This window comes from Meiothermus granaticius NBRC 107808, from assembly GCF_003574355.1.
Lineage (GTDB): Bacteria > Deinococcota > Deinococci > Deinococcales > Thermaceae > Meiothermus > Meiothermus granaticius.
Genome location: NZ_QWLB01000015.1, coordinates 1 through 56201, shown reverse-complemented (window position 1 = coordinate 56201; position 56201 = coordinate 1). Strand labels below are relative to the sequence as shown.

General features: G+C 64.1%; 52 protein-coding genes and 1 pseudogene (1 of these 53 running past the window's edge). 19 read left to right on the top strand and 34 right to left on the bottom strand.

Annotation, left to right across the window (positions count from 1 at the left end):
* The 12 genes from Mgrana_RS07005 to Mgrana_RS06950 form a co-directional block, all read right to left on the bottom strand.
* Positions 1-584: the start of an ABC transporter permease gene (locus Mgrana_RS07005; RefSeq protein ID WP_119356895.1), read on the bottom strand. 991 nt of this gene lie to the left of the window's left edge; the window shows 584 of its 1575 coding nt (coding positions 1-584); it begins with the start codon at positions 582-584; its stop codon lies off the left edge, out of view.
* 4 nt (positions 585-588) lie between these two features.
* A complete protein-coding gene (locus tag Mgrana_RS07000) occupies positions 589-1650 on the bottom strand; it encodes an iron ABC transporter substrate-binding protein (protein WP_119356894.1) in 1062 nt (353 codons plus the stop codon).
* Positions 1651-1798: 148 nt separating this feature from the next.
* A complete protein-coding gene (locus Mgrana_RS06995; RefSeq protein WP_119356893.1) occupies positions 1799-2854 on the bottom strand; it encodes an alpha/beta hydrolase in 1056 nt (351 codons plus the stop codon).
* A 21-nt stretch (positions 2855-2875) separates the two neighbouring features.
* Complete coding sequence (locus Mgrana_RS06990) at positions 2876-3580, bottom strand: ABC transporter ATP-binding protein (RefSeq protein WP_119356892.1); 705 nt, start codon at positions 3578-3580, stop codon at positions 2876-2878.
* The gene (locus tag Mgrana_RS06985; protein WP_119356891.1) at positions 3577-4293 is read right to left on the bottom strand and encodes an ABC transporter ATP-binding protein; all 717 of its coding nucleotides are present in this window, start codon (positions 4291-4293) and stop codon (positions 3577-3579) included. The genes Mgrana_RS06990 and Mgrana_RS06985 overlap by 4 nt, the downstream gene beginning before the upstream one ends.
* A complete protein-coding gene (locus Mgrana_RS06980; protein ID WP_119356890.1) occupies positions 4286-5209 on the bottom strand; it encodes a branched-chain amino acid ABC transporter permease in 924 nt (307 codons plus the stop codon). Before Mgrana_RS06980 ends, Mgrana_RS06985 begins: the two co-directional genes overlap by 8 nt.
* On the bottom strand, positions 5206-6063 hold the full coding sequence (locus Mgrana_RS06975) for a branched-chain amino acid ABC transporter permease (RefSeq protein WP_119356889.1): 858 nt from the start codon (positions 6061-6063) through the stop codon (positions 5206-5208). The genes Mgrana_RS06980 and Mgrana_RS06975 overlap by 4 nt, the downstream gene beginning before the upstream one ends.
* A gap of 32 nt (positions 6064-6095) precedes the next feature.
* Positions 6096-7259 carry an ABC transporter substrate-binding protein gene (locus Mgrana_RS06970; RefSeq protein ID WP_119356888.1) on the bottom strand — a complete coding sequence of 388 codons (1164 nt, stop codon included), beginning with the start codon at positions 7257-7259 and terminating at the stop codon, positions 6096-6098.
* Positions 7256-7669 (bottom strand): MaoC family dehydratase, encoded by a 414-nt coding sequence (locus tag Mgrana_RS06965; protein WP_119356887.1) that lies wholly within the window; start codon positions 7667-7669, stop codon positions 7256-7258. The genes Mgrana_RS06970 and Mgrana_RS06965 overlap by 4 nt, the downstream gene beginning before the upstream one ends.
* Positions 7666-8469 carry an alpha/beta fold hydrolase gene (locus Mgrana_RS06960; RefSeq protein WP_119356886.1) on the bottom strand — a complete coding sequence of 268 codons (804 nt, stop codon included), beginning with the start codon at positions 8467-8469 and terminating at the stop codon, positions 7666-7668. The genes Mgrana_RS06965 and Mgrana_RS06960 overlap by 4 nt, the downstream gene beginning before the upstream one ends.
* Complete coding sequence (locus Mgrana_RS06955; RefSeq protein ID WP_119356885.1) at positions 8462-9748, bottom strand: class I adenylate-forming enzyme family protein; 1287 nt, start codon at positions 9746-9748, stop codon at positions 8462-8464. The genes Mgrana_RS06960 and Mgrana_RS06955 overlap by 8 nt, the downstream gene beginning before the upstream one ends.
* Positions 9748-10746, bottom strand: coding sequence for a 3-oxoacyl-ACP synthase (locus Mgrana_RS06950; protein ID WP_119356884.1), 999 nt, complete (start codon positions 10744-10746; stop codon positions 9748-9750). Before Mgrana_RS06950 ends, Mgrana_RS06955 begins: the two co-directional genes overlap by 1 nt.
* A 234-nt stretch (positions 10747-10980) precedes the next feature.
* On the opposite strand from Mgrana_RS06950, the gene Mgrana_RS06940 reads away from it, so the two are divergent.
* From Mgrana_RS06940 to Mgrana_RS06930, 3 genes are all read left to right on the top strand, one after another.
* Positions 10981-12363, top strand: a complete 1383-nt coding sequence (locus tag Mgrana_RS06940; RefSeq protein ID WP_147021189.1) for a CehA/McbA family metallohydrolase — start codon at positions 10981-10983, stop codon at positions 12361-12363.
* Positions 12364-12740: 377 nt separating this feature from the next.
* Positions 12741-12983 carry a hypothetical protein gene (locus Mgrana_RS06935; protein WP_119356881.1) on the top strand — a complete coding sequence of 81 codons (243 nt, stop codon included), beginning with the start codon at positions 12741-12743 and terminating at the stop codon, positions 12981-12983.
* The gene (locus tag Mgrana_RS06930; RefSeq protein ID WP_119356880.1) at positions 12983-13396 is read left to right on the top strand and encodes a putative toxin-antitoxin system toxin component, PIN family; all 414 of its coding nucleotides are present in this window, start codon (positions 12983-12985) and stop codon (positions 13394-13396) included. Before Mgrana_RS06935 ends, Mgrana_RS06930 begins: the two co-directional genes overlap by 1 nt.
* A 389-nt stretch (positions 13397-13785) precedes the next feature.
* Here Mgrana_RS06930 and Mgrana_RS06925 read toward each other — a convergent pair whose 3' ends face one another.
* The 10 genes from Mgrana_RS06925 to Mgrana_RS06880 form a co-directional block, all read right to left on the bottom strand.
* The gene (locus Mgrana_RS06925) at positions 13786-15216 is read right to left on the bottom strand and encodes an NAD-dependent succinate-semialdehyde dehydrogenase (RefSeq protein ID WP_119356879.1); all 1431 of its coding nucleotides are present in this window, start codon (positions 15214-15216) and stop codon (positions 13786-13788) included.
* 122 nt (positions 15217-15338) lie between these two features.
* A complete protein-coding gene (locus Mgrana_RS06920) occupies positions 15339-16331 on the bottom strand; it encodes an aldo/keto reductase (RefSeq protein WP_119356878.1) in 993 nt (330 codons plus the stop codon).
* A gap of 38 nt (positions 16332-16369) precedes the next feature.
* Positions 16370-16873 (bottom strand): formaldehyde-activating enzyme, encoded by a 504-nt coding sequence (fae, locus tag Mgrana_RS06915; RefSeq protein WP_119356877.1) that lies wholly within the window; start codon positions 16871-16873, stop codon positions 16370-16372.
* An 11-nt stretch (positions 16874-16884) separates the two neighbouring features.
* Positions 16885-18009 carry a mandelate racemase/muconate lactonizing enzyme family protein gene (locus Mgrana_RS06910; RefSeq protein ID WP_119356876.1) on the bottom strand — a complete coding sequence of 375 codons (1125 nt, stop codon included), beginning with the start codon at positions 18007-18009 and terminating at the stop codon, positions 16885-16887.
* Between the two features lie 2 nt (positions 18010-18011).
* Complete coding sequence (locus tag Mgrana_RS06905) at positions 18012-19160, bottom strand: iron-containing alcohol dehydrogenase (protein WP_119356875.1); 1149 nt, start codon at positions 19158-19160, stop codon at positions 18012-18014.
* Positions 19161-19187: 27 nt separating this feature from the next.
* Positions 19188-20681 (bottom strand): aldehyde dehydrogenase, encoded by a 1494-nt coding sequence (locus tag Mgrana_RS06900; protein ID WP_119356874.1) that lies wholly within the window; start codon positions 20679-20681, stop codon positions 19188-19190.
* Between the two features lie 114 nt (positions 20682-20795).
* Complete coding sequence (locus Mgrana_RS06895) at positions 20796-21644, bottom strand: quaternary amine ABC transporter ATP-binding protein (protein ID WP_119356873.1); 849 nt, start codon at positions 21642-21644, stop codon at positions 20796-20798.
* A complete protein-coding gene (locus Mgrana_RS06890) occupies positions 21641-22540 on the bottom strand; it encodes an ABC transporter permease (protein ID WP_119356872.1) in 900 nt (299 codons plus the stop codon). Before Mgrana_RS06890 ends, Mgrana_RS06895 begins: the two co-directional genes overlap by 4 nt.
* A 77-nt stretch (positions 22541-22617) precedes the next feature.
* Complete coding sequence (locus tag Mgrana_RS06885) at positions 22618-23646, bottom strand: ABC transporter substrate-binding protein (protein WP_119356871.1); 1029 nt, start codon at positions 23644-23646, stop codon at positions 22618-22620.
* A gap of 17 nt (positions 23647-23663) precedes the next feature.
* Positions 23664-24452, bottom strand: a complete 789-nt coding sequence (locus Mgrana_RS06880) for an IclR family transcriptional regulator (RefSeq protein WP_119356870.1) — start codon at positions 24450-24452, stop codon at positions 23664-23666.
* A gap of 293 nt (positions 24453-24745) precedes the next feature.
* Between Mgrana_RS06880 and Mgrana_RS06875 the strand changes: the two genes are divergently transcribed.
* The 4 genes from Mgrana_RS06875 (at position 24746) to Mgrana_RS06860 (ending at position 29024) form a co-directional block, all read left to right on the top strand.
* Positions 24746-25438, top strand: a complete 693-nt coding sequence (locus Mgrana_RS06875) for a carbohydrate ABC transporter permease (protein WP_170146420.1) — start codon at positions 24746-24748, stop codon at positions 25436-25438.
* Positions 25428-26279 carry a carbohydrate ABC transporter permease gene (locus tag Mgrana_RS06870; protein ID WP_119356868.1) on the top strand — a complete coding sequence of 284 codons (852 nt, stop codon included), beginning with the start codon at positions 25428-25430 and terminating at the stop codon, positions 26277-26279. The genes Mgrana_RS06875 and Mgrana_RS06870 overlap by 11 nt, the downstream gene beginning before the upstream one ends.
* A 15-nt stretch (positions 26280-26294) precedes the next feature.
* A complete protein-coding gene (locus Mgrana_RS06865) occupies positions 26295-27578 on the top strand; it encodes an ABC transporter substrate-binding protein (RefSeq protein ID WP_119356867.1) in 1284 nt (427 codons plus the stop codon).
* Between the two features lie 114 nt (positions 27579-27692).
* The gene (locus Mgrana_RS06860; RefSeq protein ID WP_119356866.1) at positions 27693-29024 is read left to right on the top strand and encodes a DUF3422 family protein; all 1332 of its coding nucleotides are present in this window, start codon (positions 27693-27695) and stop codon (positions 29022-29024) included.
* 16 nt (positions 29025-29040) lie between these two features.
* Here Mgrana_RS06860 and Mgrana_RS06855 read toward each other — a convergent pair whose 3' ends face one another.
* From Mgrana_RS06855 to Mgrana_RS06825, 7 genes are all read right to left on the bottom strand, one after another.
* Complete coding sequence (locus Mgrana_RS06855) at positions 29041-29550, bottom strand: DDE transposase family protein (RefSeq protein ID WP_119356865.1); 510 nt, start codon at positions 29548-29550, stop codon at positions 29041-29043.
* A 35-nt stretch (positions 29551-29585) separates the two neighbouring features.
* Positions 29586-30155 (bottom strand): transposase family protein, encoded by a 570-nt coding sequence (locus tag Mgrana_RS06850; RefSeq protein ID WP_119356864.1) that lies wholly within the window; start codon positions 30153-30155, stop codon positions 29586-29588.
* Positions 30156-30307: 152 nt separating this feature from the next.
* Positions 30308-31201: an Abi family protein gene (locus tag Mgrana_RS06845; RefSeq protein ID WP_119356863.1), complete on the bottom strand. Its 894-nt coding sequence runs from the start codon at positions 31199-31201 to the stop codon at positions 30308-30310.
* A gap of 142 nt (positions 31202-31343) precedes the next feature.
* Positions 31344-33170, bottom strand: a complete 1827-nt coding sequence (locus tag Mgrana_RS16950) for an Eco57I restriction-modification methylase domain-containing protein (RefSeq protein WP_371862082.1) — start codon at positions 33168-33170, stop codon at positions 31344-31346.
* Complete coding sequence (locus Mgrana_RS16945; protein WP_186813126.1) at positions 33167-35299, bottom strand: Eco57I restriction-modification methylase domain-containing protein; 2133 nt, start codon at positions 35297-35299, stop codon at positions 33167-33169. Before Mgrana_RS16945 ends, Mgrana_RS16950 begins: the two co-directional genes overlap by 4 nt.
* A 10-nt stretch (positions 35300-35309) precedes the next feature.
* Positions 35310-38654, bottom strand: a complete 3345-nt coding sequence (locus Mgrana_RS06835) for a helicase-related protein (protein ID WP_119356862.1) — start codon at positions 38652-38654, stop codon at positions 35310-35312.
* Positions 38655-39178: 524 nt separating this feature from the next.
* Positions 39179-39367: a DUF2160 family membrane protein gene (locus Mgrana_RS06825; RefSeq protein WP_338067259.1), complete on the bottom strand. Its 189-nt coding sequence runs from the start codon at positions 39365-39367 to the stop codon at positions 39179-39181.
* On the opposite strand from Mgrana_RS06825, the gene Mgrana_RS06820 reads away from it, so the two are divergent.
* Entirely contained in the window at positions 39351-40196 is an 846-nt protein-coding gene (locus Mgrana_RS06820) for a sugar-binding transcriptional regulator (protein WP_170146419.1), read from the top strand. The two genes, Mgrana_RS06825 and Mgrana_RS06820, sit on opposite strands and share 17 nt — an antisense overlap.
* Before the next feature lie 82 nt (positions 40197-40278).
* Here the strand turns inward: Mgrana_RS06820 and Mgrana_RS06815 are convergent, their stop codons facing one another.
* Positions 40279-40734 carry a methyltransferase family protein gene (locus tag Mgrana_RS06815; RefSeq protein WP_119356859.1) on the bottom strand — a complete coding sequence of 152 codons (456 nt, stop codon included), beginning with the start codon at positions 40732-40734 and terminating at the stop codon, positions 40279-40281.
* Between the two features lie 265 nt (positions 40735-40999).
* On the opposite strand from Mgrana_RS06815, the gene Mgrana_RS06810 reads away from it, so the two are divergent.
* The 3 genes from Mgrana_RS06810 (at position 41000) to Mgrana_RS06800 (ending at position 42533) form a co-directional block, all read left to right on the top strand.
* Positions 41000-41812 (top strand): hypothetical protein, encoded by an 813-nt coding sequence (locus Mgrana_RS06810; protein WP_119356858.1) that lies wholly within the window; start codon positions 41000-41002, stop codon positions 41810-41812.
* A gap of 149 nt (positions 41813-41961) precedes the next feature.
* Complete coding sequence (locus Mgrana_RS06805) at positions 41962-42189, top strand: DUF2281 domain-containing protein (RefSeq protein ID WP_170146418.1); 228 nt, start codon at positions 41962-41964, stop codon at positions 42187-42189.
* Positions 42186-42533: a type II toxin-antitoxin system PemK/MazF family toxin gene (locus Mgrana_RS06800; protein ID WP_119356856.1), complete on the top strand. Its 348-nt coding sequence runs from the start codon at positions 42186-42188 to the stop codon at positions 42531-42533. The genes Mgrana_RS06805 and Mgrana_RS06800 overlap by 4 nt, the downstream gene beginning before the upstream one ends.
* Before the next feature lie 411 nt (positions 42534-42944).
* Here the strand turns inward: Mgrana_RS06800 and Mgrana_RS06795 are convergent, their stop codons facing one another.
* A complete protein-coding gene (locus tag Mgrana_RS06795; protein ID WP_119356855.1) occupies positions 42945-45215 on the bottom strand; it encodes an ATP-binding protein in 2271 nt (756 codons plus the stop codon).
* A gap of 102 nt (positions 45216-45317) precedes the next feature.
* Between Mgrana_RS06795 and Mgrana_RS06790 the strand changes: the two genes are divergently transcribed.
* Positions 45318-45818 (top strand): hypothetical protein, encoded by a 501-nt coding sequence (locus tag Mgrana_RS06790; protein WP_119356854.1) that lies wholly within the window; start codon positions 45318-45320, stop codon positions 45816-45818.
* Between the two features lie 299 nt (positions 45819-46117).
* On the opposite strand, the gene Mgrana_RS06785 is transcribed toward Mgrana_RS06790, so the two are convergent.
* Positions 46118-47566, bottom strand: a complete 1449-nt coding sequence (locus tag Mgrana_RS06785) for an apolipoprotein N-acyltransferase (protein ID WP_119356853.1) — start codon at positions 47564-47566, stop codon at positions 46118-46120.
* A gap of 122 nt (positions 47567-47688) precedes the next feature.
* On the opposite strand from Mgrana_RS06785, the gene Mgrana_RS06780 reads away from it, so the two are divergent.
* The 4 genes from Mgrana_RS06780 to Mgrana_RS06765 all read left to right on the top strand — a co-directional run bounded on the left by Mgrana_RS06780 (position 47689) and on the right by Mgrana_RS06765 (position 52802).
* Positions 47689-50415 carry a type I restriction endonuclease subunit R gene (locus Mgrana_RS06780; protein WP_119356852.1) on the top strand — a complete coding sequence of 909 codons (2727 nt, stop codon included), beginning with the start codon at positions 47689-47691 and terminating at the stop codon, positions 50413-50415.
* 9 nt (positions 50416-50424) lie between these two features.
* On the top strand, positions 50425-50712 hold the full coding sequence (locus Mgrana_RS06775) for a nucleotidyltransferase family protein (protein WP_119356851.1): 288 nt from the start codon (positions 50425-50427) through the stop codon (positions 50710-50712).
* A complete protein-coding gene (locus Mgrana_RS06770) occupies positions 50702-51055 on the top strand; it encodes a HepT-like ribonuclease domain-containing protein (RefSeq protein WP_119356850.1) in 354 nt (117 codons plus the stop codon). The genes Mgrana_RS06775 and Mgrana_RS06770 overlap by 11 nt, the downstream gene beginning before the upstream one ends.
* Positions 51056-51194: 139 nt before the next feature.
* Positions 51195-52802: a restriction endonuclease subunit S gene (locus tag Mgrana_RS06765; protein WP_170146417.1), complete on the top strand. Its 1608-nt coding sequence runs from the start codon at positions 51195-51197 to the stop codon at positions 52800-52802.
* On the opposite strand, the gene Mgrana_RS06760 is transcribed toward Mgrana_RS06765, so the two are convergent.
* On the bottom strand, positions 52799-53230 hold the full coding sequence (locus Mgrana_RS06760) for a type II toxin-antitoxin system death-on-curing family toxin (protein WP_119356848.1): 432 nt from the start codon (positions 53228-53230) through the stop codon (positions 52799-52801). The genes Mgrana_RS06765 and Mgrana_RS06760 overlap by 4 nt on opposite strands.
* 4 nt (positions 53231-53234) lie before the next feature.
* Positions 53235-53447 carry a hypothetical protein gene (locus Mgrana_RS06755; RefSeq protein ID WP_119356847.1) on the bottom strand — a complete coding sequence of 71 codons (213 nt, stop codon included), beginning with the start codon at positions 53445-53447 and terminating at the stop codon, positions 53235-53237.
* A gap of 80 nt (positions 53448-53527) precedes the next feature.
* Between Mgrana_RS06755 and Mgrana_RS06750 the strand changes: the two genes are divergently transcribed.
* The 3 genes and pseudogenes from Mgrana_RS06750 to Mgrana_RS06740 form a co-directional block, all read left to right on the top strand.
* Positions 53528-55003, top strand: a complete 1476-nt coding sequence (locus Mgrana_RS06750) for a class I SAM-dependent DNA methyltransferase (RefSeq protein WP_119356846.1) — start codon at positions 53528-53530, stop codon at positions 55001-55003.
* 27 nt (positions 55004-55030) lie between these two features.
* A complete protein-coding gene (locus Mgrana_RS06745) occupies positions 55031-55858 on the top strand; it encodes a hypothetical protein (RefSeq protein ID WP_119356845.1) in 828 nt (275 codons plus the stop codon).
* Positions 55859-55915: 57 nt separating this feature from the next.
* A pseudogene (locus tag Mgrana_RS06740) lies at positions 55916-56201 on the top strand (hypothetical protein); the annotation flags it as partial.

Genomic DNA, 56201 nt, shown 5'->3' with positions numbered 1-56201 from the left:
GCGTAGAGGGCCGGTCGGAGCTGCGGCAGCACCACCCGGAGGAAGACCTCCGGACGGCGGTACCCCAGGCTCTGCGCGGCCTCCTCCAGGCTGGGGTCCAGCCCCAACAACGCCGCCCGCAGGTTCAAGAACAGGTAGGGATAGGTGAAGAGCACCAGGACCCCCAAAGCCCCCCAGTAGCCGGAGGGGCGGGGCCAGGGGATTCCGCTGAGGGTGTGGATCAGCCCATTGGGCCCGCTGGCCCCCAGGAGGGCGAACGCCCCCACGTAACCGGGGATCGCCAGCGGCAGGGTGAGCAACAGCGCCAGGAAGCGCTTGCCCCGCAGGTCGCTGCGGGTGGTGAGCCAGGCCAGGGGCAGCGCCAGCAGGGTGGTTCCTGCCAGGACGCCCAGGGTGAGCCAGAGGGTATTCCCCAGCAGGTATAGGTTCCGCCCGCGCAGCAGCAGCTCCCCCAGGGTCTGGGGGTCGGCCTCGAGGGCCCGCAGCAGCAGGTACAGCAGCGGCAGCAAAACCCCCGTCCCGGCCAGCAAAGCCGGGACCAGGAAGTAGGGGGGGATGGCCCTTCTGCGGCGCAGGATGGTCATTGGATCAGAGCAGCCCTACCTCGCGCAGCAGCTTGAGGGTGCCTTCCAGGTCGGTGAGCTTGGCGAAATCCAGTTTGGGGCTGAGCCGGAGGGCCTGGGCAAAAGGCAGCATCCCCCTGGCCACGCGCACCCCGGCAATCACCGGGTACTCCCGCACCTCGTCTACGAAGTAGGGCTGCGCCCCCTTCGAGAGCAGGTAGTTGAGAAAGCGAAGGGCGTTGGTCTGGTTCTTGCTGGAGGTCAGTATGCCTGCCCCGGTGACCAGGGCCAGTCCGCCCACATCCCCTGGAGCGAAGTAGTGGGTGGCGACCCCGGCCTTGGCCTCGCGTGCGGCCAGCGCTTTTTGGGCCTCCTCCTCGCTCTCCTCCTTCCCCTCGTACTCCCCCTCTTTCACCCCGGCCAGGATGCGCTGGATGTAGTAGTGGTTGGTCAGGGCCAGATCGATCTCCCCAGCCCGCAGGGCCTCGAGCATGGCCGGGTTGGAGGGGTAGGCCTTGGCCCCGGCCGCGATCATCGCGCGGAGCCAGGCCTTGGTGGCCTCCTCGCCTTTGAGCACCCGCATGGCGGTGATGAAGTCCTGGAAGCTCGAGTACGTGGGGGTCCAGCCGATGCGGCCCTTGAACTTGGCCACCTTGGGCAGATCCATCACCGAGGCGGGGAACTCCGAACCCTTGACCTTGGCCGGGTTGTAGGCCGCGACCCGGAAGCGCACGGAGACCGGCACCCAACGCCCGTTGGAGGGCACAAACTCCTGCGGCTGGCGGGTTAGGCTGGCCGGGAGCGGGGCCAGCAGGTTGCGCTTGACGGCCTCCTCGAGGGCCCCCGAGGTGTTCGCCCAGAACACGTCGGCGGGGCTCCGGCCCCCTTCTTCCTGCAGGGCCGCCAGGATCTCGGCGTCGCGCCCATAGCGCACATTGACCTTGATCCCGGTATCGCGTTGAAACTCCTGCACCAGCTTATCCACCAGGGCTTGGCTGCGCCCGGTGTAGAGGGTCAGGCTTGACTGGGCTTGGGCGGCCCCCAGGGTGAGCATCAGGGCGACCAGCGCGGAAAAGGTTCTCAGCATAATTTCCCTCTTGACCCCGGGATTTTCCGAGGTGTGCAGGGGAAGTGTACGGGCTTGAATGGGTAAAGTCAAGTATCCCAGTCGGAATATGTATATTTAGAAATAGGAATCACTTGCAGCTCACCCGGCTGGGAGGGGCCCCTCGAGGCTAGCCGGCGGCTTCCAGGTGGGCGTGGAACAGCGGGTCCACCAGATCGGGCCGCTCGATCTGGGGGGAGTGGCCGGTCTCCGGAATCACGTGCTCGCGGAAGCTGCCGTAGCGCTCCAGCACGGCTCGAGTCTGCCCCACCATCGGCTGGGGGGGGAATACCTCGGCCCCCGGCCAGCCCGGCACCGCCCCGGCCGCCCCCAGGGTGCCCATATCGAAGAGGCTGTGATCGGAGACAATCTGATCCTCCGCCCCGCGCACCCACAGGATCGGGGGTCTGGGGTCGGCGGCCAGAAAGCGCTCGACCGTGTCCCCGACGTACTTGGGCGAGATGGCGTTGGCCGGGCCAAAGCGGCCCGGCGCCGCCCCAGGCCAGTTGGCGGAGGGCACCGAATCCCCAGGGTACTTCTGGGGGCCGATCTTCTCGGACAGCACCCCTGAAAGCAAGGCCTCCTCCCGGGCGGGGATGAAGGGGGGCTTCCAGTAGAAGGTGTTCATCACCGTGCGGGGGGAGGAGGGGAACTCGCTGCCCCGGTAGCCCTCCCCGATCAGCCGGGCGAACTCTGGGCTGACGATCCCCCCACCCGAACCGGCGAAGTCCGGGTAACAGGGGGTTCCTTCCAGCCCTTTGGTGCCGCCGAAGCCGTAGGGGGAGGCAGGGGCGAAGAGGGTTGCGCTGCGCACTCGAGCCGCGGCGGCGGCGATCAGGCTGTAGACCACCCCACCGCCCAGGGAATGCCCGGCCAGGTGAAACCGCTCAACCCCCAGCGCATCCATCAACCCCAGCAGATCATCCACCCAGTCGAAGTAGCCCCGGGTGGCGTCAATAAGTTGGTCCTCGGTATCGCCATACCCGCGCAGGTCGGGGGCGATGCCCCGGTACTGCGGGGGCAGGGCCAACAGGGTCTCCTCCCAGAAGGTGGCTGAGGAGGCATTGCCGTGGATCAGCAGCACCGGGATTCCCCCGGCGGGGCCCCGGCTGAGGACATGAATCTTCAGCCGGGGGGTCTGAACCATCTGCGAGGCGATGCCGGGTAGGGTCGGGATTGAGCTCATGGATACCCCTTTCGAGTGGGCTTATAGGGCCAGATACGCCTTCTGTACTTGCGGATTGCCGGAAAGCTCCGCAGCCGAGCCGGAGAGGACCACGCTGCCGTGCTCGATCACATAGCCCCGATCCGCGACCTCGAGGGAGAGGGCCACATTTTGCTCGACCAGCAGCACCCCCATGCCCTCCGATCGGACCTGGGCCAGGGTTTGCAAAACCTCCTCGGCCAGCTTGGGGGAGAGGCCCAGGCTGGGCTCGTCCACCATCAGGATGCGCGGGCGCCCCATCAGGGCCCGCCCGATGGCCAGCATCTGCTGCTCCCCCCCGGAGAGGGTCCCGGCCAGCTGACCGCGGCGCTCGCGCAGCCGGGGGAAGAGGGCGTACACATACTCCAGCCCGGCGGCGCGGTGCTCCCAGGCCAGGAACGCGGCCCCCAGCAGCAGGTTTTCCTCCACCGGCATCAGCGGGAAGAGCTGGCGGCCTTCGGGGACGTGGCCAAGGCCCAGCTTGGCCCGTCGGGCCGCCGAGATCCCGGCCAGGCTTTGCCCGTTCAGGTGGACACTCCCCCCCCAGGCCCGGATCAGCCCGGAGACCGTGCGCAGGGCGGTGGTCTTGCCCGCCCCGTTGGCCCCCAGAAGGGCCACCAGCTCCCCCTCGGCGACCTCGAGGCTCAGCCCGAACAGGACCTGGGCCTTGGCGTACCCCGCGCTGAGGTTGTGCACCTCGAGCTTCACGCGCCCCTCCCCAGGTAGGCCTCGCGGACTTTGGGGTTCTCGGCCACCTCGGCGTAGCGGCCCTCGGCGATCACCTGGCCGTAGTCCAGCACCACCACCCGGTCGGCCAGAGCCCGCACCACCGGCATCAGGTGTTCGATGAACAGCACGCTGACCCCGCTGTCTCGGATGCTCCGGACCAGCCGCACCGCATCCTGAGCCTCGGCCGGGCGCAGCCCGGCCATCACCTCGTCCAGCAGGAGCAGCTTGGGCTGGGTGGCCAGGGCTCGGGCCAGCTCGAGGCGCTTGTCCTCCAGCAGCGAAAGCTCCCCGGCGGGGTGCTGGGCCTTGCCGGCCAGCCCGCTCAGCTCGAGCACCCGCTCCACCACCTTCCGGGCGGCCTGGACCGAGGTGCCTGGGGTGCCGTAGAGGGCGCCGACCATCAGGTTTTCCCGCACGCTCATCTCGGGAAAGGGCTGCACGATCTGAAAGGCCCGCCCCAGCCCCCGCCAGGCCCGTACCTCGGGGGCCGCGTGGGTCAGGTCCTGGCCTAAGAACTCGATGCGGCCGCTGTCGGCGCTCAGCAGCCCCGAGATCAGGTTGAGCAGGGTGCTCTTACCGGCCCCGTTGGGCCCGATGACCGCCAGGATCTCTCCCGGCTGCACCTCGAGGCTCACCCCCTGCACGGCCCGCAGCCCACCAAAGGTCTTGGAGACCCCTCGGAGCCTAAGCACGGGGCTCCTCCTGGGCCGGCTTGGCGCGGGGGCGGAAAAGCCCCACCAACCCCCTGGGCATGAACAGGATAGCCAGGATCAGGATCAGGCCGTAAATCACCAGGTAACCGTCCTGGATCTCCAGGCGCAGCCAGGTCTCCAGGGCCACCAGCAGCAACCCCCCCAGGAGCGGCCCCAGCGTGGTGTAGAGCCCACCGAAGATGGGGATGACCAGGGCCTCCACCGCCCGCCCCAACCCAAAGGCGTCGTAGGGGGAGAGGAACAGGGCCTTCATGGCGTAAACCCCCCCGGCCAATCCGGCCAGGGCGCTGGAGAGCAGGAAGGAGACCAGCTTGACCCGCACCACCGGCACCCCCAGCACCCGCGCGGTGGCCTCCCCCTGTCGGGTAGCGGCCTGGGCGTAACTGAGGCGGCTGTGGCCCACCCAAAGGCTGGTCAGCACGCTCAGGATTAGCACGGCTGCGGCCAGGTAGTATCCGCCCAGGGCCCACCCTCCGCCGAAGGCCGGGGCTACCGGTAGCCCGGTGGCCCCCCCGGTGAAGCCGGCCTTGAGCACCAGGGTGCGCACCACCTCGCTGAAGGCCAGGGTGGCGATGGCGAAGTAGATGCCCTGCAGGCGCAGGGTGGCCGCGCCCAAGAGGAGGCTCGAGGCCGCCGCCACCCCCGCCCCCACCAGCAGGGCGGGGATCGTGCCCAGCACCCCGGCACTGAGCCCGGCGGCGTAGGCCCCCAACCCGAAGAAGGCCCCCTGGGCCAGGGAGAGCTGCCCGGTTCGGGCCAGCAGGTCCCAGGAGAGGGCCAGGGCGGTCGCGATGAAGGCAAACTGGGCGGTGTCCAGGGTGAAGGCCTGCCAGCGCCCCAGGGGAAGGGCGGGGAAGATCAAAACCAGCCCCAGGATCACCAGGACCAGCCTCATGCCCGCCTCCAGCTGCGCCAGGTTAGGGTGCCGAAGATCACCAGAAAAAACACCGCCTCCACCCAGCCCCCGCCCCCAGGCACATAGGTGCTCACCAGGGCTTCGGCCAGGGCCAGGATCAGGGCGGCCCACAGCACGCCCCGCAGGTTGCCCAGCCCCGCCATCACCACGATGGCAAAGGCCTTGAGGGTGAAGGCAAACCCCACCGTGGGGGAGGCGTAGAGCATCACCGAGAGCATCACTCCCGCCACCCCGGCCAGCGCGGCCGAGAGCCCAAAGGCCAGGAGGTAGACCCGCTGGGTCTCGATGCCCAGGAGGCCTGGGGCCAGGCGGTTCTGGGCCACCGCCCGCACCGCCAGCCCCAGCCGGGTACGGCCTAAAAACCAGTAGAGCCCCAGCAGGATCAGCACCGACAGCACGAACGCGGCCAGGGGCACCCCTCCAAAGGAGAGCCCCCCCAGGCTGAGGGTGCTGCCCTGGTAGGGCGGGCTGACCACCCGGGTGTCCGCCCCGAAGAGCAGCAGGGCCAGGTTTTGCAGCAGCACCGAGAGGCCGAAGGTTAGGAGCATCTGATTCAGTTCGGGGGCCGAGAGCACGGGGCGAATCAGGCCGTAGTAGGTGATCGCCCCAATCAAAAACACCGCCACCGCCGCAACCCCCAGGCTGACCAGGGGATCAATCCCCCGGCTGGCGAAGAGCAGATAGCTGATGAAGGCCCCGATCATCAAAAACTCGCCGTGGGCGAAGTTGACAATCCCCACCACCCCCACCGCCAGGGCCAGCCCACTGGCCACCAGGGCATAGACCCCGGCCGAGAGCATGCCGTTGAGCAGGGTTTGCAAGAGGAGTTCCATAGGGGATACGGCGGGGTCAGCCCTGGGGGGGTTTAGTACCTACCGGGGTAGCGCAGCGGACGGGTGGCCACGCTGGGGGGGAAGACCGGGCGCCGGGTGCCCTCCAGGTACTGGAACTGGAACCAGATGCTGGCGCCAAAGCCCTGGTATTTGGTCTTGCCGGTTTCCGAGGGCTTGAAGGCCAGTGGACCGAAGGGGGTGTCCATCTTAACCCCGGCCAGGGCCTCGGCGATCTTGTCCTTGTCGGCGCTGCCCGCGGCTTCTATGGCCTTGGCCAGGCTCATCACGATGGTGTAGCCCATGGGGGCCATGTACTCCTCGGTCAGCTCACCGTATTTCTTCTGGTAGGCGCTGGTGAACTTGCGGCTTTCGGGGTTGGAGACCGAGGGCAGCCAGGCGCTCATCCCCACGATATCGTTGGAAAGCGGGTTCTTCTCAAAGCCCACCGGCCAGGAAGGGGGAGCCCCGTAGATCAGCTTGGGGGCCAGCGCGACCTGCCGCACCTGGGTGGCGATGGGCAGCGCGTCCACGTCGTAGCCGATCCAGTACAGGATGTCGGGCTTATAGGCCTTGAAGCGGGTCAGAATGGCGGTGAAGTTGCCGGAGCCGGTTTTGAAGGGCTCGGCCTGAACGGTATAGCCCACCTTCTGGAGCTGCTCCTGGTAGGTCTTGATCCCTGCGGAGCCGAAGGGGCCGTCCTCGTAGAGAATGGCGATTTTGCGTGCGTCCTGGGTGTAGAGGTACTTGAAGAAGTCCATGGCGGCGGTCACGTTGTTGTAGTCCCAGGGGTGGTAGTGGAAGAACAGGGGGTAGTCGCTAAAGGCCCCCTCCACCACCGAGCTGGCCGCACCGATGCAGAGGAACAGCGGCTTGTACTGCTTGACCGGGCCGGAGAGGGCAAAGGTTACCCCGGAGGCCAGCCCACCGATCACGATGTCCACCTTGTCCACGGTCATCAGCTTGGTCAGGGCCGGGACGGCCTTGGCTGGGTCGGTGCCGTCATCGGCGGTGATGAGCTCGAGCTTGACCTTGCCCCCCGCATTGACCTGATCGGCGGCCAGTTGGATGCCGTTCAGCGCGGCCTTACCCGAGACCGAGGAAACCCCCGAGAGGGGCAGCAGCACCCCTACCCGGACCGTGGTCTGGGCCAGGGCCAGACCCAAAAGGGCTAAACAACCGACTAAGACTCGCTTCATACGTCCTCCTCTGGTCCTTCGTACAGCACGCTGGCTTCGCCCTCGAGCACCCGCTCCCCGCGCTGGTTGGTACACACCGTTTCCAGCGTCAGGATGGGCTTATCTGCCCGGATGGCCTTGACCGTTACGGTGGCGGTGATGGTATCGCCGAGGTAGGTGGGCTTGAGGAACTTCAGGCTCTGGCCCAGGTAGATGGCCCCGGTCCCCGGCAGCTTGGTGCCGATGGCGGTGGAGATCAGCCCGGCCACCAGGATCCCCTGGGCGATCCGTGCGCCGAAGCGGGTCTGCTTGGCGTACTCCGCATCCACGTGCAGGGGGTTGGTATCGCCCACCGCGCCGATGAACTGAGCGATCTGGGCCTCGCCGATGGTCTGGCTGTAGTGGGCCGAATCCCCGACCTTGAACTTCATCCCTCCACCTCCAGAAAGCGGTGAATGGCCTGGGCCACCGCGGCGGGATTCTCCAGCGGTGCGGCGTGGCCGGCCCGGGGCAGGACCTCGAACCGCGCCCCGGGGATGGCCTGGGCGATCTCCTGACCGTAGTGCGGCGGCAGCAGCAGGTCCTCCTCCCCCGCAAGGACCAGCGTGGGGGTGCGGAGGTGGGCCAGCTGGGGGCGCAGGTCGCGCAGGGTGTTGAATCCAGCCATGAGGTTGCGCTGGGCTGCCGCGCTGGGGGCGGCCAGGCGCATCTGCTCGAGCGAGGCCGGGCCCGCGACCTCAGGGTGGGCCTCGAGGAAGCTGCGCCCCCAGACCCAAGGCAGCGCGATCCTGAGGCGCCCGTCCGTCCCGCCCCACTCCAGACCCAGGCGCCAGCTCTCGATCTTGGCCTGGATCAGGGGATCCATCCGGGCGGTGGTGCACAGCAGGATGAGCCTTTGTAGGCCCGGGGGCTGCCGCGAGGCCAGCACCTGAGCCACCACCCCCCCGTTGGAGAGGCCCAGGAGGTGATAGGCCCCGAGCTGCAGGGCGGCCAGCAGCGCCTCCAGGTCGTCCGCGTGGAGTTCAGGGGTATAGGCCCCCTCGGGCGCCCCGGAGCGCCCCTGACCCCGCATGTCGTAGCGCAGCACCCGGAAGCGGGCCAGGTGCGGCATGAAGGGCTCCCAGGCCTCGACCCGCTGGAAGATGCCGTTGGCCAGCACCAGTACCGGGCCCTGCTCGGGGCCCTCCATCTGGTAGTACAGCTCGAGACCGTTCACCGTGAGCTTAGGCATGCGAACCTCCCCAATGGGCTACCAGCTCCGACTTGAGGATCTTTCCGGGGCCGCTTTTGGGCAGCTCCGGCAAAAACACGATGCGCTTGGGCACCTTGTACCCGGCCAGCCGCCCCTTCAAGAAGGCGCGCAGCTCCTCCTCGCTGGCTTGGCCCTTGAGCACCACAAAGGCGATCCCCACCTCGCCCCACTTGGCGTCGGGAACACCGGCCACGGCACACTCCGCGACCGCTGGGTGATCGTAGAGGGCCCGCTCGACCTCGATGGGGTAGACGTTCTCCCCACCGGAGATGAACATCTCCTTGGCCCGCCCCACAATGTAGAACCGCCCCTCCGCATCCCGCTGGGCCAGATCGCCGGTCTTCAGCCAGGTGCGCCCCTCGTGCGCTACCAAGGCGGCGGCGCTGGCCTCGGGGCGTTCGAAATACCCCGACATCACGGCCGGGCCGCTGAGCCAGAGCTCGCCCTCGCCCTGGGCCTCGTGGCCCTGGGGGTCTACCAGCCGGGCCCAGAGGTGCGGCATCGGGCGCCCGACCGAGTCCGGGTAGCGCTCGGCCTCCTCGGGCTCGAGGGTGAAGCAGTTCACCCCGCACTCGGTGAGGCCGTACCCCTGCTTGAAGCGGATGCCCTTGGCCCGAAACGCCTCCCGTACCGGGGCCGGACAGGGGGCACCGCCGGAGATGGCCCAGCGGACGCTGGAGAACTCGGTGAGGGTGAACCCGGGATGGTTGGCCAGCATCTGGAACATGGTGGGCACCAGGAAGAGGAGGCTTACGCGGTGCTCGTCCACCCAGTGCAGGTACTCCCCGGGGTCGAAGCGCTCCTGGATCAGGAGGCGGGCCCCCAGGTATAAAAGCGGGGTGGCCAGCGCGTTCAGGGCGGCATGAAACATGGGGGTGGAGAGCCCCTCGAGCGCATACGCCCTGGGGTGCAGGGCCTGGGCCAGCCCCTGGGACTCCGGGCTGTAGAAGAGGGCCTGGGGCCGGGTGTACTCCACCAACCCCGCCAGCTCAGCCCGGCTCAGGCGGTGATTGAACAGGGTGGGCACAAAACCCAGCAGCGGTGCGGCAAAGTACAGCTCGAGATACCCCAGGTGGTTGGGCCCCAGCACCCCGACCCGGTCGCCCCGGCCAATGCCCAGCCCGGCCAGGGACTCGGCCGCGCGCAGGGCCCTGGCGTAAAGCTCCTGGTAGCTGATCCAGTCCCCGCGCCAGAACACCGCGGGGCGCTGGGGATGATACCCAGCCAGTCGGGCCAGCCAGTTGGCGTTGAGCTCCATCAGGCTTCCTCCCAGCGCAGCACGGCCGCGGCCCAGTGGTACCCCACCCCCGCCGCCGCCAAGGCCATCAGGCTGCCGGGGCCAATTTTCCCCGCCCCGCGGGCCAGCTGGAGGGAAAGGATGGGGTCGAGCTGGCCCAGGTGACCGTAATCGCAGAGGTAAAGGGTCTGGTCCTCGGCCAAGCCCAGGCCCTCGAGTACCGCGCGGTGGGCCGAGGGCTTCATGTGCAGCAGGGCCAGGTAGTCCAGGTCGGCGGCGGTGTACCCCGCGTCCTCCAGCGCACCGCCGATCACCTCCAGGAATCCCGGCAGGGAGCGGGCCTCGAGCCGGGACCTCATCCCCTCGGGGTCGGTCACCCGCAGCTTGAACTGCCCGAGGGTTTCTGGGGTGAGGGGCTGCACGGTTCCCCCCACCGGGACCAGCACGCTCTGGGCCAGCGCTGGGTCGGTCTTGAGCCGGGTGGAGAGGAGCCGGATCCCCGGCCCCTCGCGCTGCAAGACCGCAGCCGCCCCGCCCGCCCCCAGGTCGTACATGAAGCGCACGTTTTCATCGCGGTAATCGATCAGGTCGCCGTTGCGATACCCTCCGGCCACCAGGATCGTCCCCACCTCGGACCGGGCCGCAAAGAGGCCCTGGGCCACGCTGAGCGCGGTGATGAAGGAGGCGCACTTCTGGTTGAGGTCAAAGCCCCAGGCTCGCCCGGCGGAGACCTCGAGGGCGATGTAGGGCGCACTGGTCCAGACCGGATAGTCCTTGTACTCCTCGACGATCGAGAGCACCACGTCCACTTCTGCCCCGCTGATCCCGGCGTCCTCCAGGGCCCCCCTGGCGGCACTGACCGCCATCTTGGCGGGATCATCCCCCGGGCCGGGCACCGGTTTTTGCTGGATGCCCAGCTTCTCCCGCACCACCCATTCCGGCAGGCCGCTGGCTGCGGCGATCTCGCCGCTGGTCATGCGTGGTGTGGGCAGATAAACCCCTAGGCCGCTGAGATACATCCTGACAAACCCCTGACTTGATGCCAGAAGTGTACCGAAGCGTTGTTACAAACTTGTTACAGCCTTCGATATTGCCGCCTGACCCCGTTCTGACAGGCCGCGCTTAGGGTGCTCGAGCACAGCACCGCCCGGGCCCCACGGGCTTGGGTCAGAGCCTGCCGAAACCGCCAAGGGAGGTGAGGGGGAGAGGCACTCACCGGAGCGCCTGGGGCCGCGGCCCCAGCCCCCATTTCGATGAATACTTCTTTCCAAAGGCTTTTGTTGAGCGAGCGGGGGCTCATCCCCCAGGAGGCGCGGCCTGGCTACACCTACCACACCTTCGAGGTGCCGCCGGGGGTGGCCGCCTTGCGGGTCCGGCTGCGCTACCACAAAGCCGGGATCTGTCAGCTTTACCTGTCGGTCTTTGGGCCGGCGGGCTACCGGGGTACTCGGATGAAGCCGGGGGCGGTGGGCGCAGTGGAGCTCGAGCTCATCTTCGGTGCAGGGGGGGCCAGCCTGGGCGCTCTGCCGGGGCCCATTGAACCGGGGGTATGGCGGGTTCTTCTAGACCTCGAGCGCACCCAGCACGCCACCGAGTACGACCTGAGCGTGGAGGCCAGCCCGGAGCCGCCGTTCCTCCCGGCCCCACCGCCGGCCCCGCACAATGGCCGCTCGGGTGCCGCCTGGTACCGGGGGGAGCTGCACGCCCACAGCCATCACAGCGACGGGCGGACCGATGTCCAAAGCGTGGTGGAGGCGGCCCGGCGCTATGGGCTGGATTTCCTGGCCCTTACCGATCACTACACCCCGGCGGGCTGGAGCGAGCTCAAGGCCTTATCGGGGCCGGATTTATGCGTGATTCCCGGGATGGAGCTGACCGCCCACAACGGTCATGCCAACCTGCATGGGCTCTCGAGCTGGGTTAACCCCTTTGTGGATGGGGAGGGCTGGGGGGTGAACGATGTGGCCCGGGCGGTACACGCCCAGGGTGGGCTGTTTTGTGTTAACCATGCCTTCTCGCTGGACTTGGGCTGGCGCTACCACCGCTTCGACTGGACCCTGGCCGATCTGATGGAGATTTACCACCACCTCGAGGGCAGCGCCAACACCAGCCAACTGACCCTCTGGGACAGCTTGCTGCGCCAAGGGCTGCGCATCACCGGGGTAGCCGGGACCGACTCCCATGACCCCTACGCGGGTCGGCACCGCCTGGGGCAGGTGTTTACCTATGTCTATGCCGAGGGCCTGAACCCCCAGGCCCTCCTGGCGGGGCTGAAAGCGGGGCGGGCCTATGTTTCCTTGGGGCCCAGGCTGGAGTTTGTGGCCACCGCCCCGGGGCAACGGGCGGGTATGGGGGAGCGCCTAAAGGCCCCCTCGAGCCTAACCCTAGAGGCCCATCTGCAGGACCTGGCCTTTCCCGCCCGGGTCCTGCTGATCAAGAATGGCTTTTACCACGCCCATCAGGACATTCCCGTCCCGCGGGAGGCTTTGGCCCTGCAGTTCCAAGACCACGACCCCCAGGCGGGAGACTACTATCGGCTCGAGGTCTTTGCACTCCCCCCTCAAGGCGGAACCTCCGGCCACGGGCGCGAGTGGGATCGTACCCTGGTGCTGTCCAACCCCATCTTTTTGGAGTGAGGTGGCGCTCGCCTCAGGGCCGTGCTTAATCGGTTGGCTCGATCACAGACGTGGCCGCCTACGAAAACGAGAAGGGACAAGCGTAGGCCGGGCCCGACCTACGGGTGCTTAGGTTTCAAGTTTCCAGGCGGCCACGGTTCTGTCCAGGACAAAGCTTTCTTGAATTCGACAGACTCAGAATAGATGAAGAGCGCTCTACCATCCATTACCGCATCCATACCCCGCCTTGGGCATTGTCCGAGCCAGCTTTTCTGCGACCCCCGGGCGCGTTTCGCTACGAACACAGCGCCTATACCACCTTGGAACCGTGCTTTTTTACGTCCAGGTATGCCAAAACCGCTGATATTGAGCAAAGCGCGCCGTGTTACACTGGCCTCATGGTGGTCGAGCTACCCGAAAAACTGGGCAAAAAGCTTTCCGAACTCAAAAGGGCCAAAGGGAAGGGGTGGGAAAAGGAGCTGGCCAAGGCTATTGACGTCATCCTGGCCGAGGATTTACTGCTTACCCCGCCCGCCACAGAGCGCAAAAGAGCGGTGAAGGCACTGGGCAAGGTGGCCGACCAAATTGGTAAACGAATCAACCTGAGCGACGCCGAGATACTGGCTCGAATCAATAAGTGATGCGCATAGTGCTAGATACCAACGTATTTGTATCTAGCCTGCTTTCTAAGCCGGGAAGCACCACGCGCCGTATCCGCAAAGCCTGGGAAAAAGGTGCTTTCGAGGTTTGTACCTCCGAGTACCAGATTGAAGAAATCCGGCGAATCCTGAACGAAAAGTTCAGGGTCTTGACCACCACCAGCGAACGTGCCGAACTGATTGCAGAGATACGCAAAGCCTGCATTTTGATCGAGCCAAAACAAAAACGCGGCCTTTCCAAAGATGAAGACGACAATCCTTTGCTCGATCTGGCGGTAGAAGCGGGCGCACAATACATGGTGAGTGGAGATGAGCACGTAGTTTCGGTCAAGCACAAGCGTTTGAAAATACTCACACCAGCACAATTTCTGGAGCAAATAAAGCAATCGCTGTAGCGAATATCCCTTCGAAAACCAACTCTTTCGCCACTCCTGCCGTGGTACTACCCGCTGGGGCCTCGAGCACGGCCCGGTAGGCCCAGGTATCCTTGCCGAGCTCAGGCCGGCCTCGAGGTCGCCATTAATTTGGGTGCCGGCATAGGCTAAACCCTGCATGGAGTCACCGCACATCCGTCCATCTAGAGGCTGTGATGGGCTTCGAACACTTTTCCGTTACCCCGTGCTACCTGACTGCTCTGGTGATTTCGGCATTTGCAAAGGCTCTCTTGCCCTTATACCGAATCTGCTCAGAAGTGACCCAAAAGCGATATACAAGTCCCTCGGACGCGCCCCCTGGCGCGGCAAGTGAGGGGCGCGTTTAGCGCCGCTCACGCGTAGAGTTGGTATTAGACTCCCAGCGAAACATACTTCACGCTCAGGTACTCCTCGAGCCCCCAGTGCCCTCCCTCCCGGCCATACCCGCTGGCCTTGACCCCACCAAAGGGGGCCTGGGCGGTGGAGGGAACCGCGTCGTTGAGGCCCACGATGCCATACTCCAGGCGTTCGGCCAGGCGGATGGCCCGGCTCAGGTTCTGGGTCCAGAGGTAGGCGGCCAGGCCGTAGGGGCTCGCGTTGGCGGCGGCCAGGGCCTCCTCCTCGGTCTCGAAGGCCAGGAGGGGCACCACCGGGCCAAAGGTCTCCTCCTGCATGATCTTCATGCTGGGGTTGACGCCTGCCAGCACGGTGGGCAGGTAGAAAAGCCCCTGGCCTGCGCGGCCCCCGGTCAGCACGGTGGCGCCTTTTTGCTGGGCATCGGCCACATGGCCCTTGACCTTTTCCAGCCCCTGGGCGTCCACCAGCGGCCCGATCTGGGTGCTGGCCTCGAGGGGATCCCCCACCGTGAGCCCCTCCACCGCCTCGACCAGCTTGCGGGCAAAGGCCTCGAGGATGCTTCGCTGCACATACACCCGGTTGGTGCAGACGCAGGTCTGGCCGGCGTTGCGAAACTTGCAGGCCACCACATCGCGCACGGCTTTTTCCAGGTCGGCATCCTCGAAGATCAGGTAGGGGGCGTGCCCACCCAGCTCCATCGAGACCCGCTTGAGGGTGGCCGCGCTTTGCTGGGTCAGGAGCCGCCCCACCTCGGTAGAACCCGTGAAAGTCAGCTTGCGGATGCGCTCCTCGGCCATCATCACCCGGGTCAGCGGCACCGGGTCGGCGCAGGGCAGCACCTGAAGGGTTCCCGGCGGCCCCCCGGCTTCCAGCCATAGCTCGGCTAGGCGGAGGGCGGTGAGGGGGGACTGCTCGGCGGGCTTGAGGATGAAGGTACAGCCCGCGGCCAGGGCCGGTCCGAGCTTGCGGGTGGCCATGGCCGCCGGGAAGTTCCAGGGGGTTATCCCGTAGACCGGGCCAACCGGGGCCTTGAGCACCAGCAGGCGCTTGTGGGGAAACTGGCTGGGCACCATCTCGCCGTAGATGCGCTTGGCCTCCTCGGCATACCACTTCACGAAGCTGGCGGCATAGCGCACCTCGCCCTGGGCCTCGCTGACCGGCTTGCCCATCTCCAGTGCGATCAGCCGGGCCAGGTAGAGCTCGTCCTGCTGGATCCGGTGGTGCCAGCGCTCCAGCAGGCTCGAGCGCTCGTAGGCGGTGGTCTCCCTCCAGGCCTGGAAAGCCTCTACCGCAGCTTCCACCGCCCGGTGGGCCTCGGCCTCGCCGCAATCGGCCACCTGGGCCAGGGCCTGGCCGGAGTAAGGGCTCACCACTTCAAAGGTCTTGGCGGTCTGCACCCAGTCCGCACCGATCAGGGCGCGGGTATTGAAGCTCTCTGCAACCATGGCGGTCTCCTAAGTGTCTCCATCGTTGAAATGGGAAACGGCGCTCGCCAACATCGGCGGGGAATTGCGCCAGGTACATACTTACCGCATTCGCTGGTCTCGCATTTTCACCCTGGCGCAACTTAGCGGGGGGTGCGGGGGATGCGCTGGGGGTGGTGGTCGTTGATCACGTCGCAGGGGGTGTACCAGCGGTCAATCTCCCACTGCTCCTCAGGTGATAACTGGAATCCCAGGGCGGCGATCTGCTCGTCGAGTTGGGCCACGCTCTCCACCGCGAACAGGGTGGAGGTCACCCCCGGGCGGTTCACCACCCAGTTGAGGGCCACCTGGGCGGGCTTGAGGCCGCGACCCTGCGCCACCCGGGCCACCGCCCGGGCGATGTTGTGCGAGGTTTCGTCGCCGTACATCTCGGTGGTGAAGGTGTCGGTCTGGTTGCGCAGGCTGTCCGGCTCCCCGCTCAGGAGCCCCCGGGCCAGCGGGCTGAAGGGGGTGACGGCTATCCCCTGGTCGCGGCAGAAGGGAATCATCTCGCGCTCCTCCTCCCGGTAGGCCGCATTGAGCTGGCACTGCATGGAGACGAACGGGCTCCAGCCGTGGAGCCTCGAGGTGTAGACCATCTTCACGAACTGCCAGGCGTACATGGTGCTGGCCCCGAGGTAGCGCACCCGCCCGCTGCGCACGAGGTCGTTCAGGGCTTCCAGGGTTTCCTCGATGGGGGTCTCGGGGTCAAAGCCATGCACGATGTAGAGGTCGAGGTAGTCGGTGCCGATGCGCCGCAGCGAGGCGTCTATGGCGTGAAACAGGTGCTTGCGGGAGAGGCCCCGCTGGTTGGGGCCTGGGCCGGTGGGGTAGTAGGCCTTGGAGGCTAGCACCAGCTCCTCCCGGCGGGCGTGCTGGAGCAGGATGCGACCCACCACCTCCTCTCCCACCCCCTGGGAGTAGTAATCGGCCATGTCGAAGAAGTTGAGGCCGCGCTCCAGGGCCGCCCGCAGGATGGGGGCCGAGGCCGCCTCATCCAGCACCCAGGGCCGCCAGGCCGGGCTGCCAAAGGTCATGGTGCCCAGGCACAGCCGGGACACCTTGAGACCGGTATTGCCAAAGCGAACGTATTCCATGTGCCTCCTCGGGAGTGGATGGGACTGCCTGGGCCCGCTCAGTCTTTGGGCGTGTAGAAGGGGTTATGAACCCGGCTCGCCGCCTCGCGCACGTCGGAGAGGAGCGGGAGCAGCCCCAGGGCATTGATGACCGCGTCCTTGGCGGCTTTGTAGTTGTTGGCAAACACCTCGTCGGCCTGGTTGGCGCTGGGGTTGACCCAGACCGCGGCCAGCACGCACCACTCGTTCTCGGCCTCGACGGGCAGGACGCCCTCCAGGAGGCATTCCTGGATGCCCCTGGCCACCCCGGCCTGGGCCGGGCCCCAGGTCATGGTCTCGTGGGTCTCGCCGGAGAGGGCGGCCTTGTTGATGAATACGGTGGCCGGCTTCACCGGCACCCCCGGCTGCAGCACCACCATGAAGGGCACGTGACCGGCGCTGGGGCTGCTGAGCGCGGTGGCCCAGGCGGTGCCCACCGGCCCGTTGCGCGGGCCCAGCACCACATTGAGGTGCGCGGCGTTGGGGCCGCTGCCGACAAAAGCTTCTCCGATGTACATGTTCATGGCTTCCTCTTTCAGGCAAAAGTGGCCTGGCGGCTGGCTGTAGCGGCCAGGCGGTCCTCGTCGAGCTCGAGGCCCAGGCCTGGGGCCTCGGACAGGGTGATGTAGCCCGCCTCGTCGGTGTCAATGGCCTGCCGCAGGGGGTAGTCGCGGCGCTCCAGGCTCCACTCGGGCGGGTCGTAGGGAAACTCGATGAAGGGGGTGTCCACGGTGCCGGCGGTCAGGTGGAGGTTGGCCATCAGCCCGATGCCGTTGCCCCAGGTATGCGGGGTGAAAATCTTGCCGGCCTGCGCCACCTCCAGCGCCAGCTTGCGCAACCCCCCGATGCCCAGGCTGCATACCGCGTCGGGCTGGAAGACATCCAGGCAGTCGCGGGTCAGCAGCTCGCGGAACTCGTAGGGCTCGCGGGTCATCTCCCCCCCCGCGATGCGGATCGAGACCGCCTGGCGGAGCTGGCGGTAGCCCTCGTAATCGCCGCGGTGGAGGGGTTCTTCCATCCAGTACACCCCTTCCGCCTCGAGGCGCCGGGCCACCAATAGGGCCTGCTCGAGGGTCCAGGGGGGTCGCACGTCCCAGGGCATCCGCCAGCCCTGGTTGCAGTCCACCATCAGGGCCAGGGCGTCTCCCAGGGCGTCGCGGATGGCGGCCACCACGGCCAGGTCCTCCTCCAGGCTGGGCCGTCCGAAGCGCACCTTCAGGGCCGGGAAGCCGCGTTCGTGCACATGCCGGGCCAGCCGGACCATCTCGGCCACCGGGCGGTGGACCCCGCTGCTGGCGTAGGCCCGGATGCGGTTGGAACGCCCGCCCACCAACCGCCAGACCGGCTGGCCCAGGATCTTTCCGGCCAGATCCCACAGGGCCACATCCATCGGCCAGGGGCGGCCGGCGTGGAACTCGATGTTGGCCAGCACGGCCTGGTGGCGCTCGAGGTCGAGGGGATCCTGGCCCAGGAAGTAGCGCTGGAAATCGCCGAAGCCGTACATGGCGTCGCCGGAGCCAATCCCTACCTGGCCGGAGTCGTCGTAGACCCGCACCAGCGTGACCGGAAACCGGGTGCGCGGCTGGGGGTCCCAGGAGGCGGGAAAGGGGGGGTCGAGCGGCAGCTGGTGGTGGGTGATCTCGATGCGGGTGATGGCCATGCTTACCCCCGGTAGGCCTGCCAGGCCTGCACCGTCCGCCGGGCCAGCTGGGGGCCCTCCTCGGGGCGGGGGACCCGCGCGTTGTTGCGCCACATGGGCTGGTTTTCAGGGGCCTGCATGGCCTGAACCAGGGCGTCTGGGTCCAGGGTGGGCGCCGCCAGGGCCCGCATCGTCTCGGCAAACCCCACCTGCTGCAACAGGGCCCCAAAGGCCTGGGGCAGGGCGCGGGGCTCCACCCCCCAGGCCAGAGCCGCCTCGGCGTAGCGGGCCTCACAGCCCGCCAGGTTCCAGGGCAGGGCCGCCTCCAGCGCCAGCGTGACCGCGATCCCGTGGGGCAGGTGGTAGAGCGTGCCCAGGGCGTGCCCGATGTTGTGGGCGATGCCGGTGCCGCAGCTGTCAATGGCCATCCCCGCCAGCAGGGCCGCTTCCTGCATCCCCTGGCGGGCTTGCAGGTTCTGTGGTTCCCGGACCGCGGTGGGCAGGTGCCGCAGCACCAGCCGCAGGGCCTGCAGCGCCACCCCGGTCGAGATGGCGTTGCTGCGCTGGCCGGTGGCGGCCTCGAGGGCGTGCACCAGGGCATCCAGGCCGGTCGAGACCGTGACCCAGCGGGGCATGGAAACGGTGGCCTGGGGGTCCAGGATCACCAGGTCGGGCAGGAGCTCGTCCCCCCAGGTCCACAGCTTGCGGCCCTGGGCGTCGCTCACGATGCAGGTGCGGGTCACCTCGGAGCCGGTGCCGGCGGTGGTCGGCAGGGCGATGATGGGCCTGCGCCCGGCCCAGGGATTCGCACAGAGCAGGTAGTGCTCGATGGGGTGCGGGGCGGCGATCACCCCGGCCACCTGCTTGGCGGTGTCCAGGGCCGACCCACCCCCCACCCCCATCACCACCGGTTCCTCCAGCCCGCGGGCCTGCGCGGCGGCCTGGTTGACCACGTCCACCGTGGGCTCGCCGGGCGGCACCCGGTAGCGGGTGGTCGGCAGCCCCTGGAGGGCGGCCTCGAGGCGCTCCATGTAAGGGCCCTGGGCCACCGCCGTGTCCAGCACCAGGGCCACGCTCCGGCCCCCCAGGGCCCGGACCCGCTCCGAGAGCCCCTCGAGGGCCGTGCTGCCAACCCGGATGGGCGGCACCTTGCCAAGTTCATAGGTCTGCATGGAAGGGTTCCTTTCGTCCCGGTCGGCTCAGTGCAGCTCCACCCAGGTGGTCTTGAGCTCGGTTACCTTGTCGAAGGCGTGCAGGCTCTTGTCGCGCCCGTGCCCGGACTGCTTGTAGCCGCCGAAGGGCGCATTGATGGAGGTGTGGTCGAAGGCGTTGACCCAGACCGTTCCGGCCCGGAGCTGGCGGGCGGTGCGGTGGGCGGTGCTGATGTCCCGGCACCACAGGGCCGCGGCCAGGCCGTAGGGGGAGTCGTTGGCGATGGCCACCGCCTCCTCCAGGCGGTCGAACTCCAGCACGCTCAGCACCGGGCCGAAGATCTCCTCGCGGGCCACCCGCATGTCGTTTTTCACCCCCACCAGCACGGTGGGCTCCAGGTACCACCCGCCCCGCTCCTGGCCGATCTGCCGGCCCCCGATGGCCACCTCCGCGCCCTCCCGCTGCCCCAGCTCGATGTAGCCCCGGACCCGGTCCAGGTGCTCGGCGCTGATCAGGGCGCCCAGCTCGGTGGTGGGCTCGAGCGGGTCGCCGGGATAAAGGCGCTGGGCCCAGGGCCGCAGCAGCTCCAGGAAGCGCTCCTTCACGCTCTGCTCTATGATCAGCCGCGAGCCGGCGTTGCAGGTCTGGCCCAGGTTGTACCAGATGGCGTAGGCCACGTACATGGCCGCTTTCTCCAGGTCGGCGTCCGCGGTTACGATGTGGGGGCTCTTGCCGCCCAGCTCGAGGCCCACCCGCTTCAGGTTGGAGCGGGCGCTGTACTCCAGGAACTTCCGGCCCACCTCGGTGGAGCCGGTGAAGAGCACCGCATCGATGTCCGGGTGCAGACCGATGGCCTGGCCAGCCTCGGGGCCCAGCCCCGGCACCACGTTGAACACCCCATCCGGGAGGCCGGCCTCCTGGGCCAGCTCGGCCAGCTTGAGGGCGGAGAGGCTGGCCTCCTCCGCCGGTTTGAGGATCATGGAGTTCCCCGCCGCCAGCGCCGGGCCGATCTTCCAGCTGGCGATGATCAGGGGATAGTTCCAGGGGATCACCCCCGCCACCACCCCCACCGGCTCGCGGGTGACCATCACCAGGCTCGAGGGGCCATTGGGGGCGATCTCGTCATAGAGCTTGTCGATGGTCTCGGCGTACCACTGGATGGCCGCCGCGGCGGAGGGCACGTCCACGCTCAGGCTCTCCTTGATGGCCTTGCCGGTATCCAGCGTCTCCAGCAGGGCCAGCTCCGGTAGATTCTCGCGGATCAGCCCGGCCCAGCGCAGCAAAACCGCCTTGCGCTCGGCCGGCTTGAGGTCGCGCCAGACCCCCGACTCAAAAGCCCGTCGGGCCGCTCGCACCGCTCGGTCCACGTCCGCCGCATCGCAAGCGGCCACCTCGGCGATCACCTCGCCGGTGGCCGGGTTGTAGGCCGGGAAGGTTCGGCCCGAAAGGGCGTCGACGAACCGGCCATCGATGAAAGCCTGCCGCCGGGGCCGGAGGGTGCGGGCCAGGCTTCGCCAATCGGTCTGGGTGAGGGAGGTCATGCCCTGGGCCTCCTGTGTGGGAAGTTGAGGATTTGTTCCATAGATAAAACCGTGTTTCAGCAATTGGTTGGGGGGGAGCCGCGGTTGCCCGGATCGCTCGAGGCCGGCGAGCCCTTAGCCGCTGGCGGGACCCTCCGCGGGGGCCGCTTGGGGTTGGCCCGCCCGCTTCTCCACGAAGCGCCGCACATAGTCGTTGGCGGGCCGGGTCAGGATCTCCTGCGGCGAGCCGACCTGCACCAGCCGCCCGTGGTAGAGGATGGCGATCTGGTTGCCGATGCGCAGGGCCTCGTCGAGGTCGTGGGTGACAAAGATGATGGTCTTGTGCAGGTCCTTTTGCAGCTGCAGGAGCTGGTCCTGCATGTCGGTGCGGATGAGCGGGTCCAGGGCGCTGAAGGCCTCGTCCATCAGCAGCACCTCGGGATCGGCGGCCAGGGCCCGGGCCAGGCCCACCCGCTGCCGCATCCCGCCCGAGAGTTCATCGGGATATTTGGCCTCATAGCCCTTGAGCCCGACCCGATCGAGCCACAGCCGCCCGGCCTCCAGGGCCTTGTCCTTGGGCTCCCCTCGGGTCAGGAGGGCGAAGGCGGCGTTCTCGAGGGTGGTCTTGTGGGGCAGTAGGCCGAAGCCCTGGAACACCATGCTGACCTTGTGCCGCCGCAGCTCCCGCAGGCCCCTGGCGTCCAGTCTGGCCACATCCTGCCCGTCCAGCAGGATCTCGCCGGCGCTGGGCCGGATCAGCCCATTGAAGAGCCGGATCAGGGTGGACTTGCCCGAGCCCGAAAGCCCCATGATCACGAAAACCTGCCCGGCTGGAATGGAAAGGGTGACGTCTTGCAGGGCGAGGGTGCAGCTGGTTTGATACAGGACTTTGTCCTTCCCAAGGCCCTGCAGCGCCAGGGCCAGGCCGGCCTTTTCCTGGGCGCCAAAGACTTTATAGACCTGACGCACCTCGATCTTGTTCATGCCTTCTCCCCGGTGGTGCGCTGGAAGTTGGCAAAACTACCCCCTTTGAGCAGGCGCTGGCGGCGTTGGCGGGCGTCCATGCCATAGGCCTGGGTGATTCGGTCAATCACGATGGCCAGCAGCACGATGGCCACCCCGCCCTGCAGCCCGGTGCCGATCTCGAGGTTAGCAATCCCCTGGTTCACGGTCTCGCCCAGGCCGCGGGCCCCGATCAGGGTGGCCAGCACCACCATGGCCAGGGCCATCATCACGGTCTGGTTGATGCCGGCCATGATGCTGGGCCGGGCCAGCGGCAGCTGCACATTGAGCAGCAGCTGCCAGGGGGTGGTGCCAAAGGAGGTCGCGGCCTCCACCACCTCCCGGTCCACCTGGCGGATGCCCAGGTCGGTCAGGCGGATCAGCGGCGGAATGGCGTACACCACGATGGCGAAAATGGCCGAGACCTGCCCCACCCCCCACAGGAAGATCATGGGTATCAGGTAGACGAAGCTGGGCATGGTCTGCATCACATCGAGGATGGGGAGGGCGATGGCCCGTAGCCAGTTGCTGCGCGAGATCAGAATCCCGATGGGGATCCCGAACACCACGCAGATCGCGGTGGAGACCAGCATCAGCGCGGTGGTGGACATCAGCTTGTCCCACAACCCGAAACACCCCACCAGATACAAGCACAACACATAAAACAAGGGGGGCAGCCAGTGTCGGGTGGCGTGGTAGGCGATCAGGCCCACCCCCAGCAGGATCAGCCAGGGGGGGGCTCCCCGCAGGGCATCCTCGAGCGGTACCAGAAAGACCTGGAGCAAGACCCCCTTGATGGCATCAAAGATAAAGCCGTAGTGGCTTACGAACTCACGGAAGGCGGTTTCGACCGGGGCGAAGCTGATGTTGATGAACATGGCATCCCTAGAGAGGGGAGGGGGGAGCAAGGAATCCCCAGCGTTCTGGGTTCCCTATCCCCACCCCCTGGTTATGGTCACTTGAGGCTGGCCTGCACTTTGGCGGCCACATCCGCCGGTACCCACTTGGTCCAGAGGGCCTCCTGGCCGATCAAGAACTCCTTGGCCACCTGCGCGGGGGGCTTTTTGGCATCGCTGATCTCGGAGATCACCTTGTTGAAGAAGGCCAGCGGGAACTGGACCTTGCCCAAGAGCGCGTTGATGGCATCGCTGGCGGGCAGGGTGTTGGATACCCCAAACTTGAGCTTGGTGGAGGGCGTAGCGGAGCCGCAGGGCTTGGGATTGGCCGGGTCGGTCAGGGTCTTGTAGCAGACCTCGTTGTACTTGGGCTCTTGCAGCTGGGTGAAGTCAAAGCGGGACATGAATCCGGTGGGGGCCCAGTAGTAAAACACGATGGGCTGGCCCTTCTCATACGCGCCCGCGATGGCCGCATCGAGCCCGGCCCCGTTGCCCGGCTTGAAGTTCACAAAGTCCTTGTCCAGCCCGTAGGCGATCAGCTTCTGGTTGTTGGTCTTCTCGCAAGCCCAGCCTACCGGGCAGTTATAAAAACGCCCCATATTGGGCCGCTCATCGTCCTTGAACAGGGACTTGTACTTGACCAGGTCGGCCACGGATTTCAGATCAGGGGCCATGGGTTTGATATTACGCTTGGGGTCGCCCTTGATGACATAGGTGGGGACAAACCATCCCTCGATCGTACCCCCATCCAGAATGTCGCCCACCAGCCGCACCTTGCCCTCAGCAATGCCCTTGTTGACAATGGCGCTTACGCCTTCCCACTGCTCGGCCCAGATCTGCAGGTCCCCCGCGACCAGCGCGGTCTCGGTGACGGCGGTGCTGCCCGGTACCACCTCGGTCTTGCAGCCATAGCCTTTTTCCAGGATGTAACGAACCAGCTCGGTGGTGAACTGGCCGCTTTCCCAGGTGATCCCGGCAAACTTCACCGGTTTGCCCGAGGCGCAGTACGCCGACGGGCTCTGCGCCATGGCCCCTGCTACCAAACCTACGCCCGCTGCCGCCAACAGCCCCCAAAGTGCTCTCTTCATACGACTCTCCTCACCTTTCAGCTTGGTTCAAGGATCTTCTCTTCGGTCTCGAACCAGCCCAACCGCGCAGAGATCTCCTTTGCACCCCATAACAGAAACTGCAGCGCCCGATCCCGCCGCTCAGGCTCGGGCTCCTCGGTCGCCATGCACACGCTCAGGGCCGCGATGGCCTGGCCCGAACCGTCGCGAACCGGCGCCCCTAAGCAGCACAGGTTGCGGGTGCTTTCCTGGCGGGTACTGGCATAGCCCCGCTCGCGCACCCGCATGAGCTCTTTGAAAAGCTCATGGCGAGAGGGGATGGTGTAGGGCGTGAGCTTTGGCAACAGCTCTTGAGGGAACAGCCCAAAAAGCTCCTCCTCCCGCTTCTCCGCTAGGAGCACCTTGCCCACAGCGGTTGCGAAAGCCGGAACCCGCCGCCCCACAAAGGTGGCCGGGCGAACCAGCCGGGAGCAGTCCACCTTGGCGATGAAAACGACCTCCTGCTGCTCGAGGCGGGCGATCTGCACGGTTTCGTCAATTTCCTGGACGATCTGCGCGGCGACCCGCTGAAACACCTGCACGATGTCCAGATTACGGGCGTAAGCCGCGCTGTACTCCAGCACCTTGGGGCCGATGCGGTACCCCCCCTGCTCCATCTCGACCATCCGCTCTGCATGCAGAGAAGAGAGGGTTCGATACACTGAGGCCTTGGGCGCCCCGGTCTGCCGGCTGACCTGAGAAAGGGTGAGGGGTTGGTCGGCACGGGCTAGCACATCCAGGATTCGAAGGGCCACATGTACGGCGGGGGTAGTCGGGGGTTCTTTCATCGCCCTCCATTGTTTCACTTATGAAACGCTGGTTTATATTTGCTACGGCACAGTTTTCTCGAAGAAAAAATGAGATGGATGAGAAATTCTTCAGGTGCGTGCGGCCCTGTATGCCTGAGAGGATGGCTTTGACGCTCGTTTGACAAAGGGTCGGTAGCATCCCGCCTGGAATGGGTAGACCCTTGAGAGGCGCATGGATCTTTCTGATCCCAACCCTTTTCTTTCTCCTCAGCTTTACCTACTTCCCCTTCCTGCTCACGGCTTGGGAGGGCTTACCCAGCCTCAGGAACCTTATGAGCCCAGAAAACCTGAACGCCCTTCGGGTTACCGGGCTTTACGCCCTCATCACCGTGCCCCTCTCCATTGGGCTTGGGCTTCTGGCCGCCGTCGCCGTAGAGGGGGACTCGAGGATCCGCTTGCTGGTCCGGAGCCTGGTGTTCCACCCGGTCATCCTGCCCACCGTGGCCTTTGCAGCGGTGTTCTTGTACCTCCTCAATCCCTTGGGACCGCTCCAGGGGTTCCTGCGGGCCCTGGGCTGGCAAAACCCGCTGGGTGATCCCCTGGGGGCCTTCCTCAGCGTGTCCATGATTGGGGTTTTGAAGGATGCGGGCCTGTACATGCTCTACTATCTGGCCGGGCTCCAGACCATCCCTAAAGAGCTGGTGGAGGCGGCTCGGGTGGATGGGGCGGGCCGCGTGGCCAGCTTCTTCCGGGTCACCTTACCCCTGCTGTCCCCCACCACCTTCTTCGTGGGGGTGATGGCCACCCTAGCGGCCCTGCGCAGCGTGGACCAGATCTTCGTGCTCACCAAAGGGGGGCCCGTAGGGGCTACCGACCACCTGCTGTACCGGGTGTATGTCCTGGGGTTTGAATACTTCGATTTCCCCCAGGCCGGAGCCCTGACCCTGGTGCTCCTGGTCACCCTTACCCTGCTGGCCCTGCTGGCCTTACCTCGCCTGGAAAGGGGGGTGCATTATGACGCATAGCCGGGCCCTATCCAGGCCCCGGGCTGCCCGACCGCCCGCCCGATCAAGTTGGCGGGACCTCCCGGCCCTCCTGCTGGCCCTGCCGTACTTGGTTATCGCAGGCTTCACCCTCCTGGCCGCGTTTACCCCCACCGCAGAGCTGAACCGAGGGGAGCTGGGCGGATTTACCCTGGAGAACTTCCGTACGGCCTGGGCCTCCGCCGATTTCCCCCGGCTGTACTGGAACACCCTGCTGTTCACTTTCGGCCTGCTGCTGGCGCAGGTGGTGACCGTGACCATGGCGGGGTTTGCCTTGGCTCATCTGAAAACCCGGGGGCGCAACGCCTGGTTTTACCTGATCCTGGTGCAGCTCTTCCTTCCGCCCTCCACCCTGATCCTGCCCAACTTCCTCATCATCCAACGCCTGGGCCTGGCCGATACCCTGACCGCCCTGGTCCTGCCCTATGTGGCCTCAGCTACCGGGGCGTTCCTCCTGCGTCAAGGGTTCTTGCAGATTCCCCGGGAGTTGATCGAGGCCGCTCGAGTGGACGGGGCCACTTCCGGGCAGATCCTCTGGCGCATCTTGCTGCCCATGGTACGCCCGCAACTGGCCGCGTTTGCCCTGGTCAGCCTGGTCTACCACTGGAATGAGTTTCTCTGGCCCTTGGTGGTGCTTCAAAGCACCGACAAGCGGGTTCTCTCCCTTGGCTTTGCCAGCTTCGCCCGCTCGGCGGAGAGCGGGATGGAGTGGGGGCTCATCGCGGCGGGCGCGGTGTTGGTGGCGCTTCCGATGGTGGCCGCTTTCGCGTTCTTTCAACGGAACTTTGTGGAGGCCTTTGCCCGGAGTGGGCTGAAAGGTTAGCAGGAGGGGTAAAACATGATAAGAAAGGTGCTGTTCGGTATCTTGGGGGTCCTGGGGCTGGGTTTGGCGCAACAAACCACCCTCACCTTCTACTACCCCGTAGGGGTGGCGGGGCCGCTGGCCCGGTTCATCGAGGGGTACGTCAATGAGTTTGAGAAGCGTAACCCCAACATCAAGGTAAACACCGTCTTTGGCGGCAACTACGAGGAAAACCAGGCCAAGGTGGTCGCCTCCATCCGGGCCGGGAACCCTCCGGACACCGCGATACTGCTCTCCCAGCAGCTCTACACCCTGCTGGCCATGGACGCCATCGAGTCCTTTGATGCCTACATGGCTAAGGATAACGATCTAAAGCAGGCTGTGCAGGACTTTTTCCCTGCCTTCATGATGAACTCCAAGCTCGAGGGCAAGGTCTACAGCCTGCCGTTTCAGCGCTCCACCCCCATTCTCTACTACAACAAGGAGGCCTTCCGCGAGGCGGGCCTGGATCCGGAAAAGCCCCCCCAGACCTGGGATGAGCTGGTGGAGTACGCCAAGCGCCTGACCAAACGGGACAGCTCCGGCCAGGTCCAGCGCTACGGGGTGGCCATCCCCACCGAGGACCGCTCCACCTGGCTGCTCGAGGCCCTGACCATTCAGGCCGGGGGGCTGCTCTATGACCCCGCGGGCCAGGGCTGCCGGGTGCTGGTGGAGACCGAGCCGGTGCGCAAGGCCATGCAGTTCAAGGCCGACCTCGCCCGCAAGTATGGGGTTAGCCCCGAAGGGGTCATCGCTTGGGGCAGCACCCCGGGGGACTTCGCGGCGGGCAAGGTGGCGATGATCTACCACTCCACCGGCTCCCTCGGCTTTATTCGCAACAACGCCCGCTTCCCCTTCGGAACCGCCTTCCAACCCAAGCTGGTCCGCTACGGTGTGCCTACGGGGGGGGCCAACTTCTACCTGTTCAAGGGCTCAGACCCGGCCAAACGGGACGCCACCCTGCGCTTCATCAAGTTCATGACCGGCCCCGAGCTACAGGCCCAGTGGTCGCTGGACTCCGGCTACGTGGCGGCCCGCCGGGCCAGCTGGAACCTGCCCCTGATGCGGGATTACGCGCAGAAGTGGCCCCAAGCCCTGGTGGCTCGAGAGCAGCTGGCCTACGCCAAGGCCGAGCTTCCGGTGTACAGCCTGCAGCAGGTCAAGGACATCATCGCAGAGGCCGAGCAGGCGGTCGTTCTGGGCCGCAAGGACGTGAGGGAGGCCACCAAGGAAGCCCAGAGGCGGGTCAATGAGGCGCTGAAGCCCTTCTGCACCCGTTAGAGACCCGGAAGCATCCTCGCCCAGGCCGAAAGCCTGGGCTTTGTCCTGAGGGCGGGGGCTGGTTCGGAGCGGGCCCGCTGGGTCCGGGTGGTATATTTAGGGGGGAGGGGTATAGTGGGTTCCGGGATTGAGACCGATCACGAGGCGGGGGTGCTCCCTCCCGACGACCCCCTGCGGGCGCAGCTGCACAACGAGCTGCACGCCCGGCCCACCCCCCAGATCCGCCTGCCCGCCCTGGTGGTGCAGGTCACGGTGCGGCACGAGGGGGTGGGCCGCGAGGCCGAGCTGGAGCACCTGCGCCGCCTGGCCGACCTGGGGGAACCTGGGCCGGACCCGCTGGCCAATACCTATCTGTGGCTGCGCCTGAGCGGGGGTTCCCTGCGCTGGGAGCGGCACACCGAGTTCAGCACCTATACCTTGGTGCAGGCCCTGCCCCCCTTCGAGGCCGCCCCCGAGACCGACCTGCTGGGCCACCTGGTGGTGGATGCCGCCTGGCTGCGCGGCCTGCCGGGCCGGACCCTCTCGGCGGTCAAGCTGGTGATGCTCGAGGGGCCGGTGGAGGCGGCCCTGGAACTGGCCCGCCCCTGGTTTGGCGGTGGGCCGGTGGTGGCCTCGGTGATGGGTCGGGGTGGGCATAGCTGCGTCGTGACCGACTTTCGCCTAGCTCCGAACGGCTTCGAGCGCATGGTGGTGGTGGCCCCGCCCGGCACCAGCGAGACCCGCGCGGGTCGGATTGCCGCCCGGCTCCTGACCCTCGAGTCCTACCGCATGATGGCCCTGCTGGGCTTTCCGGTGGCGCGGGGCCTGCGGGCCATGCTGCTGGAGTCGGAGCGGGCCCTGGCCCAGATCACCGCCCGCATCCGCGACGCCAACAAGGCCGATGCCGACCTGCTGGACGAGCTCGAGGCCCTGGCGGCCCGCGTCGAGCACGCCATCGCCGAGCACAGCTACCGCTTCAGCGCCAGCGCCGCCTACCACGCCCTGGTGCAGGCCCGCCTGGCCGAGCTGCGCGAGACCCCCATCCCCGGCACCCAGACCCTGGGGGAGTTCTTGCAGCGCCGCTTCAGCCCGGCCATGGCCACCGTAGAGTCCACCGCAGGCCGCCTGGCGGCCCTCTCCCAGCGCATCGAGCGGGCCGGGGCGCTGCTCCGCACCCGCGTGGATATTGCCCTGGAAACCCAGAACCAGGAACTGCTGAACAAGCTCCGGCGCGGCCAGGAGATGCAGTACCAGCTCCAGCGCACCGTAGAGGGCCTCTCCATCGCGGCCATCTCCTACTACGTGGTGGGCCTCTTGTACTACCTATTCAAAGCGGGCAAGGAAGCGGGCCTGTCCCTCTCGCCCGAGCTGGCCGCCGGGCTGGCCATTCCGGCGGTGGTGCTGGGGGTGTGGTGGCTCACCCGGCAGATTCACCACCGGCTGCTGGGGCGTTATCAGGGGGATTAGAGGGCAGACTTGACCGCTATACATCCTTTGTATGCAACCCCAGGAACCTCAAAGCGGAGAGAGGGTTGAAGGAGAAGGCTTCGAGGGCAGCTTTTTTAGCCTGCACCTTGCGGTGGTTGAGGGAGTTCAGGACAAAAGTCCGTAGGGCACAGAGATTGAAGGCCAGGGTGCCACGGGCCTGGGCGTGGTCCTCGCGTAAGAGCACGTCCCGTACCCAGAAGTTCCGGTTCTCCACCCCCCAGCGTTGGCGCAGAAGTTCGCCCAGACGCCCGGCCCCCGCCGCCTCGGGTCTCAGGCTACTCAGGGCGTAGTGCACGCTGTAACGCTCCTGCTTAGTGCGCTTATGCCACACCCAACGCTCCAGGCGCATGGCCTGCTGGGCGAAAGGGAAGTCCAGCCACTCTGGGAGATGGGGGGAGGCCGAGGCCCGGTAGCGCCACACCTCCCCGTCTCGGAGTTCTTCCCACTGGACGATGGTTTCTCCGGGCAGAGGATGCTCGTCTAGGCAAGCGAACAACCACTCCACCGCCTCCAAGGCCTGGGCTTGGTTGGCTTTCAGGCTCAGCAGGTAATCCTCCCCTTAGCCCGGATAGCTTCGGCCACCTGAGGGTAGAGGAAGCCCGCGTCGGCCGCCACCACCCGACCCGCTAAACTCTCCAGCCCCATACGCTCCAACAGACCTAGCAAAGCCTCATCCTCCCGCCTGTTGACCTGGGCTTGGGTCAGGCTGTGGCGGGCTTCCTCACACCACAGCTCCACCACCCGCACCACCGGGCTCTCGCCTTTAGCACTACCTCGCAAGACCTTGCCATCCGCGACCAGGGTAGAGGTAGGGGTAGGGAAAGAGGCTGGAAGGGAGAGTTCGGGAAAGACCTGTTGTAGGGCTGAACTCAGCGCCTGCGGGTCCAAGCGGCGGATGAGCTGGGCGATGGCGGTGCGCCCTGGAGCCTTGCGCAAGCCCAGAGGCTTATACAGGAAGGGATTGGCCTGAGCAAAGCGGGCCACACCCCGCAGAGAGTCCACTCGGCACAGAAAGGCCACCAACACTAATGCCACCACCCCCCACAGCGGATAGCGCCGGTTCTGGTAGCGTGGATCGTTCAATGAGACCAAGGCTTCACGTAAGTTCATCCCCCTATCTAGCCTTAACCCTGAATAACGGTCAAGTCTGGATTAGAGGGAAGCACGTGTAGAAAAATGTGCCTCCACATGTCATCATTGCTTGTGGAGGCTTTGCCACTGGCACTGCCTTTTCTTTTTACCCAGTGCGGTTCACTTTCAGTCTAGATATTCCAGAAAGGGTCGTGTTCCCAACCTGGCTTGAAACCCATTTCCTTGGGTTCAATAGTGTACTCAGCAATCAGGCTGTGAAGTTCCTTTGTCCAATGCGAGGAGGGTTCAATGGCACGTAGCATCACCCAGATCATGCCTGCCTGAGCGGCGTAAGAGCGATGATCAAGAACGGGAATCGAGACCCCTTTAGCTTGACATAATGAAGGGGTGAAAGTAAAAATGCGGTTCCACAAGCGAGAATGATGGGCGCAGAGGTTGCGAGTATTGTTCAGGATGTGCAAGTTGGACTGTAGCTGCTCGTGGGAGATTTGGAAGACCCGCGCAATTTGGTTCCTGAGCTTGCGCTCTTTTAGATTCTCGAACAGGTGAGACCATGTGCCAAAGGTAGATATCTCAGCCAGTACCCAGGAGGGTGGAAGAGGGGGCTCTGTATATTTGACTTTGTAGTGCTCTGCAAAAATCTCCCTGCTTCGCTGGAAGTCCTTGGTTGCTTGTGTTAGAAATTGCTGGTACCTTGCCCAGTCCTTGAATACAGTTCTTTCCAAATACCAGTGGGGTGAGCCGTAATACAGTGAGGCCTCAGAGGTGATCGCTGACCGAACGGCAACCTCTAGTCGCTCGATGGCATCGAGGGTTAGCAACCGAAGCTCACGGTCCAAATTCATCAGATTTAGCACATCCTCGAATCTGGTACCCGAGCGGTACTGTTGAGGGCGGGTGCTTGGGTTTATCCAAAAGTGGAGCGCGTAACCATTGAAGCGATACAGATTGCAGACCTTTAGGGTTTGTTCAGCCAACTTTTTATCTGTCACTGCCATTCCCCGCTGCTCGAGAAGGGCAATTTGGTCGGTAATGCTGAGCGCAGGCTTTTTGTAATGGGACATGCATCACCATCAAAAAATAACCCGCCCTGGTGCGCCGGTAAGGCGTGGCGGGTGTTGTTAAGATGAATGGTAGTTCAATGGGAACAGTTTGTCAAGAGATTTTTGAAATCAAGAATGACTTTTGGCACAAACTTCTACTGCCTTACACCCGCCGAACCCGGCTCCCCTCGGCTTGAAGCCGCCCTTCGCGCAGGAGGCCGTTTATAAGCGAGCGGGCCGTTTCCTCGATGGCCCTGCCCGTGCGGGCAAAGCCCATCCAGCGGGCAAAGGCCCGAATGGCTTCCTCGCGCTCGGTCCACTGCCGCCCGCCCAGGGCGCTCAGGAACTGTTCCTTTAGAAATTCCCGCTGGTAGCCCTCCACCGAGCGCACCAGCAGCCGCAGCGCCCCGCCCTGGTTTCCCAGAATGCCCCGCCGCACCGCCGTCCGCAGGGCGGCGTCCAGCACCTCCTGTATACGCGGCCCCGTCCGGTTGTAGCCCAGTTCCCGTGCCACGGCCTTTATCGCCTCGTCGCGCTCGAGCGGCCCCTGGGCCTGGAACACCTGCCGAATGGCGCACATAATTTCGTCTGGCTCCAGCCGATCTATGGGCGTTGCGGGGTTCGGTTCGGGTTTGGGTGGGGTGGTTGTTTTCACCTCACGCGGGGTGCGAACCACAGCCTTCTTCCCGCCACTCCCCGTACTCAACGGAAGTGCCGGTAGAGGCGTATTGGCCTGCCTGCGAAACTCCTCGAGCGCCGCCGCCTTCACCTCTTCCTTCACCAGCGGAAAGGTGCTCAGAATATGCCGGAACTCTTCCTCGGTAAGCCCGTACAGGTGCGCCACCATTGCATCCAGCTCGGCCCGCAGCCGGGCCCGCTCGGCAGGGTCGGTAGCCCCCTCTTGGTAGCCCTTCAGCCCCACCGCCCGCGCCAGCTCGTCGAACTCCGGCGTGGTGCAAATAAGCCGCGCAGCGCGGGTTACGATGGGCATGAAGCGGGGGTCGGAGGCGGTCAGGCGGGGGACTGGGGTTTGGTAAATGAAAAACATGTTCATTTGCGTAGCCACGCGTTGCCTTAGGGAGTAATCAACACAATAGCTACTCATTACGGCGTTCAAGAAAACGGTCTCTTGTTCGTCCAATTCATTGTTATCGTGAACAGAAACCTGTAGTGAATTACCGCAAAAAACTTGTTTCGGAATCACCGAGCAAACCATTGTGCGCTCGTTGGTAGTTCCAGTTATGGAGCGGCATCCAAAGCGATAACGTTGGTAGTCGAGCGTTTGCCCGTAGTCCTGGCCACCTCTGCCAAGAATTGCTTTGCGGGCTTCCTTTTCATCCACCCAGTAGCGAGGTTCGGCATAGCGCGAGTCGAAATGCCAGATCATCTTGCCTTCATACAGCGGCAACCGCCCCGGCCCCGGCGAGGTTTTAAAGAGGTGGCTGTCGTTGGTCATGTGGAACTCGTTGGTAAGCGAGAGGTTCCAGGTGTCTTCTCGCTTCTCCCCCAGCAGCGGGAACTCGAGCATCGTTTGGGCAATTTGCACGTCGGTTTCGCTCTTGAACTCCATTACACTCAGCGAATCGGGCGAAAGGCGGCGCACCAGGTCTACCGAGATAGAGAGGCCGGTTTGCTGGGGGAAGTATTCCAGCTCCTCCACGTCGTGCCGCATAAAGGCGGCGGGAAAAGCCTGGGTGTGGCCTGCTTTTTCGAAGGTTAGAATGACGAACTTGAAGCGGCTGTCCACCCCTTCAAAAATGGCTTTGCGGTTCTCAAAGCAGAACAGGCCCGTTATCTGGGTTTTTTGGAACAGAAGCTCTCTCAAGTCTTTTGTGCCCAAATCGCTATAAATGCCAGAGGGAATGACGGTGCCACACACGCCTCCCTCTCGCAAAAGATTCACACATAGCTCAGTAAAGAGCTTGTAGAGGTTCACATCACCCCGGCCTTGGTGTCCGTACTGGGGAGAGGAGCGAAAATACGCGCTCACGTGGGGAAACTGCTCAAGTAGTTTTCATATTCTCTTCGGATATGGGGATTCTTGAGCAGTTTGTGGAATTCCGATTGGAACTCCTTGACGTTGCTGGTACGGCGATCCAGGTTACCAGTGATGCTAGATGCAAACTCCCTGTCAATGGGTTTGAAAGTTTCCCACGGGGGGTTGGTGATGATGGCATCGAAGCCGCCCTGGGCCATCACCTCGCTAAACTCGTAGCCCCAGTGGAAGGGTTGCAGGGCCTCGATGTCTTGCGTGGTCACCGCGCGTTTTTTGCTTTTGCCTTCTTTGTTGTTGGCTTCGTCCCAGGTGGCTTGCTCGTACTTGATGCCCAGGCGGCCAAACTCGTCCTTGAGCATCTCGTTGAGTACCCGGATGGCCTCCTGGCGGTCTTTTTCGATGTCGTCGCGCAAGCCGCGCAGGTCTTCGGCCTTGAGGGTCTGGGCGGCGTGGCGGTAGGCTTCCAGCTTGCGCAGGCGCTCGGCCACCAGCTCGGGGTAGCTGCGGCTAAAAAGGCCCTGCTGGGGGTTGCGCTTGTTGTACTCGGCCTCGTCCACATGCAGCAGGCCAATCAGCGAGTTGCCCACCAGAATGTTGAAGTCTATGTTGGGCAGGGGTTCTAAGTCCTCGACCCGCTGGGCGCTTGCTACCAGGGCCAAAAACAGGCGCAGGCGGGCAATTTCGGTGGCCTCGGCCATAATATCCACGCCAAACAGGTTGTCGGTGATGATGCGCTTGCGCACAAAGTAAAAGAAGTTGGGGTGCTCGCCTTTCTCGCGGCGCAGCCAGTCTTGTAGCTCGGGGTTGCCGTGGGCCTCGATCCAGCCCAACACGGCGGCGTACACGTTGAGCAGGGTTTTCAGGGCGGCAATCAAAAAGGCCCCCGAGCCACAGGCCGGGTCCAGCAGCTTCAGGCTGGGCAATACCTTGAACACCAGCTTTTTGGCCAGGGCGTTGTCCAGGCGCATCAGCATCTCGGACACCGAGTCGAAGCGGCGGCCCGGCAGGCCGGGCAGGTCGGGCTCATTGACCTTGCTCAGGATGAGCGGGTAGATGGTGCGCTCGCAGAGGTACTCGGTAATCTCGGGGCGGGTGTAGTAGGCCCCAAAGGCTTTCTGGTTGATGTACTTCTCGAAGATGTAGCCCAGCACGTCGGGGTTAATTTCGTTGTCTTTGCCGCCGGGGGAGTCGTCCAGGTTCCAGGAGTAGCGGGTAAACAGCGCCAGCAGGTTCTCAAAGGCCGTGTCGGGCACGCGGATGGCAGCGTACTTTTGCTCAATCGGGTGGGGTAGAAACAGGCCGCCGTTCAGGTAGCGAATCTCGCCAATCAGGGCCTGGGCAGTGGGGCTGCGGTCTTCTTTGGGGTGGGCAAAGCCCTCGAAGAACAAAGCCTGCAAGAACTCGCTGTAGTAGCGGTTGGGGCCGCGCTGCTGGCTTTCTTTTAGCTTGTCCTGGAGGTAGTTCTGGTTGCCACCGTCCAGAAAGCCCTTGCGCTGCAAGAAGTAAATAAACATCAGGCGGTGCAGCAGCACCGAGGCGTACCAGGCCCGCTCGCGCTCGTTGGGAATGCCCTCAATCTGGCTGGCAAAGGCCCCGCGCTCCTCGGCAAACTCGCGGAAGAACCGCTTGGTGGTTTTTTCCACATCGAGGGCGGCCTTGAGCTTGTGGGCCACCGCCACCACCGAAACATTGCCCTCCTGGTCGAACTCGGCCACGTCCACAAACATGGCCTGGAGCTTGGAGATGTGCAGGTCGCCGGACTGGTTTTTGTCGTAGAAGTGGTCGCGGGGGAAGCTACCGGGGCCCTCGCGCCGAACCCAGTACCACACGCTCTGGGCCCGGCTGCCGTCCACAAAAATCAGCAGGTGCTCGTGGTAGTGCTTGGCCACGGCGGTGTGTACCTTTTTGCGGGTTTTGGCATCGGGAATCTGGCCGCCGGGGGTAGTGACCTCGAACACCTGCACCCCGGCCAGCTCGGCCACCTGGGTCAGGGTGAAGGTCTGGTCGTCCACCGGCAGCATTTGCGGGGGCAGGGTGGGCCGGTTCCAGCCCAGCTCGTTGAACAGTTGCTTGAAAAGGAACCCCTGAAGATGCTTGCGAAGCAGACCAATGTTCAGACTCATACGGTATCCCCTAGCTGTTCACCAAACCCATCGAGCAAATGATGCGCGGCTCGCGCTCCATGGCCTCTTCCTGCACAATGCACAGGCGGTCTTCGTTGCGGAGGGCAATGGCCAGCTCGGCCAGTTGCTCGTCGGAGATGCCGGCTTTGAGCTGGCGGTTCAGGGTGTCTTTGGCGCTTTCGCGCAGCGGGTAGCGGTAGATTTCGTCAATCACCTTGAGCAGGTCTGCCGACTCGAACAGGCTACCCTTCAGCTTTTCGGCGTAGCGTTTGAGCCGCTCATAGGTGCGGAAGCGGGCCCCGGAAGGCCGACCCAGTTGCCCGCCTGCGCTTTTTTCCTCCTGGGCCAGGTGCTGCACGCCCTGCTGCACCAGTTGGTGGTGGTTCGGGTACCGGGGGGCGGTGGGGGTGTCGGGGCTGCACTCGGCGGCTTGCAGGATGCGAAGCTGCGACAGGGTGACGGGCTGGCCCTGCTCGTCGAGCCAGGCCAGGGCGTCGTTGTCCTCGGTGGTCTTGATGTAGACCAGCGCCCCGTGCGGGCGCTGGGGAGCAGCGGTATAGCGGCGGGCGCTATAAACCACGTTGGGCATCTCCTCGATGCGTTTTTTCAGGGCGGGGTTGTTCTTGGTGGCGTTCTGCCAGATCTGGAAGGCGTAGGAGGCCAGGTCTACCTCGCCCTCGTCGTCGCCATCGAGCAGACCGGCCTTCTCGTGGTAGAGGTCCACAAGGGGCTGGTTGGTGGGGTCGTCCTCGAAGAAGACCTCGTCGGTTCCCACTACCTCGGCGTTCTCTTGCAGGCGCTGGCGTACCCGCTCGCGCAACCGCAGGATGCGCTCGACCCCGTCGGCGGGCAGGAAGGAATAGACGCGAATCTCCGGGGCCTGCTGACCAATGCGGTCTACCCGCCCGGCCCGCTGAATCAGGCGGATGATGGCCCAGGGCAGGTCGTAGTTCACGATGATGTGGGCGTCCTGAAGGTTCTGGCCCTCGGAGAGGACGTCGGTGGCAATCAGCACCCGCAGCTCCTGGGCCGGGGGGATGTCCTTGCGGTTCGATCTGGGCGAGAAGCGCCAGGCCAGCGAAGCGGGGTCGGGGTAGTCGCCGGTGACCCCGGCCAGCGGCCCCACCCCGAGCCGGTGGAGTTGCTGGCTCAGGTAGGCCACGGTGTCGGCAAACTGGGTGAACACCAGTACCTTGTCGGTGCGGTGCTGCCGGGTAAGCAGGTCTTGGAGGGCTGCCAGCTTGGTGTCGCGCTCGGGCTGCCACTCGCCAAACTGCCGCAGTAAATCCAGGATGGCCTGGGCATCGGCAGCCAGGTGTTTGCGGAGCTCCTGGTTAAAAAAGACCGGGCGCAACCAGCGGAACGAGCGCCCGGCGTAGCTCTGGTAGATTTCCCGAGCTTGGGCCCGGTAGTCGGCCTCGCTATGGGCCTGGGGGAGCTCGAGCGTTTCTTCGCGGTCATCCCCTTCGTCTGGCAGGGTCAGCTCGAGGTCGGCGTCGCTGGGGCGGCTGGCCTGGGCCAGGTCAAGCAGACCGCCGTCCTGGGTGCCCAGGGGAAGGGGCAGGTTGTGCTCGAGGGCGTACAGAAATACAAAGTTGCGCAGCGCATGGCGCTGGAGCGACTGCAAGAAGGCCGGGCCGCCGCTTTCCAGGCGCTTGAACAGGTTGGTGCGGGAAAAGCCCATCAGGCGCTTGCCCGCCCTTGAGAGGTTGTTGAGCAGGTTCTGCTCCTCTGGGCCAGGCTGCTGGGGCAGCTTGGGCAGCACATATCCGCCCAGCCCGTAGCGGGGCAGGTGCAGGCTGTTGATGGTCTCGACCACCGGCTCGGAGTAGAGCCGGGCGTAGGGGTCATGGGGGTCGTCGTCGTTGATGGTAAAGCGCAGGGTACGGGGGACTCGAGTGGGAAAGTACGAGCGTTCGCCACTCGGGAAAAGCAAGTAGTAGCGCTTTTGTTCTTGGTCGTAGTGCGCGTAGTTCTGCATGATGAAACTGCGGGTGCGCCGCACCATAAAGAGCCGCAGCAGCTCGCGCCAGTCGTCGGGGTGGGGGCTTTTCTCAAAGGCGGCCAGGGAGCGCACCGAAGCCTGGTGGCGGCGGATGAACTCGGTCTCGCCCAGCTCGCGCAGCAGGTTCTCGGGGCGGATGCCCAGGTCTTTGTCCTCGGGTACGAATAACCTGAGCTGCCCCGAAATGTCCAGATACGATTTATTGTAGGGCGTGGCCGAAAGCAGGATGCACTTGCTCTCGTTCTGGGCGATGTATTCCTGTATGGCCCGGAAACGCTTGCCCTCGCGGTTGCGGAGGTTGTGGCTCTCGTCCACGATGACCACCTTGTAGCGCCGCAAGTCTTTCAGGTCGGTGGTCACCCGGCTCAGGGGCAGAACTTGGCCCAGTACCCGGTAGGTGTGCAGATAGTCCTCCCACATGGACACCAGGTTGACCGGGCAGATGACCAGGGTATCGGTCAGGTAGTCCTCCTGCATCACACGGGCCAGGGCCGTTGCCATCAGGGTTTTGCCAAACCCCACCACATCCCCAACGATGACCCCCCCACGCCGGTTGAGGTGATGGGCGGCAATGCGCACGGCGGCGGCCTGGAACTCGAGCAGTTCCCTCGCCAGGTCGCGCGGCACGCTGAACTCGGCCAGCCCCGAGCGGGCCTCCTGCGAGAGGTGATAGACCATCTTCAGGTATACCTCGTAGGGGGTGGGGGGCACTTCCCGGGCCCAGCTTTCGTCAATAATCTGGGCCAGTTCCTTCGAAATATCCCAGCACCAGCGGTCCTGCCAGCGTTCCTCGAACCAGTCGGCCAGCTTTCGGGCCGCATCCTGCTCGACCACATCTACATTTAGCTCCCCTTGCTTGGCCAGGCCCGCCAGGGTGAGGTTGCTCGAGCCCACGAACCCCACCAGGGGCGCCGCCACGTCCTGGCGGTGGAGCAGGTAGAGCTTGGCGTGCAGGGGGTGCCTCAGGAATAGCTTCACTTGCACCTGCTGGCTCTTGAGCTGCCGGGAAAGCTGGCGCAGGGCAGCTTCGTCCTGGTTGGTGGGGCTGCCGTAGGTAAGTTGCTCACGGAAGTGCTCGGCCACCCGGCGCTTCAGGCGGATGGCGGTCTGCTGATCCATGAGTTCGGGTTCACCCGAACTGCGCAGGGCCTGCCGCAGCTCCTCCTCGGGTGGCACGGACATGCCCACCATCAGCCGACACCTCAGGCCCTCGCCCATCAGATCTTCAAGCTGCGACCAACCCCGCAGGTTGAAGTAACCCACGCAAAAGTCGGCCTGGTGCGATACCTTAATCGTGTCTCGGAGTGAGGGGAGAAGCTCGAGGTGAATGTTGTCGAAAATGCGCGGCATGTTTGGCTACGCATTTTAAAGCAAGCCATGACAATTCGCTGCCCAACCTGAACCTGAGAAGCCGGGTTCAACCTACCCTCAGTGCTACCGGTTTGATCAATCTCCCCATGATTTGTCCTGATGGCCCATGTTGCTTCACATCGCCTTCTTGGATTAGGTCGTGTTTGACCTTGATCCCGCTAAAGGCCTTGGCCAGCACTTCGGGCTCGTATTTGTGGGTGGTGATGGTCTTCGAGACACGTTGATGGTCATGCCCCGGTAGGGCTTTGCAGCCTGGATAAAGCACTCCATCTCCTTCATCTGGGCATCCGAATCCTGGCCCGCCACAAACATCGTACCCGCGATGGCCATCAGGCCCACCGCCAATACCCCCAAACGCACACTGCCTCGTCTAATCATAGCTGCTTCCGTTGTTGCTCTTCCTGAGCCTATTCAGGCCGACTCCAGCAGGAAGCCCCTCGAGCCGCCTGTGTCAGGCTGGGTCTAGCCTCAGAGCAAGACCAAAACCATCCAGACCGCACTGATTAAGACCCCCATAGCTGGCTGGCACCGCTAAAAGCCAGCCAGAACAGGTTGATAAAGGCGCTGCCCATCAAAGCGATGTACAGCCGGTCATCCCGGTCGGTGCTGATAGACAGGAACCCTTTGCGGGCTACGGGGGACGAGTGCCGCTCCCAGACTGCCATAAAGACCAGCATGGCGATCACCGCAATAAAGCTTTGCCAGACGACAGAGCATCGTGCAAATTCGCATCAGCGATGCTGCCGAAAAAAACAAATCCTATCCAGGGCAATTCAGGATAACTATCAGCTCAAGGCAGTCCACACCGTGCCCGTCCCCGACAACGCCAGCGAGGCCGATGCGCTGGAGCGGGTCGCCACCTTTGCCGGAGCCCATCTCAATACACTGGTTCTGCCCGGAACCACCCTGGGGGTAGCCTGGGGTACCACCCTGGCCGCCATCTCCAGACACCTGATCCCCCAACCCACCCCCAACGTAGCAATTGTCCAGCTCAATGGTTCGGGCAATACCGCCAACATCAGCAACTTGCACATCAGCGAAGTGATCCTACAGCTGGCCCAGAACTACGGGGCTAAAGCCCACCTGTTTCCGGTTCCAGCGTTTTTTGATTACCCACAGACCAAAACCGCCTTGTGGCGCGAACGCAGCGTGAAACAGACCATTGACCTGCAGCACCAGGCTGACGTATTGCTCTATAGCGTAGGTGCGCTCCACGCCGAAGTGCCCAGCTATGTTTATGCGGCAGGCTACCTCGAAGACCAAGACGTTGCCGAGCTGACCAGGCAGGGCGTAGTTGGCGATATTGCCACGGTATTTTTCCGCGCTGACGGAAGCTTTAAAAATATCCCCATCAACCGCCGCGCCAGCGGCCCCGACCTGAGTCCGTGCCGCAGGGTAACCCACGCGGTTTGTGTGATTGCGGGACGCAGCAAACTGGAGGCCCTAAAAGGAGCCCTGGCTGGCGGTTTGCTCAACCAACTCATCGTGGATGAGCCTACTGCCCGGCTCTTGCTTGAATAAAGAGCGCAAAACTTAGGGGTGAAAGCGCGTGATGGCTGACCCGGCAGATTCACCACCGGCTGCTGGGCCAGTATCCTGGGGATTAATAGATCCAGGGAATCAACTTCCTGACCCGGCGTTTGTAGTCCGGGTACTCGGGGTAGAGTTGCTCCAAAAAGCGCTCCTCGAGCGCCGCCTTCCAGTTCAGCAGCCCAAACAAGAGCGTACTCAACCCCACCGTCCAGAGGTTAAGGTGCGCCAGGCTGCTGCCAATGGCCCACAACAGCACCCCGCAGTAGATGGGGTGCCGCACCACGCGGTAGAGCCCCTCCTGCACCAGATACCCCCCCGTGCGCGGCTTGGGCAGCGCGGTCAGGTTGCGCCCCAGTTGCCAGGCCGCCAGCAACAGAACGCCCAGGCCCACCCAGGCCAGCCCCCGCCCCCATCCGGTAAGCCAGGGCGGGCTAACAGAAGGCGTGAGCCACAAGGCCAGCCCCAGCAGGCCCAGCAGGGCAAACTGCCCCACCACATACCACTCGCCCCGCTCGCCAAAGCGCATGGGTACAGAATACAGGGCTCGAAGTGCATTTGAACCTATTGGGATGGGGAAACCGGGTAAAATCAGCCAAGTAAGGTGTCTAAGCCAAACGGCGCACTGAACCAGAAGTTCAGCCGGTGGCTACCATTACCAAGCCCAGTAAAGGAGGAATTTTTGATGAGAGCTATCTATCTCAGGGGATGTATGAGCTTGCGGCATAAATGGCTTATTGGGTTTGTCATACCGCAGGTGTGGCATAATTACTAGTTAGACCCGCAGGTTGCTCATGGCGCATTTGAACCAAACATTCGTCGCGCTTTTGAAGGAGGCGCAGTTCACCAAGGAGCTTCTTGGCTCGGGCGCTACTCAAATCCGTCAGGCCAACTACGCTTCTAAAGGGCTTTATTTTCAGTCTTTCGCAAATCTTTCGACTGGGCTTGAACGCATTGGCAAGCTCTGTCTCATTCTTGATCACTACATCGAGACGCAGGGAAGCTTCCCTGACTTCAAGTACCTGAAGAACGAGATTGGGCACAACCTCAATCTATTGCAAGAGAAAGCGGAGAAGATGGCGTTGCATCGGGGATGGCCAAACCCTTTCCCTTCCTCTGCTATTCACAAGGCTATCGTTGAACTCCTAAGTGAGTTTGCGGAGGGAGATCGCTATAGCAATTTCGACCTACTTGTTGGCGCAAACAGGCAAGCCGATCCGATTGCGTCTTGGTATGAGCGAGTAGATCTGCCGCTTTTCGAGTCTCGTGTAACAGCAAAGAAAAAGCACGCGATAGTCGGGAATGCGAAACTGATTTCAAGCTTGATTGGTCCTATTTCAAGCGTCTTGCACATTTCCGAGACCGGCGAAGAGATTACTGACGTCGAGAATGCAAGTAGGAACACAGGTGTTTTCGAGGCGGTCGCACCTCATCGTCAGCTCCATGTGCTGCAGATCATTCGGGCGTGGGTAAAGCTTCTAGGCAAGCTTCAGCACGTGGCTCAGGCGCTCGGTAGGGACGACATCCCGTTCTTCGATGAGTTGTTCGCGGCTTTCGAAAACGATGATGCGTACATGAAGACACGAAAGACGTGGGTCAATATCTAGCGGGTCTAACATCTCGCTCAAGCGGACGGTTCAATCGATTCGCGATTGAAGCCGCTGCTTAGCTCAGGCGTTAGCCGTCTTCATACTACACCGTCCTTGTATTCGGTTGGGTGTAAAATATGGGTACAAGAGTCCCTTCATTACCACAAATGGAGTTTGATAACATGACACTTGACGAAAAAATTTATCAACAAGTGCAAGGACTTCCGCAATCTCTTCAGGAAGAACTGCTTGATTTCGTTCAGTTTTTACGGATGAAGGCGGAACAAAGGGAGAAGCAAGAATGGTTTGATTTCTCACTGTCGTCCGCGCTGAAGGATATGGATAACGAGCCTGCTTTGTATAGTCTCACCGATATAAAGGTTGCGTTTGAATGAAGAAAGCGGGGCAGGTTGTTTTATTTCGCTTTCCGCAGGCTGATCTTGAAGAAGGTAAGTTGCGCCCGGCTCTTCTGGTGGCAAAACTTCCGGGTGAGTATGATGATTGGATGATTTGCATGATTTCATCACAGACTCGCCATTATCTGACAGATTTTGATGAACTGGTGCGAGAAACCGATCCAGATTTTGTTCAAAGTGGATTGAAGGTGGCAAGTGTTATTCGGGTGGGAAGGTTAGCGGTTGTGTCCGGTGATATTCTTCTTGGTGCGATTGGTGAGGTTTCATCAGAACGCTTGAGTCGTGTGAAACAAACATTGGCAAGTTGGTTGTCTTCACCATGAGACCGTGGCCAACATTTGCGTGCACCCGACAGGCTTTGCTTTGCGATAATAGTCCAGCAATCCTACCGGCCAGGAGTGTACCCGACACCGTCGGGACTATCGACCTTCAACATCAACGGTAGCTGAAGGCTTGCGACAAAGCTGGACGCACGGCTAGATGAAACCTCACCGCATCTTCATCCTCTTCCGCCGACCGAGCGGATCCACCACGGCAAACCCCACCAGGCCCAGCAATCCAAGCCCCGTGTAGCCCAGAAACTCCTTGAGCAGGGGCTCGTAGGCCCTACCAGCTCCGGTGAGCGAGGCTGTGCACGAAGTCCTATACGCGAGTGTTTACCGGCAGGCCGAGCGAGTCATTGGTCTTCCCCAGTCGGGCCCGGGGCATTCGTTCCAAGAACCGCTGCAAGCCTGTTAGTACTCGCGCTCGAGCAAGTGGGCGTACTCCACCGCTTCGCGCAGCGACATCGAGCGCCCGCTGGCCCAGGCCAGGTTCCACTCGAGGTCGCTGGCCCGTGTCTTGGCCCGCCCGACTGAGTTCGTCAGGCGGGCCTGGTCAGGCACCGAGAAGGGTAGGCCCCGGGCCTCGCGCTCGGCCTCCACCGCCCCCCATAGCCGCGCGGCCTGCAAGACCTGCTCGTGCCCGGCCTCGGGAGCCAGCCCCAGCGCCTCGCCCAGCGAGACCAGAACTCGGGTCAGCAGGAGCGAGTGCTCGCTCAGGGATAGTGCCCGGAGCAGGTCGGATCGGGCCGCCGCGTATTCACCCCGCCCTATCGCTAGCTGTGCCCTGATGTCGAGGAGTAGGGCTTCCCAAAAGGAGTTGCCGACCTCGCGGCATATCTCCAGCCCCTCCTGGGTGAAGGCACCAGCGGCCTCGAGGTTGCCCAGCAGTAGCTGGGCGTAAGCCAGTTGGAGTAGCGTGCTGGCGATCAAGTTGGGACTACCCTCCCGGCGGCTGGCCTCGATGGCCTCTTCCAGCACCCTCAGCGCCGCATGATAGTGCCCCCGCTCAATCTCCACCCGCCCCCGGTGCATCAATAGATGGGCCTCCCAGTGGGTCAGCCCCTCCGCCTGGCTCAGGCCCAGGGCTGTATCCAGCCAGGAGTCTACGGGCTCGAAATCCCCCACCTGCCAGGCCATCGTGGCGGCGCGATTGAGCAGGTGGATGCGTAGCTCCGGCTCGACCTCGCCGGGCAGGGCCAGCGCTTCTCGCATCCAGGAGAGCCCCTCGCGCTGGTAACCCCGCACCTCCAAGAACCAATAGCTCTGGCGCAACATCCGCAGGGCCAGCCGGGCTTCGCCGCGCTCCAGCACCCGCCGTAGCGCGGTCCGCAGGTTGCCCATCTCGGCCTCGAGCCAGTCCATGTCCTCTACAGGGTGGGCCTCGAGCCGGGCCAGGTAGTGCTGAAGGTGGGCTGCGCGGGCGGCTTCCAGTTCCTCGGCGGAGAGCTGCTCGAGGGCGTAGGCGCGGAGGATCTCGAGCAGGTGGAAGCGGCCCCCCTCGCGGCGGATCAGGTGGGCATCCAGCAGGGCCTCGAGGTCGCCCCGGCTGGCCCCCGCGACCTCGGTAGCAGCAGCCCGGTCAAAGCCGCCCACGAACACCCCCAGGTGCCGGAAGACCTGCCGCAAAGGGGCCTCAAGCCGCTCGTAGCTCCAGGCGATGGCCCCTGCCATGGTCTGCTGGCGCTGGGGCCAGTCCCTCGGCCCGCTCCCCAGCGCGGCGAGGGGCTTCATCCGGAGCTGGGTGGCCAGTTCGCCAGGGCTCAGGTAGCGCAGCCGCCCGGCGGCCAGTTCGAGGGCCAGCGGGAGGCCATCCAGATGGGTCACGATCTCGGCGATGGCAGCGGCGCTGTGGGCGTCCAGGGCAAAAGCCGGGTCGAAGGCCTGAACCCGCTCGACCAACAGGCGTACCGCCGGATTCGCGGTGGGGTTGCTCGGCCCCGGCAGCGTCAGCGGCTCGAGCGGCCACTCCTGCTCACCGTAGAGCCGCAAGGCCTGGCGGCTGGTGGCCAAAACCCGCAGGCCGGGGCAGCCCTCGAGCAGCCCCGAGAGCCCTACCGCCGCCTCCAACAGGTGCTCGAAATTGTCCAGCACCAGCAGGGTTTGTTGATCGCGCAGGTGCTTTTGCAGCCGGGCCGAAAGCCCCGAGCCGCCCTCCGAGAGCCCCAGGCTGCGGGCCACGGTGGGAAGCACCAGCTCCGGGCAATCCAGCGAGACCAGCGGCACAAAGCGCACCCCGTCGGCGAATGCCTCTTTGAGCTCGTGGCCCAGTTGCAAGGCCAGCCGGGTCTTGCCCACCCCCGGCGGCCCGGTGAGGGTGAGCAGGCGCGGTTGCCCGGCGAGGAGTTTCTGCTTGATCAGGGCCAGTTCTTGCTCCCGCCCCAGGAGCGCCGTGGCCGCGACGGGCAGGCTGGAAGCGGGCGTGAGGGTTCGTCCTGGTAGCGCCCTGGGCACCGGGGGCTCGGCTCTGGCCAGCCGCAAGAAGCGTCCCAGGTCTTGCGGCTCGATCTCGAGGTGCTTGGCCAGCCCCTCAGCCAGCAGGGGCGAGGGGCGGCGGTGGCCCTCCTCGATCTTCTGCACTGTGACCGGGGCGCAGCCCAAGAGCCGCGCCAGCTTTTTTTGGGTGAGCTGGAGTTCCCTGCGGCGCTCGCGCACCCAGCCCCCGAAAAAGGTCACGGTTTGCATACCCTACATTCATGGTACGACGTGCGGTACGAAAATATTATTGCGCGGCTGGGACGACCTTTGTTCAATGAAAATGTCCCTAAAAGGGCGGGAGGTATAACGATGAAAAAGCTCGCACTCAGCACCCTGGTTCTCCTCAGCATTGTGGCCGCCCAGGCCCCGCAGGCCCAGCCCCCCCGGCCGCCGCTGGTGGCCTGCGAAGCGGGCAAGAATGTGCCCTGTGTGGTGCTGGCCACCAATCCTGCCGACATCGCGGGGGTCTGGAAGCAGTACCAGAGCAACCCGGCGTTCGCCCCGCAGGGCGGGATGGGCTACATCCGCTACAATCCTGACGGTAGCTTCGTACTGGGCGCGACCCCCGAGGGCACCCGCACGCCCACTGCTCCCTTCCCCAGCGGCACCTTCCGGTTCGAGGGCAGCCGCATGATCCTCGAGGTCAAGGGCGTCCCGCCGAACATGCCCGAATGCGCCCGTGCGGTTCACGAGGTACGGGTGTTGCGAGTGGGCAACCAGCCAGTGGCCCTCTCTTTCACCCCTATCGAGGATACCTGCAAACCGCGCCTCTCCGACCTAGGCCAGGCGGTGATTTTCATAGGGCGGTAGGCTTGGGGGAGAAGCGCCCGGCCTGAGCGTCGGCCCGGTTGAGTGGCCTTGGCTCGAGACAGTTCTTAGGGTTAGGTGCGGCGATTCGCCGCGCCTCTTTTTTATTGGCAAAACCCACCCAACCTCGACGGCCCCAATCCCGTAGGCCCCTTGGAGCCGGTGATCCGCAAAGCCCTGGAGCGCGTTCGCTGGACGGCGGGCCCCGGTCAGTCCGACTCCTGGGTTTTGAGTTTCCAGGCGGCCACAGTTCTGTCTGGGACAGAGGATTCTCGGGAGGCTCACTTCATGTGAAGAGCGCCCTATTTGCCCTTGCGCCTGCTCATCGGGTCGGCCACCGCAAACCCCACCAGGCCCAGCAACCCCAGCCACCCCAGCCAGTCTCCCAGCCGCACCGCCGGGGCATTGGCCCGGCCCAGGGGCACGTCGGCAACCAGGGTGGCCTCGCCGCCCTGGGGGAAGCTGGCCAGCGAACGCACCCGGCCCCAGGGGTCGAGGATGGCCGAGTCAAAGCCGCCGTCGGCCTTGACCATGCTGAGGCGGTTCTCCACCGCACGGAAGACCAGGTGGGTGTAGTGCTTGTCGGCGATGGTGGCCCAGTCCTGCGAGGGAACCGCCACCACCTGGGCACCCCGGCGGGCCATCTTGCGGGCAGTGTCGGTAAAGTCGAGGTCGTAGCAGATGAGGGTGGCCAGGCGGCCTATGGAGGTGTGGTAGACCGGGTAGGTGCCCCGGGTGGGGCTGGTCTCGCCGGCGAAGAGTACCGGGTGATCCTTGCCGTAGACGCCCAGAAACTGCCCCTCTGGGCTGATAACCGTGGCCTCGTTGCGGAAGATTCGCTCGCCCACCACCACCACATAGCCCACCACCAGATAGGCCCGGCTTTCCCGCGCCAGCGCCACCAGGCCCAGGCGGTCTTCGGTTTGGGGGTCGAAGGTAAAGGCGCCCTCGGGCCAGACGATGAGCCGGGCGCCCTGGCGGGCGGCCTCGAGGGTCTGCTCCTTCATGCGGGCCAGGGTGGCCTCGGCCAGGGCAGTCTCTCCGCGGTTTTGGGCCAGGATGGGGGAGGTGGGGGGCTGGATGGCCGCCACCCGCAGCGTGCCCGCCTCGGGCCGGTAGAGCCAGAGCGAGAGGGCCACCCAGCCCAAGAGCGCCAGCCCCCCGGCCCAGAGCCAGCGCCGCACCCGAAGGGGCGAGAGGGGGGCTTCTTTGTGCAGCAACCCCAGCAGCCCCTGCCCCAGCACGAAGTTCACCAGTACAATTAGGGCGCTCATGCCGTAAATGCTGAACACGCTGACGGGCTGGATCAGCCAGGGCTGGGTGTGCTGGGTATAGGCGATAAAGCCCCAGGTGGCGGCGATGGGCACAAAGCCCCGGATCATCTCGATGCCCACCCAGTTGCTTACCCCCTGCCAGACAAAGTAGCGGTAGCCGGTGCGCTCGTGGAAGGCCCGCACGCCCATATCGCCCAGCAGGGCAATCAGAAAAATGGCCAGGGGGAGCCACTCCATGTAGAGCCCGCTGCCGCCAAACACCGGGCCGAAGTAGCCCAGGCCCCACAGGCCCATGGTGGTGGCCGAGGCCAGGCTCGAGAGCCTCGCCGGCATCAACCAGAACTGCGCCAGCAGCATGGGCAGCAGGGCCACCCAGGCCAGGGGCCAGAGGTTGTAGGGCGGGTAGGCCAGCACCAAGAGCCCCCCGCTCAGGGCCGCAAGGCCCAGGCCCAGCAGGAGACGCAGGGCGGGAGACATGCCCTTTTTGTAACCGATGGGCGTTACCGAGGGCTTACATGGGAGCCCATCCTCAAGATGAGGCTTAGGTTCAAACCTCACCCGGAAACCGGCCCTGCCCTCGGTAAACTGAAACCCAAGCTATGACGCCTGAGGAGCTGGCACGGCTGGAGATTGACAAGGCCCTGAGGGCCGCAGGCTGGACCGTCCAGGACCGCCAAGCCCTGAACCCCCGGGCCGCCCTGGGGGTGGCGGTGCGGGAGTTCCCGCTGGAGGGCGGCGAGGCCGATTACCTGCTCTTTGCCGAGGGCAAGGCCATCGGGGTGGTGGAGGCCAAGCCCGCCGGCACCACCCTCTCGGGGGTGGCGGAGCAGACCCGCAGGTACCTGGGGGGGCTGCCCGCTTCGCTGGCACGCCACGCCGACCCGCTGCCCTTCGGCTACGAGAGCACCGGCAAGGAGACCCAGTTTGTAGACCTGCGGGACCCCGAGAGCCGCTCGAGGCGGGTTTTCAGCTTCCATCGCCCCGAAACCCTGCTGAACTGGGTGCGCCAGACCCAGACCCTGCGGGCGCGGCTGGGGCGGCTGCCCCCCATTGCCAGGGCGGGGCTGCGGGCCTGCCAGCTCGAGGCGGTGGAGGGCCTCGAGGCCTCGCTGGCCCAGGGAAGACCCAAAGCCCTGATCCAGATGGCTACCGGGGCGGGCAAGACCTACACCGCCGTGACCGCCAGCTACCGCCTGATCAAATACGCCGGGGTGCGCCGCATCCTGTTCCTGGTAGACCGGGGCAACCTGGGGCGGCAGACCCTGCGGGAGTTCCAGGGCTATACCCCGCCCGACGACCCCCGCAAGTTCACCGAGCTGTACAACGTGCAAAACCTGACCAGCAACCGCCTCGACCCCGAGGCCAAGGTTACCATCACCACCATCCAGCGCCTGTACTCGATGCTCAAAGGCGAGCCAAACTATGACCCGGCGGGCGAGGAGGCATCGGCCTACGAGGTGGGGATGGGAGACGAGGTGATCCCGGTGGAGTATTCGCCCACCCTGCCGCCGGAATACTTCGATCTCATCATTGTGGACGAGTGCCACCGCAGCATCTACAAGACCTGGAAGCAGGTGCTCGAGTACTTCGACGCCTTTATCGTGGGCCTGACCGCCACCCCCAGCAAGCTCACCTTCGGCTTTTTCAACCGCAACCTGGTCTCGGAGTATTCCTACGAGCGCTCGGTGGCCGAGGGGGTGAACGTGGGCTTCGACGTGTACCGCATCCGTACCGAGGTGGGCGAGGGCGGGGCCCGCCTCGAGGCCAGCCCCGAGTACCTGCTGGGCAAGCGCGACAAGGCCACCCGCGAGGTGCGCTGGGAGGGCATGGACGAGGATCTGGTTTACACGGCCAGCGAGCTCGACCGGGCGGTGGTGGCGGTAGACCAGATTCGCACCGTCATCCGCACCTTCCGCGACCGGTTGTTCACCGACCTCTTCCCAGGCCGTCAGGAGGTGCCCAAGACCCTGATCTTCGCCAAGGACGACAGCCACGCCGAGGACCTTGTGAACATCGTGCGCGAGGAGTTTGGCAAGGGCAACGACTTCGCCAAGAAGATCACCTACAGCGCCGACAACCCCGAGCAGCTCATCAAGGACTTCCGCACCGCCTACTACCCGCGCATCGCGGTGACGGTGGACATGATCAGCACCGGCACCGACATCAAGCCGCTGGAGTGCCTGCTGTTCATGCGCGATGTGAAGTCCAAAATTTACTACGAGCAGATGAAGGGGCGCGGCACCCGCAGCATTGACCCCAGCGACCTGCAATCCGTAAGCGCCGACGCCCGGCACAAGACCCACTTTGTGCTGGTGGACGCGGTGGGCGTGACCGAGAGCTTCAAGGAAGAAAGCCAGCCCCTGGAGCGCAAAAAGAGCGTGCCCTTCGACAAGCTGATGGAGCGCATCGTGATGGGCGAGCACACCGAGGCCAACCTGACCTCGCTGGCCAGCCGCCTGAGCCGCCTGGCCAAGGAGGCCACCCCCGCCGACCTCGAGGCCCTCCGCACCCACAGCGGCGGCCTGGACCTCCACCAGATGGCCGCCCGCCTGCTGAACGCTGTAGACCCCGACCAGGCCCGCGCCCTGGCCCAGCAGACCCATCCCGACCCCAGCGAGGCCGCGCTGAAGGCCGCCGCCGAGCAACTGGTCTACGAGGCCACCGCGCCCATCTACAACCCCGAGCTGCGCCAGGCCCTGAATGCCCTCCAGCGACGCAGTGTGCAGACCCTCGACATCCTGACCCAGGACCGGCTCACCTATTTCGGCCCGGCCCAGCACCACGCCCTCAAGCTCACCCAGACCTTCCGGCAGTTCCTCGAGCAGCACAAGGACGAGATTACCGCCCTGCAAATCCTGCTGAACCAGCCCCAGGCCCAGCAACGGGTCAGCTTCAGGATGGTCAAGGAGCTGGCCGCAGCCCTGGCCCAAAGCAACCCGCAGCTTACCCCCGAGGTGCTGTGGGCGGCCTTTGAGCGCCTGAATCCCGAGCGGGTTCGGCGTTCGCGGCCCGAGCGGGTCCTCACCGACCTGATCAGCCTGGTGCGCTTCGCGCTGGAGCAAGAAGCCCTCTTGCGCCCCTACCCCGAGACCGTGGCCGAACGCTTCGAGGTCTGGCTGGCCCGCCAGCCGGGGCGCTTCACCGAGGAGCAAACCGAATGGCTGCGGATGATGGCCGACCACATCGCCACCTCTTTGAGCGTGGAGGAGAGCGACCTCGACCTGACCCCTTTCCAGGGCCGGGGCGGGTCGTACCGGGCGCGTAAGCTGTTCGGCCCCGACCTTGAGCGGCTGATGCACGAACTCACCGAGGCCCTGGCGGCGTAAACTAAGGCCATGCGGCTGGACGAACTGCGAACCACCCTGGAATCCCACCGCCCCGAGCTGGAAGCCCTGGGCCTGAAGGGGTTATACGTCTTCGGCTCGGTGGCTCGAGGCGAGGCCAAGGTGGGGAGCGACATAGATTTTGTGGTGGAGTTAGAGCACTACACCCTCAAAAGCTTCGTGGGGCTCAAGCTCCTGCTGGAATCCTGGCTGGGCTCGCCGGTGGACCTCGCCACCTTCCAGAGCCTCAAACCTGCCCTGCGCCAGGCCATTCAGGGGGATTTGCGGCGTGTCGCCTAGATACCGGCTGTACCTAAACGACATCCTGAGCGCCATCCGGTACATCCAGGCCTTCACCGAGGGGCTGGACTACCCGGCCTTCTCGCAAAACGCCCTGGTACTGCACGCCGTCATCCGCAACTTTTTGGTAATCGGGGAAGCGGTCAAGGAGCTCCCCCAGGAGGTGCGCGACCTGCGCCCGGAGATCGAGTGGAAGCTCATCGCTGGGATGCGCGACATCCTGATTCACGCCTACTTCGACACCGATGACCGGGTGCTGTGGGACGTGGTCGAGAACGAACTCGAGCCCCTGCGCGTAGCGGTGGAGGCCATTCTAGAAACCCTCAAAACAGGTGAGGCATGAGCGATGTAATCGAGGCGGGGACAGGGATTCTAGAACAGCAAGATTTGCCGTCTGGATGAAGCAAAACAACTGTTAGTGCAGTCCTTAGCATCATCGGTATTGGTAAGCTATGGCCCGAATGAAGGAAGGCACACCCAGCATGACCGAACCCCTCGAGGCCGAGGCAATCCAGGAACAGGAATTGCCAGTGGGGTGGGCTTGGGTTAGATTGGCCGACGTTTGTCTTAACCCAAACGCTGATATAGTTGATGGGCCGTTTGGGTCAAACCTTAAGGCTAGTGAGTACACAGATGCTGGTGTTCCCATCGTTCGATTGCAGAACATAAGTAGAAACAAGTTTATTTTCAAAGAAATAAAGTTCATCACCTCCGAAAAGGCGGAACAACTCTCGCGCCACAACTTTCAACCAGAAGATGTCTTGATAACGAAACTAGGGATACCTCTGGGTAAGGCGTGTCTAAGTCCAAAATCTTTGGGTCGTGGAGTGATAGTTGCTGACATAGTAAGGCTGCGTATTAGTCATGTTTTCATTTCAAACCAGTTTCTTGTGTACGCCATTAACTATGCGCCCTCTGCGTTGAAACACTTTGCAGGAGAGACAAAGGGAACAACCAGACCTCGTGTTAACTTGAGCCATATCCGTGAGCTTCCAATACCTCTTCCACCCCTCGAGGAGCAACGTCGCATCGTCGAGAAACTCGAGGCCCTTTTTTCCGAGTTGGATAGCGCGGTGCAGAGCCTCGAGGCGGCCCTTTCCAAGCTAAAGCGCTACCGGCAGGCGGTGCTGAAGGCGGCGGTGGAGGGCGAGCTTAGCCGGGAGTGGCGCGAGGCCAACCAGGGCCAGCTAGAACCCGCCTCGGAGCTGCTAAAGCGCATACTGGCCGAACGCCGCCAGCGCTGGGAGGAAGCCGAACTCGCCAAAATGCAAGCCAAGGGCAAAATACCGCAAGACGACAAGTGGAAGGCGCGCTATGTGGAACCCGAAGGGGTGGACTCGAGGGAACTTCCGGAACTGCCTGAGGGTTGGGTGTGGACTTCACTTGAACAACTTGGATTTATTTCTGGGGGATTAACTAAGAATCCAAAACGCGAAAAACTCGAAACCAAACTTCCATACCTTCGTGTAGCAAATGTTTACGCTGATGAACTTAGGCTTGATGATATTGAACTTATTGGGATTGAAACTGAAGAACTGGAGAGAACCCTTCTCGAACCAGGCGACCTGCTTGTTGTCGAAGGCAACGGAAGTCCAGACCAAATCGGAAGAGTCGCGTTATGGGATGGTAGCGTGAAGCCCTGTGTTCACCAAAATCACATCATCAAGGTGCGCTTAGTTGAAAAGAGCCTAAACCGTTGGGGGCTAATATTTTTGCTTTCTCTTTTAGGTAGACAACTTATCATGAGTGTGGCCAGTTCTACCTCTGGCCTATACACCCTGAGTTTGTCCAAGGTCGCCAGCTTGCGTATAGTTCTGCCAAACATTAAGGAGGTGAGCTTCATCGTTCAGGAAGTAGACCGCCTCCTGTCCGAAGCCGACAAAACCGAGGAGGCCATTCGGGCCAGCCTTAAGCGGGCCGAGCGGTTGCGGCAGGCGGTGTTGAGGGAGGCCTTTAGCGGGCGGCTGGTGCCGCAAGACCCGGCGGACGAACCGGCGGCGGTGCTGCTGGAACGCATCCGGGCGGCGCGGCAGGCCGAAGGGGGCAAAAAGGGCAGCGGCAAGAGGAAAGCCCAAGCCCTGCTGCTTTAGAGGCTGGCCTCTCCGGGGTTCAGGCCGCACCAGTGGATCAGGGCCACGCGCAGTCCTTCGATGGTGAGGTTCCCGGTGGCGACCAAAACCATGACCGTCGTGCCTGCGTCCTGGCTGGGAGTTATCCGGTAACTATTGGCCCGTAAGGTCCAGAGCATAGTGGCAAGGGAAGTGCGCTTATTCCCATCGGAGAACACGTGGCCCTGAGCGATGGCGAAGCCTACCGCCGCGACCTTGGTAAAGAAGGTCGGGTAGGCATCCTGCCCACCTGCGGAAGCCCTGGGGCGCAGGGCAGCACTTTCGAGCGCACCTGCGTCTTTGATACCGGGCATTCCGCCGCTCCAGCTTATCACTTCATCATGAGCCTCAACAATAGAAGCCACCGTGAGGAACCTGCTCCCACGGTATCTGTAATAGGTTCTGGGCATTGCTCTAGAGCTTGGCTAGGGCTTCAAAAGTCCTCTTGTTTTCCTCGAGGATTTCCTTCAGCATCGCCCGCATCTGCTTGTCGGTGAGCGCCGGTTTAGTCTTGGGCTTTGCCGGTATGGCCTTACCGGCTACAGCCTTGGCTGCCACGGCCTTCGCGGAGGTTTTCCCGGCCCCCTTTTTGGCGCGGGTCGCGGTGTTTTTGCCCGCCGTCTTCATGGTAAAAGTCTAACACAGCCGCGCTGGGCTCGAGGGTTCGCCCATCAACATTTTGGCCCCGCGCGGTATCCTTTAGCAGCATGTCCACGCCCGCTTCCTCCCTGATCGGCAAGGTTTGGAACTATGCCCACGTGCTGCGCGATGCAGGCGTGGGGTATGGCGACTATGTCGAACAAATTACCTACCTGCTGTTCCTCAAGCTCGACTACGAGACGGCCTCGGTGGGGCGGCCCAGCCTGATTCCGCCGGAGTACAACTGGGCCAGCCTGGTTCGGCTGGACGGCGACGCGCTCCAGGTGCACTACCAGCACATCCTGGCCGAGCTGGGGCGACTCAAAGAGGCTCAGCAAGCCACCATCCTCCAAACCATCTTCAACAAGGCCCAGAACAAGATCACTCAGCCCGCCTTGCTGCGGCGCCTGGTGGGGCTCATAGACTCGGAGGACTGGTCGGGGCTGGATATTGACATCAAGGGCGAGATTTACGAGGGCCTGCTGCAAAAAAACGCCGAGGACGTGAAGGGCGGGGCGGGGCAGTATTTCACCCCCCGGCCCCTGATCCGGGCCATGGTGCAGGCCCTGCGGCTCGAGCCGGGCCAGACCGTCTTCGACCCCGCCTGCGGCACGGGGGGCTTCCTGCTGGCGGCCTACGAATACCTCTCCGGGCTGCCCTTAGACCGCGACCAGAAGATCTTTTTGCGCGAGCACACCCTGTTCGGGGTTGACATCGTGGATAGCGTGGTGCGGCTGGCGGCCATGAACATGTATCTGCACGGTATCGGCGGCCTGCACAGCCCCATCCGCGCCGCCGACTCGCTGGCCGCCGACCCCGGCACCCGCTACGATGTGGTGCTGGCTAACCCGCCCTTTGGCAAGAAGAGCGCCATCGAGGCCAGCACCAGCACCGAGAACGGCAAGGCCAGCCGCGAGAAGGTGGTCTACGAGCGCGACGACTTCATCGCCACCACCTCCAACAAGCAGCTCAACTTCTTGCAGCACATCAAAACCGTGCTGAAGATTGGCGGCAAGGCCGCGGTGGTGCTGCCGGATAACGTGCTGTTCGAGGGCGGGGCCGGCGAGACCATCCGCCGCCGGCTGCTGCACGACTGCGAGGTACATACCCTGCTGCGCCTGCCTACCGGCATCTTTTATGCCCAGGGGGTCAAGGCCAATGTGCTGTTCTTCGAGAAACGGCCCGCCAGCGAAACCCCCTGGACCCGCGAACTCTGGGTCTACGACCTCCGCACCAACCTCAACTTCACCCTGAAGACCAACCCGCTTTCTGACAAAGACCTCTCCGACTTCCTGGCCTGTTACAACCCCGAGGCCCGCCACGGGCGCCAAGAAACCGAACGCTTCCGCCGCTTCAGCTACGACGAGCTGGTCGCCCGCGACAAGGCCAACCTGGACATCTTCTGGCTCAAGGACAAGGGCCTCGAGGACTCCCTGAACCTGCCCCCGCCGGAGGTGCTGGCGCGGGAAATCATCGCCGACCTCGAGGCCGCCCTAGAAGGCTTCCGCACCGTGGAGGAGGAGCTGGGGGAGGCTCGAGGCTAGCGGACCCCGCTCTGCTACCCTGACCGTATGCAGAAGATCTGGAGCGTGGTGTTGGTGCTGGGTTTTTCGGTGGCGCAAGCCCCGCAAGGTGCGGTGCTGCTGCGCCTGAACGATGCAGGGAATGCCGTGGTGGTGGGGGCTTATCAGGGAGGCCGCTTTATCCAGGCCGAAAAGTTAACCCGCCTCGAGGCCCGGCGCTACCAGGTGTTTGGGCCCCTGGGTCGCATCAACCAGGCCCAGGGGGCTGGAGGGTTGAAAACCCCGGATATCTGCGACTGGAACCGGGAAACGCCCCTGACGCTGCTCGAGCGCCGCGCCATGCAGTACCCCGCCTATGCCCTCTCGGCGCCCTGGAACCCCCAGCCGCGGGCGGTAACTTCGTTTGCCCCTGCCGCCGCGCACCGTCGGGTGGTGGCTGCCGAACTGGCCCGCCTCAACATAAAGAAGGCTCCTAACATCACCCAAGCCCTGCGTACCGACCTGGACGGCGACGGACGTGAGGAGGTGATCCTGAGTGCGAATCAACCGGGCTTCTCGATTGGTGAGGGCAGAGTCGAGGGGCGCTACGCCCAGGAGGTGGGCGACTATGGCCTGGTGATGGTTCGTAAGTTGCTCAGCGATACCGACCTGCGGACTTTTGTGCTGGATGTGACCCATCTCGACAAGCCCTTTGACGGCACCGAGGGGATGCCCACGGTGATTACCCGCCGCATAGGGGCCATCCTCGACCTGGACGGCGACGGCAAGATGGAAATCATCACCGAAGACTGGATGCACGAGGGCGTGGGTAGCACGGTCTGGCGCTGGAATGGCCGACAGTTTGTGAAGGTGCTCGAGTGGGGGTGCGGGGTTTGATACCGATTACGAAGGAGGGGGTAATCTAGGCTTATCTGTTACGACCCCTAGACCAACATGCCCTACCGTGTCCCCCAAACCCACCTGTTGCCCCCGCGCACCGCTCGAGAGGTGCGCCGCGAGCGGGCCCTACAGCGCTTACGGCATGGATTCGCCCAGAGCCCGGTGCTGGTGTTGGCCGCAGGGGCCGGCTATGGGAAGTCCACCCTGCTGGCGTCCTATGGGGGGGTGTGGCTCTCCCTGGGGGAGGAGTGCCGTGACCCTGTGGTGCTGGGCTGGCACCTGCTCGAGGCCTACCGTGGGCGGCTGGGCGAGCGCTTGAAGGGGGTGGAGGGGGCGCTGG

Coding starts and splice junctions, on each gene's coding strand:
- Mgrana_RS07000 (WP_119356894.1), bottom strand. CDS start 1,650: ATGCTGAGAACCTTTTCCGCGCTGGTCGCCCTGATGCTCACCCTGGGG.
- Mgrana_RS06995 (WP_119356893.1), bottom strand. CDS start 2,854: ATGAGCTCAATCCCGACCCTACCCGGCATCGCCTCGCAGATGGTTCAG.
- Mgrana_RS06980 (WP_119356890.1), bottom strand. CDS start 5,209: ATGAGGCTGGTCCTGGTGATCCTGGGGCTGGTTTTGATCTTCCCCGCC.
- Mgrana_RS06975 (WP_119356889.1), bottom strand. CDS start 6,063: ATGGAACTCCTCTTGCAAACCCTGCTCAACGGCATGCTCTCGGCCGGG.
- Mgrana_RS06970 (WP_119356888.1), bottom strand. CDS start 7,259: ATGAAGCGAGTCTTAGTCGGTTGTTTAGCCCTTTTGGGTCTGGCCCTG.
- Mgrana_RS06965 (WP_119356887.1), bottom strand. CDS start 7,669: ATGAAGTTCAAGGTCGGGGATTCGGCCCACTACAGCCAGACCATCGGC.
- Mgrana_RS06960 (WP_119356886.1), bottom strand. CDS start 8,469: ATGCCTAAGCTCACGGTGAACGGTCTCGAGCTGTACTACCAGATGGAG.
- Mgrana_RS06955 (WP_119356885.1), bottom strand. CDS start 9,748: ATGGAGCTCAACGCCAACTGGCTGGCCCGACTGGCTGGGTATCATCCC.
- Mgrana_RS06950 (WP_119356884.1), bottom strand. CDS start 10,746: ATGTATCTCAGCGGCCTAGGGGTTTATCTGCCCACACCACGCATGACC.
- Mgrana_RS06940 (WP_147021189.1), top strand. CDS start 10,981: ATGAATACTTCTTTCCAAAGGCTTTTGTTGAGCGAGCGGGGGCTCATC.
- Mgrana_RS06935 (WP_119356881.1), top strand. CDS start 12,741: ATGGTGGTCGAGCTACCCGAAAAACTGGGCAAAAAGCTTTCCGAACTC.
- Mgrana_RS06930 (WP_119356880.1), top strand. CDS start 12,983: ATGCGCATAGTGCTAGATACCAACGTATTTGTATCTAGCCTGCTTTCT.
- Mgrana_RS06925 (WP_119356879.1), bottom strand. CDS start 15,216: ATGGTTGCAGAGAGCTTCAATACCCGCGCCCTGATCGGTGCGGACTGG.
- Mgrana_RS06920 (WP_119356878.1), bottom strand. CDS start 16,331: ATGGAATACGTTCGCTTTGGCAATACCGGTCTCAAGGTGTCCCGGCTG.
- fae (WP_119356877.1), bottom strand. CDS start 16,873: ATGAACATGTACATCGGAGAAGCTTTTGTCGGCAGCGGCCCCAACGCC.
- Mgrana_RS06910 (WP_119356876.1), bottom strand. CDS start 18,009: ATGGCCATCACCCGCATCGAGATCACCCACCACCAGCTGCCGCTCGAC.
- Mgrana_RS06905 (WP_119356875.1), bottom strand. CDS start 19,160: ATGCAGACCTATGAACTTGGCAAGGTGCCGCCCATCCGGGTTGGCAGC.
- Mgrana_RS06900 (WP_119356874.1), bottom strand. CDS start 20,681: ATGACCTCCCTCACCCAGACCGATTGGCGAAGCCTGGCCCGCACCCTC.
- Mgrana_RS06895 (WP_119356873.1), bottom strand. CDS start 21,644: ATGAACAAGATCGAGGTGCGTCAGGTCTATAAAGTCTTTGGCGCCCAG.
- Mgrana_RS06890 (WP_119356872.1), bottom strand. CDS start 22,540: ATGTTCATCAACATCAGCTTCGCCCCGGTCGAAACCGCCTTCCGTGAG.
- Mgrana_RS06885 (WP_119356871.1), bottom strand. CDS start 23,646: ATGAAGAGAGCACTTTGGGGGCTGTTGGCGGCAGCGGGCGTAGGTTTG.
- Mgrana_RS06880 (WP_119356870.1), bottom strand. CDS start 24,452: ATGAAAGAACCCCCGACTACCCCCGCCGTACATGTGGCCCTTCGAATC.
- Mgrana_RS06875 (WP_170146420.1), top strand. CDS start 24,746: ATGAGCCCAGAAAACCTGAACGCCCTTCGGGTTACCGGGCTTTACGCC.
- Mgrana_RS06870 (WP_119356868.1), top strand. CDS start 25,428: ATGACGCATAGCCGGGCCCTATCCAGGCCCCGGGCTGCCCGACCGCCC.
- Mgrana_RS06865 (WP_119356867.1), top strand. CDS start 26,295: ATGATAAGAAAGGTGCTGTTCGGTATCTTGGGGGTCCTGGGGCTGGGT.
- Mgrana_RS06850 (WP_119356864.1), bottom strand. CDS start 30,155: ATGAACTTACGTGAAGCCTTGGTCTCATTGAACGATCCACGCTACCAG.
- Mgrana_RS06845 (WP_119356863.1), bottom strand. CDS start 31,201: ATGTCCCATTACAAAAAGCCTGCGCTCAGCATTACCGACCAAATTGCC.
- Mgrana_RS16945 (WP_186813126.1), bottom strand. CDS start 35,299: ATGAGTCTGAACATTGGTCTGCTTCGCAAGCATCTTCAGGGGTTCCTT.
- Mgrana_RS06835 (WP_119356862.1), bottom strand. CDS start 38,654: ATGCCGCGCATTTTCGACAACATTCACCTCGAGCTTCTCCCCTCACTC.
- Mgrana_RS06820 (WP_170146419.1), top strand. CDS start 39,351: ATGGCGATCACCGCAATAAAGCTTTGCCAGACGACAGAGCATCGTGCA.
- Mgrana_RS06815 (WP_119356859.1), bottom strand. CDS start 40,734: ATGCGCTTTGGCGAGCGGGGCGAGTGGTATGTGGTGGGGCAGTTTGCC.
- Mgrana_RS06810 (WP_119356858.1), top strand. CDS start 41,000: ATGGCGCATTTGAACCAAACATTCGTCGCGCTTTTGAAGGAGGCGCAG.
- Mgrana_RS06805 (WP_170146418.1), top strand. CDS start 41,962: ATGGAGTTTGATAACATGACACTTGACGAAAAAATTTATCAACAAGTG.
- Mgrana_RS06800 (WP_119356856.1), top strand. CDS start 42,186: ATGAAGAAAGCGGGGCAGGTTGTTTTATTTCGCTTTCCGCAGGCTGAT.
- Mgrana_RS06795 (WP_119356855.1), bottom strand. CDS start 45,215: ATGCAAACCGTGACCTTTTTCGGGGGCTGGGTGCGCGAGCGCCGCAGG.
- Mgrana_RS06790 (WP_119356854.1), top strand. CDS start 45,318: ATGAAAAAGCTCGCACTCAGCACCCTGGTTCTCCTCAGCATTGTGGCC.
- Mgrana_RS06785 (WP_119356853.1), bottom strand. CDS start 47,566: ATGTCTCCCGCCCTGCGTCTCCTGCTGGGCCTGGGCCTTGCGGCCCTG.
- Mgrana_RS06780 (WP_119356852.1), top strand. CDS start 47,689: ATGACGCCTGAGGAGCTGGCACGGCTGGAGATTGACAAGGCCCTGAGG.
- Mgrana_RS06775 (WP_119356851.1), top strand. CDS start 50,425: ATGCGGCTGGACGAACTGCGAACCACCCTGGAATCCCACCGCCCCGAG.
- Mgrana_RS06765 (WP_170146417.1), top strand. CDS start 51,195: ATGACCGAACCCCTCGAGGCCGAGGCAATCCAGGAACAGGAATTGCCA.
- Mgrana_RS06760 (WP_119356848.1), bottom strand. CDS start 53,230: ATGCCCAGAACCTATTACAGATACCGTGGGAGCAGGTTCCTCACGGTG.
- Mgrana_RS06755 (WP_119356847.1), bottom strand. CDS start 53,447: ATGAAGACGGCGGGCAAAAACACCGCGACCCGCGCCAAAAAGGGGGCC.
- Mgrana_RS06750 (WP_119356846.1), top strand. CDS start 53,528: ATGTCCACGCCCGCTTCCTCCCTGATCGGCAAGGTTTGGAACTATGCC.
- Mgrana_RS06745 (WP_119356845.1), top strand. CDS start 55,031: ATGCAGAAGATCTGGAGCGTGGTGTTGGTGCTGGGTTTTTCGGTGGCG.